A 57671-nucleotide genomic window follows, 5' to 3' on the forward strand; every position below is an offset into this window, starting at 1 on the left:
GTGGCCGCGTCGAAACGCCGCGCTGCCAACAGCTGAGCCGGAATGGCACGCGGCAACTCATCGCGGATCGCCTGGGTGCTCTCGGTGAACCGCTGAATGGTCTTGCCGTGGGCGGCGACGTCGAAATCGCCCAGCGCCGTGGCATCCAGCCGCTCGGTGATCGAGGTGCCGGCCAGCCCGCGGTCGAACGCCAGCGCGGCGTCCTCGCCGGCCACCTGCCCGGTCAGGATCGCGGTGCGGGCCTCATCCATCCCGATCGTGCGCAGCGGCTCTACATGGTCGACCAGATCCACCCACCGCTGCAGGAAGACCGGGGTTTCCAGCCGCCGCGTCGCGCGGGTGGCCCACCAGCGGACTATAAACGAGTCGTCACCGCCCCAGGCTTGCTGCCGGTCGAGGGTGACGCCGCTGGTGTCGATGAGGGCTTGCCAGGCGGTGGCGAGTCGACGCAGCGGCTCGACCAGCGCACCGGCGGGAGTGTGCGCGTAGTAGTCGCGCAGGTCGGCGACATGCGGCTGGTGCGGTGTCTCCGACAGGGCGGCGACGAGCCGGGTGAGCCAGTCCAGGCTGGCGGCGACGGGGGCGCTCGCCTCGGTCAGTAGCGGGTTCCAGGTCGCGTCGATCACCGTGACCGGTAGCCGGGTTAGCCGGGCGCGCAGGTCGGTGACCGCGGCGTGGGTTTCGGCGATCGCGGCGGTGAGCGTCGACAGTGTTTTGAGGTCAACGGTTTTCGGCTCGACCCGCAGGGCATCGGCCAACTGCGCCAGCACCGCGCGACGGCGTTTCTTGCGCCCGAAGAAGCCCGATTCGTCGGCGTCGAGTGCTTGCTGATGGATCGCCGGGAGGTCCAGATCCATCGCTTCGGGCCCGACGGTCTCCAGCCATGTCGGCCGGTTGGCGGCCAACTCCGCGAGCGTGCGGCGCAGTGCCGCCAGTTCTGCCGTCCAGGTATCGGTGTGCAGGGCGTCGAGGGCGGCCAATGGGTAGCGCGGCGCGGTGCCCAGTGTCGCCCAGGCCTGCAACGCTTCCGGGTTTTCGGCGCGACCGAGCTTGGCCAATTCGAGGCCTTGGCGTTGCGCGTCGTCCAAGGCGGCGTCGAATTCGACTGCCGCCGCGTGCATTCGGGTGACGTCGGCGGGTGCGGCGTTGAGGAAGCCCCACGGGTGGTCGACGCTCGGCCGGGCCAGGTCGGCTTTCTCCGGCAGCGCGCGCAACACATCCCGGATCAGGTCGATGGCCTCGGTGGGTCCGTTGGCCACCAGCGTTCGGGGCACCGGTAGCGGCGCCACCGTCTGGTCGGCGGCGAGTTCGGTGGACACCGCGGTGTAGGCCGACAGCCCGGCGGTGTTGGCCTCGTGGAGCCGATCGGCGTAGCGGCGCAGGGTGTGCCGGCTGGCTTCGGCGGCCTGCCTGCTGGTGCGCAGCCGGTCGGTGTCGGCGGTGACCCGCAGGTCAAGGGCGGCTTTGATCTGGGCGCGCACCGCCGTCGGGCGAGCGGATTTGTCATGCAGGTTCAGCGACAGTGCCCCCAGGCCGACGGCGTCGAGCCGTTTTTTGACCACGTCGAGGGCGGCCTTCTTCTCCGCGACGAACAGCACCCGCCGACCGGAGGCCATCGCGTGCGCCAGCAGGTTGGTGATCGTCTGCGATTTCCCGGTGCCCGGCGGACCCTCCAGCACGAAGGTGCGACCGGCGGCCGCCTCGGCCACCGCCTGCAATTGCGAGGAGTCGGCGGGTACCGGCATCTGCGCGCGTAGTTCGTCGAGATCGACGGCTGCCGGTTCGCTGACCGGGTCGACGAACGGTTGCAGCGGCGTGTCGATGAGGTGGCGCACCAGGCTGTTGCCGGCCAGGATCTGCCACGACTCGTCGAGGTCTTTCCACAGCGGGAACTTGGCGAACTGCAGCACCGACAGATGCACCGTCTCCTCGACCCGGAAAGGCAAACCGGCGGTCGCGATAGCGCGGCGGACCGCGTCGAACGTGCCGGCCAAATCAATCCCGGAGGCGTCCGCGACGGGGTTGGCCAGCTCCGGGATCTCCAGCCCGAAGCTCATCCGCAGCTTTTCCACCAAGCAGTAGTTCGGCGTCGATGCGCCGGCCTCGTCTAGGGTCAGCACGTAGCGTTCGCCGCGGTTGCTGGTCGACAGGCTCACCGGCACCAGCACGACCGGTGAGCGCAGGTCCCGGTCGCCGAAGCGCCAGTTGAGCATCCCGAACGCCAAGTAGAGGTTGTTCGAACCGGTCTCTTCGACAATGGTTTTGGCTTTGTAGGCCAGGTAGCGCAGCTTGCTCTTGTACGACGCGGCGGTGATGTCGATGTAGACGTTGCGTTTGTCGGCCAGCAGTACTTGCCGTTCCTCATCGGGCAGATCCCGGCCGTAGCGCACCCCGCGCGCGGCGTCGATGCTGGGGACCTCGTCGGAGGCCAGGAGCGTGATCCGCGCCGAGGCGTTGACGTCGTCTTCGAACCGGGCCACCGCCGATCCGGGCACCTCGAGACGGAAGCCGGCGCGGTCGGTGTAGTTGATCAACCGGTTGCGCAGGCTCAGGTCCAGCAGTGCGTTCTTCCACTGGCTGACCCGGGTCGGTGCGACCGGTCCGGCGGCCGTGGGGGCGGCCCCCGTCGGCGCGACGTACGGCGCGATCGTCGGGGCGGCGGCGGGCTGGTATTCGATGACCTCGACGGTGCCGGCGGCATCGGTGCTGCGACTGGGCAGCGGGAAGATGCGTGACTGGCGGGCACGGCGAATGTCGGTCACGCCGAGGATCTCCGCGAGGTCCCCGGACAGATGTTTGGTCTGCGGTGTGGTGACCGCGTCAGCAAAGGGCGCGGCCTGGGTACCGCCGGTGAGCATCGTGGTCTCGATCAGCCGGATGTGGTCGAGGTCGACGAGGTTGACCACGTCGATGACCTCGGTGGTCGACACCGCGCCGAGCGCGGAATCCAGTCGCCAGTAGCCGAGGAAGGCGTGGCCTTTGAGCACCCACAGCGTTGTGTTGATCCCGGCCTGCTCGAGGACGGCGGCCATGGTGACGGTGGTGTCCAGGCAGGTGCCCAGCCGTCCCTCCAGCACCTCGGCCGGGGTGCGGATCTTCTGGCCGTCCATCCCCCAGCTCGCGGGTGGTTCGGCGTAGCGGATGTCGGCGCCGGCCATCGCTTCGTAGACCGACCGGGCGATGGCGTCGACGCGCTCCGGGTTGTCGCTTTGGTAGCCGTCGATCGCGGAGTTGCCGGTCAGGGCCTGCAGCCGGTCGGAGACCCTCGGCATCAGGGCGGCCACCGCGGCGGCGTTGGGTTGGACGTGGGTGGCCAGCATCTCCAGCGCCAGCTGCGTCGGGGAGGCCTTCCACTGGTTGGCGGCCAGGATGGTGACGTCGTGGGATTCCTTGGCCAGCGTCATCCCCGCGGCGTCGCGCAGCGTCGCGCGGATGGCGCCGGGACGGGTTTCGTCGACAGCCAGCATGGCCGCCGGGTCGAGCAGCAGGTTCACGTCTCGGAGGGAGGTGGGCGCATGCGCCGCGAGATCCAAGTGGATTTCGCTGGATTCGCCGTGTGCCCCGTCGGCGCTCATCACGTCCAGCTGCAGGACCGCGCCGCGCAACTCGCCGCCGGCGTTGTCCACGGTGATGTGGTCGATGACCGGTACCCGGCAGTGGGCCATCGGGTAGCTCAGGTCGGCCACGGCGTGGATGGCGATGCGCGGCGCCTCGGCGGCGGTCTCGGGCTCTTCGGACAGTTCGACGTGCTGCGGGGCGGGCCGTTCAGTGCGTGACGGCTCGGTTGGTGACGGCTCGGCGGGCCGACCGGGGGCGACCGCGGATTTCAACTGGGCGATCCGCGCCGCGTGGTCGTCGGCGCCGATGGCGCGCAGCAGCAGGTCGGCGGAGTCGAGAGCCCGGTAGGCCTGCTCGGCGGTGAAGAGCTCGTTGTGCGCCCAGCGGTTGCGTACGTCGCGCAGTTCGCTGGCGTAGTTCTGCGCGGTGCGGGGCAGGTGACCGCTGAACGGGTAGCCAAGCGCACCCAGCCGCTCGGTCATCGCCCGCAGCTGAAGCGACAGGTCGCCGCTGCGGTAGGTCCCGACCCGGCGACCGGCGGCTTCGTCCTTGCGGCGCAGCACCTCGGGCCAGGCGACGCCGGGCGAGAGCACCCCGGCGAAGACACGATCGACGAACGGACTCAGCCCCTCGATCAGGATGCCCAACGCTTCGCCAACGGTGGGGTGAAAATCGGGCTCGGTCAACGTCCTCCCTATCAACTGAGCTCAACCTGTGTGAATGATAAGCAGCGTAGGACCAGGCCCCGACACGATGGCCCAAAGTAGGCAGGCAATGATCCGCATCGGGACTGCTCAGCAGTCACCCCTGCAACAGCGCTCCCACCGTCCCCGGCCGCCACTGTCTGCCGGTCGCGGTGCGCTGGCCGGCGGAGTTGAGCACCCGCGCCGTCGCGGCCTGGGTGACCCCGCAGCCGTCCACCAGCCAGCGCGCGTAGCGGCGCAGCAGCGGCTTGCGGTAGTCCCACGGCGCTTCGGCCGGCGGCAGGACCGGTGTTCCCGACCGCTCGGCGGGCCGGACTGTCCGCGGCTCGCCGGTGGGTCGCAACCCCCGCTTGACCGAGCGGGCGCTCGCGGCGGCCACCAGTGTCCGCTCGATGTCGCGGCTCAACTTCTTCATGCCGGCCGCGGCCAACGCGGCGTTGTCCAGGGCGTCGACCGCCCGGACCTCGCGGCGCAGCGCGAAGTCGAGCTCGTGGATTCCGCCGTCGGTGGGAAACGGCCACAGGTTGCGGGTGGCCCGCAGGTTCAGGCCATGCCGTTGCAACACGATGCTCAGCCGGCGCCAGTGTTGCTCGCGACCGAGGTCCGGGCCCAGGAACGGCACCCAGACGTCCAACCGGTCGGTGATCGCCCGACTCAGCGCGGCCACCACCGCCTCGACCTCGGCGAGGTCATCGGTGCGGTCGGGCTCGCCCTGCTCGAACCCGTAGGCGTCGACCAGCACGCAGTTCTGCGACTGCGCGGCCGCGACCAGGTCGTCGCGGTGGGCCAGCGTGTCGGTATCGCCGAGCAGCAGGACACCGATCTGCGCTGCGTTGGGGTCTGCGGAATGCGTCATGGCTGCCTCCCGATGGGTATGGCCTCCACCCGGAGGCGCTCTTACCGGCGCCGGTCGGCGCCGATCGCTTCGTCATCCGAGCCACCCACGAGCGTGGGGTTGGCGCGCCGCCCAGTCGGAGCTTGTCGACGGCGTCTCATGAAGCTGGTTTGAGGATAGCGGTGGAGTCGGACATCTCTCGGCCGCCGCATCCACCGCTTTCAGCGGCCCTCTCGCAGCGCCGCGTTGATCTCGGCCACGCGCTCATCGACGCGGTACCGGTCGCCGCGCAGCCAGGTCCAGCTCGCCGCGGTGGGCCGCAGTTCGACCAGTCGGCCGCCGTAGCGGGCCCGCAGGATTTCCACCAACTCCTCGAACCGGCCGATGCCCTCCCAGAACGTCCGCTCCCGGAAGAGCTCGCGGTCCGCGTGGCGCACGACCGTCCAGTACTCACCGTCAACTTTCACCTGATCCCAGTCCAGGACCAGCTGGTCCCCGTCGAGGTCGGGCAGCTGATTCCCGTCGCGCAACAGCGACGCGTACCTGCGTTGCTGGTCGGCGACCTGCTCCTCGGCTCGGGCCAGATTTTCGATGGCACGCGAGTTGCCGGCCGCCGCGGCCTCGCGGGTCTGGTCGATCGTCGGGAACAAGACGATCAAGATCATGTAGCGACATTTCGGGCAGCGCAGGTCCAACAAGTCGACGTGCATATCCAGATAGGGCATCTGCGGTCCGCTCCAGCCGCAGCCGGGGCAGGTGATCGGGGTGTCGCGTTGGTTGTCGAACTCCCAGTACCGCATGTATTTGGCGCTCATGGTGTCCCCTTTCGTGGGTGCGGATCGGTGTCCTCGGGTGTCGCGTCCAGGTCGGTGAGCCAGCGGGCCGGAATGGTGATGCCGTGGTGGTCGCGGACCGCCCGGTCCAGTAGCTGTCGGGTGGTCTCGCCGGGGCGCCGACGCAGCGGCGGCTGGCACGCCGCGATCCGCCCTGGCGTCGCAACATTGAATCCGCCGATCGAAACCATGTAGAGCACATGCCATTTCGGCAGCCACTCCGCATAGCCGCCGAAACGTTGCGCTTCGGCCATCGCCTGCGGGTCGTGGTGCCACAGTGTCAGGGCCAGATCCCGTCCGGCGATGTCGATCCGCCCGTCGTCGTGCACGGCGGTAACCCTGACTTTGATGATCGGCTGGTCGGGTTCATGGGACTTGTTGCCGTGAATCCAGTGCATGTGATGGCCGGGCCCGTAGGACCCGCAACGAGACGACATAGGAGTACTCCAGAATGTCCGGGCCTCCGGCCAAGAGGCGCTCTTGTCGCACACTGGTTGGCGGCGACCGCTTCGTCATCCGAGCCACCCACGAGCGTGGGGTTGGCGCGCCGTCCAGTCGGAGCTTGTCGACGGCGTCTCATGAAGCTGGTTTAAGGATATCGGTGGGGTCGGACCTCGCTCGGTGGTCGCGTCTCGGGGTGGCGACAGATCCCCGCCCGCTTATCGATCTGGCGCCGGTCGCGCGCCCGACGGAACCGCTCGGCGCGGTTTCGTGCAACACGGCACGCCAGCTGCCGAGCAGGCCCGGCTCTGTACCAGCCCCTTCTTCCGACCCTGGGGCCGCCCGAGGAAAGTTCTTCTTGACCGTCTTCCGCTCAGATCACCGAGACCAAGCTTTCGTTCAGGTTCTCTCCCCCGCCCCGTTCGCGGCCGCACGAATCACTCGACCGCGAAAACCGCCGCGCCATAGGCGAACTTATGCACTCCGCGCGACACAAAAGATGTTCCCTGTCGTGCTTTGCCGCTATCCTCATCTGCTTATGCGAGCCATCGACTGTGAATGTACTGTGCAACGACTGGGTGTTGCACAGCCATTGTGGCGTTGGATGTGGGGGTGAACGGCATGTCGCGCCTTCGTCGAGTCGTCAACCAGTCCGACACAGTCCTCACCGGGCCGTATGGGATCGAAGGCGCCCGAGTCCGCAGCGGCGCAAAAATCGACCGGATCACCCTGGTCAATCGCGCGAAGCCGCGGTCGGCCGAGTTGGTGACAACAATCCGTCAAGTTGACGGCACCGTGGATAACACCGCGCGAGCCGACATCATGGCCTGGATCCGTGAGCAATACGACGCCCGCCAGGGCGGCATGTTGATCGGCCTGTTCGCGACCTGCTACCTGGGTCCGCCGTACGTCGACCACAAACTCGGCCTCACCCATCAAATTCTCGAGCACTACTCCCCCGCCGAGGATCCGGGCCACCCGTACAACCAGACCCGCGGGCTGGTGCGTAGCGGGGCCTACGCCTACATCGAGATCTACTCCGACGGGTCGATCGTGCCGGTACGGACGGACGGCACCTCCGTCGAGTTCACCCCGAACCCTTGATCACAAAAACCACAAGGAGCAACCCCCGATGAGCCAACCCGTAAACCTCGCCCCGGTGCTACGCGCCGTCGGTGACGTCGCCGGCCAACTGGCCACGCTGCAAGGCGACGTTGGTCGGATCGATGCCAACGTCGGCAGCATCTCCACGGACCTGCAGACCACCCGTTCCGAACTGAATCAACTGCGGGATGACTTTCAGCAGTTCATACAGCAAGCCGAACGGACAGCCAACGTGCAGCGGTCCGAAACCAAGATCGGCAATGTGGAGGCCGCGCTGGAACGCGAGTTCGGCCACTACAAGGTGGTGCGGCGCACCTCGATCGGCATCTTGCAGGCGTTCGACATCGGCAACGTCAGCGACCGGACCGTGCAACAGGTTTCCGAGGAACTGATGATTCAAACACCTCGCTACTGGCTGGCGCCGGCCCTCGTGGCGCTGGCCGCCTGGTCCCGTGACAACCGCAATCTCGCCGAACGTTCTGTCGAGGCCGCGTTCACCCGCGATCCGCAGAAGACCAGCCTGTTTTTTGCCCTCATCCTGCGTCGGCAGCGACGAATGGAAGCGTCAACCCGTTGGCTGCGCCATTACCTGAGTTCTCTCGACCCGCGGGCACTCACGCGAGAATTCGTCGTCATCTTGGAAGCCGCGTCCCAAGATGCGTTCGGCCCCCAGGGCCGCGCTCTGATGGGTGCTCAACTCAGCGACTGGAACGAGAAGGTCCGAAACGAACCCGGCGTCGCTGGCGCCCAGGTGGAAACCTGGGTCAAAGAGTTGTCGATTCACCGTGCCACCGTCGACGACGCGCTCTACCCGCACCTGGCCAAGGTCTGCCCGCAGTGGTCGAAGTTCAAAGACCTCCTGGAACAGGCTTCGGCCCTGGAATTCGTCGCACACAAATACTCGACCGTGCGCGACACCGAAACTCCACTGGCATTGTCCATCCAAGAACGTCTCGATGACATCCTGGAACTCCTGGTAACCGAGTTCGACACCGAGGAATTGCCGTTCCAGCGCGACGTCGTCTACCACCGCGCGGTCATCGACAATGGCGGTGACCTCGACCGGGCTCGTGAGGCCGCCGACGCGTTGAACGAAGCCTTGGACGAAACCCTCGACGTGGTGTCGCTGCAGACCCAGACAGCGATTCGCCCGCAGCTCTTCGGGGCGTCAGTGGCAGCACAGAAGGTCGCGATCGACGGCGGTCGCGGCTATTTCCGGCAGGCAATCGGCAAGTACACCGCGGCCTACCGCGCGCGCTACACCGACACCGTCGACATCGAATTGGACGAGAACCACTCGGAATACGCGAAGACGTTGGGGTTCCCCGGTTGGCAGACCGACACCGCGGTCACCCAGGACGAGGCCGAGGCATCGCTCGCCGCAGCGTGGCGGCAGGCCGTGCAGGCCTACCTTGAACGGATCAGGTTCAAGGAAACCAACTACCTCATCGCCGGCGGTATCGCTGTCGTCGGTTTGCTGATGGCGATCATGGCGTTTCCTGTCGGCCTGCTTCTGTTCCTGGCCGCGGTGGGTGGCTCGGCCATCTGGCTGTGGCAGAAGAAGAAGACGGCCGAGGAAAAGTACCGGGAAGCCCAGGAGATGGCCCAACAGGCGCTCAACTTCTCCGTCGACATCTATCGCGCAGCTGCCGCCGAATTCGTCGATGCCAAGATCGCGTTCCGCGCCGCGGACGAGCAGGAGGCGGCACTGCTCACCGTCGTGGACGGTTGGCCGACCTACAACACTCGACAGGAGACCGCGTCGTGACCGTGTCCACCTCCAGTAATGGTTCCGACGGCATTATCCGCCGGACCCGCCGCCGGCCGTTCATCCCGCCCACTCCCGACGCGGAGAACACGGTGGTCTCCCGCGAGTTGCTCTCGCGCGGCAAAGGCAAGAAGTCCCAGCTACCACGGAACCGTAAGATCGCCGGCGATCTCCCGACGTGGGAGCCGCTGCCTCCTGGCGAGATCGTCGTCCGGCGCGGCGAGGCCCAGAGTGGCCGATGACAGTTGAAGGAGCCAGCGCCTACGAGGCTTGGGTGCTGGCGCTGCGGAAGTGGGCCAAGGACCCTCGCCACGACCTGACGAACTTGCCTTCGTTGCAGGCGGACTCACTGCCGCCGGCGGCATACGAGCGTCTGATCGGCCATCTGATGTCAGCCCAACAGGACGTGATGTCGACTTGGCAGCAGCGGCTTCAACGTGACTTCGCCGCCGCGCGGGACGAACACGGTTACGCGCGCACCCTGGTGGAACTGCGCCGCCTACTCGCCCGACGCATCAAACTCGCCCAACACCCCGGGTTGCCGGAACAACTCCGCGAACCGCTCTACGACGGAGTGGCCAGTGACATTCGGCGTCTGCAGACCGAGCTCGAAGAGGCCATCACCACACCGGCCCGCAACGCCATCTCAGCCGGGCGCGAACGTCTTCTGCGGGTGGTGCGTGACAACAGCCTCACCGCGATACTGGGACCCGGATTTCCATTGGAATCGCTGTTCGCGGCGGCCACAGCCCGGTCCGCACCGCCGGCCGCCGCTGCACCGCCACCCACGGCAGCCCCACCGACGACCGCTCGACGCAACAACCGCCGGAGGGTGTTGCTCACCGACGGCGCCCCCCAACCCTCCTCCGACCACTGAGAGTCCATCATGCCCAACCTGGTCGATTCGGCCGACATCATCACCCGTTATCTGAAAGCCCGGGTCCCGGTCATCATCGTGCGCACTGTGGAGACCGCTCGGGCCCTGGACCTGCTGCGCGATGTCGCCGCCCGCTTCCAGCAGATGAGCTTCTACCGCTGGTCGATGGCGCAGGGACTGTTGGAGCTTTCCGGCCAGACCCAGGCCATCGAGGACCGATCGTTCGTCGGCGCATTGGATTACGCGGCCGCCGCGTTCAACTCACGCAGTAACGCCAACTTCGTCTTCTTCGGTGTCGAAGACATCAACGACGATACGTCGACGGCACGCTACGTGGCGGAGGTGGCACGGATCGCCAACGAACGCCAGGGCTCGATCATCATCGTCACCGGCGGCCAGGTGTGGACGGGGTTGACCCGTCTCGGAATGACGGTCACCGTCGACTTGCCTGATCTGGGCGAGATGACGGAGCTGGTCACGGCGTTGGTCGACGACCACCGAGGAGTCATGCCCATCGAGTGGGATGGCGACCATATTCGTCAAGCCGCGGAAATCCTGCTGGGAATCAGCGAGGGGCAAGCGGTCAACGCGATCACCACGTTGCTGGCGAAGGGGTCTTTGACCGTCGACGACACCACCGAGCTCTCGGAGTTCAAAGACCAGATGTTCGGCGAGGCCAGTGGGATCGAGCGGGTGAAGTTGAAGGAGCAGGATGGCCGGATCGGCGGGCTGAGCGCTCTGCGGTCATGGCTTTCCGAGCAGGGCGATCTGATCCGTTCGGATCTGAGCGGAACCGCCCTGCACCCACCCAAGGGCGTTCTGTTGGTCGGCGTGCCGGGCTGCGGGAAATCACTGAGCGCCAAGGCGGTCGCCAGCGAGTGGCGCTTGCCGCTGTATCGGCTCGACATGGCGTCGATCCTGGGCATGTACGTCGGTCAGTCGGAGGGCCGGCTCAAAGAAGCGCTTGATATGGCCGACCGGGTGGCGCCGTGCGTGCTGTGGGTCGATGAAATCGAGAAAGCGCTCGCCGGCTCCGGCGGTGGCGACAGCGGCGTCACCCGTCGGCTGATCGGGCAATTCCTGTACTGGCTGCAGGAATCCACGTCCAAAGTATTTATGGTGGCCACCTCCAACGACGTGTCGTCCCTGCCGCCGGAACTGCTGCGCAAGGGTCGTTTCGATGAGCTGTTCTTCGTCGATCTGCCCGACCCCGAAGACCGAGCGGAGATCATCCGGCTCTACTTCGACCGTTACCTGAACTATGTGCCCGACCCCGAGTTACTCCAGCAGTTGGTCACCGTTTCAGAGGGCTTCGCCGGCTCTGATCTGGAGTGGGCGGTGCACCAGATCGCCTCGGCGTCATTTCGACGTCGTGAGCCGCAGCCGTCTGAAGAATTCGTCATCGCCACGTTCGCCTCGGTCATTCCGTTCAGCCGGACCAATCCCGAAGAAGTTGCCGCGATCCGGGCCTGGGGCAAGGAACGTGCCATGCCCGCGGGACGCAGCGGCATCGCCGACGCCAAGACGGCTGGCGGCGGACCGCGCCGCGTCGTCGTGACCGGTTAGCACGGAAGACCGAGGTTAGGTGATGACCGATTCGCAGCGGCCAACATCGTCGTCTGGCGGCGATGCCGTACCGCCGGTTCAGTCCGACTCGAGCTACCCCGATATCGGTTTGGGCGGACCGCACCGGGCCGCGTCGACGGGTGGAACCTGGCAACCCCGACGTCCAGCGCGCGACCGAACCGGCAACGGCGGCCTCCAGCCCCGAATGATTGCGGCCATCGCAACCGTCGCGTTGCTGCTGATCGGAGTGCTTGCCGCAACAGCCATATACACGAAACGGGATTCAGCAGACAGCGGGTCTGCCCGATCCGACCAGGGCCGGAACACACCGCAACAAGCGTGCTCAACGCCGACGGAACTGCATGCCACGAGAATCGGCCTTTCTTCCGAGGGGCTCGCCGTGACCGTCGAGTTGACCACGAGCTGCGAGGCCGGCGATTTGCTGTATGACCCCGCGTTCGAACTGGTCGTGACCGACTCCGGTCGTGACGTGGCCGCCGGGACCTTCGATCTGTTTTCCGACGCGGTCGCCATACCCGCCGACACCGGCGCGGTTCGAACGTTCGTCTTCCCGGCCGGGACATATTGGCGTCCACCGGATCTGTTGTCGAATCACATCACTCTGTTCGCCCGCGGCAGCGGCACATCGGTCTCCCCCGCCGCCGCGTCGTCGAACGCGACGACCTTGACCGCTACGGGGGTGGTGTCACCGCAATACGGCACCGCCGAAGACGCTGCGGAATCCGGGTTGATCGATCTCGCCGATACCGACCGCTCAATCGTCAGCAGCAGCCTGGAGAACCAATGGGTTCCGCAGATCAGCTCCAAGGAGCTGGGGTTGGTCGCCGAGGGCATCACGTGGAACTACACCGATATCCTCGCGGAGCACCTGACGCTACGGCAGCGCTACGACGAGGTGCGACTGGTGCGGTCCGGCGATTGGCGGACCTTCAGCGGTCCGTCCTGGTGGGTGACGGTGGTCGGGCTGCCGCATTCGTCGCCCGACGGGGCGATCGACTGGTGCGAGTGGAGCGGTCTTGACGCCGACCACTGTTACGCGAAGGTCATCAGCAACACCCACGGTATCGAGGGGACGACGCAGTTCCGCTAGGCCACTGCTTGGGCGCGGCGCTGGCTCATGGCCCTCGTCGCCTCCGGCCGTCCGGCTACCCAGCAGCACCAGTACGCAGCCGTCCGAGCCCAAGACCCGGACCCCCAAGCCGTTCACCCTGCGCTGACGGCGACGCCCACCCGGGCTTTGCGCCGAAACCGCGCCCTCACCGCAGACTCAACGCGAAAGAACCACGCTCGCTCGGACCGCCCAGCCGCCTCACCCCGATATGCTCGACAGGGCCGGTACGCGTCGCGAAATTCGTGGGCTCTGAGCGATCGTGAGCGTGCCGCACCACTGCCGGGCCCGGAGCGCCGTGGACCGGCCGCCGACCCGACGGCGAGCACGCCGTACGGCTTGTTAGCGGATTTCCGCGAGGAGTGAGGCAATGGCAGTCCCGGGTGTGACCACCCTCGTCGGCGGCATCACCGGCGGCGCGGCCCAGCTGCTGCGCGCCGGTGTCACCGGTGCGGCCGAAAGCACCGCGTGGCTGCGCGACAGCACCACCGACACGGTCCAGACCATCCTCGGCCCGGTCATCGAGGCAGTGAACCAGACCGCCGGTCAGCTGCGGGGCGCACAAACCGGCTCGGCGCTGCCGGTGCGCTGGCGCAGCGGGCACCGGGTGCACCTGGACCTGGAACCCCTGCTGCCGTTCTCCCGCTGGCATGAGCACGCCGACGCCGTGCAGACACCGGTGCGCGCCATCCCGGGAGTGACCAGCGCCCACGTCGAGGGCGCGCTGGGCCGGCTGGTGGTCGACATCGCCCCCGACGCCGACCGCGACCGGGTGCTCGCGGCGGTGAGCGACAGTGTCACCGCGGTGGCCAAGCAAGTCGGTCGACGCGGCTCACCGTCGGCGCCGCGCACCGCGCCGTTCGCCGACCCGGGCAACCCGCTGGCGGTGCTGGTGCCGTTGACCGCCGCGGCCATGGATGTGGTGGCCATCGGCGCGGCGGTGACCGGCTGGTTCGGCCGGCTGCCGATGGCGCCGCTGGCCGCCCGGGGCGCGGCGGCCGCCATCAGCAACCAGCCGCGGATCGTGTCGATGCTGGAGTCGCGGCTGGGCCGGGTCGGCACCGACCTGGCGCTGGCGGCGACCACCGCGGCCGCCTACGGACTCACCCAGGCGGTGGGCACCCCGCTGGTCGACCTGGCCCAGCGCGGCCTGCAGGTCTCCGAGGCGGCGGCGCATCGGCGCCGCTGGCAGGCCCGGGAGCCGCAGCTGGCGTCACCGCGCCGGCCGCAGGCCGCGGTGGTGCCGATCATCTCCTCGGCCGGGGCGGGATCGCACACCGCCCGACACCAGTCGGCGGCCACCGCCGCCGGCGAGGCCTCCCACGTGGTGGTCGACGGCGCCATCGACTCGGCGATCGACACCGCCAAAGGCTCGATGTCCGGGCCGGTGGAGTCCTACACCGACCAGGCCGCCAACGCCTCGCTGGTCGCCGCCGCCGGTGCCCTGCTGGCCGGCGGCGGCGCCGACGAGGCGGCCGGCGCGGTGCTGGCCGGGGTGCCGAAAGGCGCCTATCTGGGCCGGCAGGCCTTCGGCGCGGTGCTCGGCCGCGGCCTGGCCGACACCGGCCAGCTGGTGCTGGACCCGGGGGCGCTGCGCCGGATGGACCGGGTGAAGGTGATCGTCATCGACGGGGCGGCGCTGCGCGGCGACGCCCGCGCGGTGCTGCACGCCCGCGGCGACCTGCCGGGCTGGGACGAGGACCGGGTCTATGAGGTGGCCGACGCGCTGCTGCACGGCGAGCAGGCCCCCGACCCCGACCCCGACGAGCTGCCGGCCACCGGCGCCCGGCTGCGCTGGGTGCGCGCCGAGCCGTCGGCGGCGCCGGTGCAGGGCCTGGAGCGCGCCGACCTGATCGTCGACGGTGAGACCGTCGGCCGGGTCAAGGTGGGCTGGGAGGTCGACCCGTTCGCGGTGCCGCTGCTGCAGACCGCCCACCGGACCGGGGCGCGGGTGGTGCTGCGGCATGTGGCCGGCACCCAGGATCTGACCGGCAGCGTCGCCGCCAGCCATCCGCCCGGCACGCCGCTGCTGAAGCTGGTCCGTGAGCTGCGCGCCGACCGCGGACCGGTGCTGCTGATCACCGCGTTGCACCGCGACTTCGCCTCCACCGACACCCTGGCCGCGCTGGCCATCGCCGACGTCGCGGTGGCGCTCGATGACCCGCAGGCGGCCACCCCGTGGAGTGCCGACATCATCACCGGCACCGACCTGGCGGCCGCCGTGCGGATCCTGTCGGCGCTGCCCGCGGCCCGCTACGTCAGCGAAGCGGCCGTGCGACTCGCCCAGGGCGGCAGCACGCTCGCCGGGCTGCTGCTGGTGGCCGGCGACTCCCGCAGCAGCCCCGGCCCGTTGACGCTGCGCCGCTGGCTCGACCCGGTCAACGCCGCCGGGGCGGCCGCGATCCTGCTCGGCTCGCTGTCCGCGCGCAAGGTGCTGCGCCAGCCCGACCCGACCCCCCAGCCGCTGACCGCCTGGCATGCCCTGGACCCCGAGATCGTCTACTCGCGGCTGACCGGCTCGGCGCGGCCGTTGGACGTCGAGGTCGGCGCGCCCGGCTGGCGCCGCGCCCTCGAGGACCTCGCCGACCATCCGGCGCTGGCGCCGCTGCGCGGCCCGGCCACCCGCGCCGGACAGCTGCTGGCGGCCACCCGCGAGGAACTCGCCGATCCGTTGACCCCGGTGCTGGCCGTCGGTGCGGCGGCGTCGGCGATCGTCGGCAGCAACGTCGACGCGCTGCTGGTCGCCGGGGTGATGGCGGTCAACGCGCTCGTCGGCGGGGCGCAGCGGCTGCGCGCGGAGGCGGCGGTCGCCGAACTCTTCGCTGAGCAGGACACCCCGGCCCGTCGGGTGGTGCTGCCGCCGGTGGCCACCACCCGGCGCCGGCTCGACGCGGCCCGCACCGGGCAGCGCACGGTCGCGGTGTCGGCGAAGGCACTGCGGGTCGGCGACGTCATCGACCTGGCGGCTCCCGACGTGGTGCCCGCCGATGCCCGGCTGTTGACCGCCGAGGACCTCGAGGTCGACGAGTCCTCGCTCACCGGCGAGTCGGTGCCGGTGGACAAGCAGGTCGACGCGGTCGCGGTCGGCGACCGGGAGCGGGCCAGCATGCTGTTCGAAGGCTCCACGATCGTCGCCGGACACGCCCGGGCGATCGTGGTGGCCACCGGCGCGGGAACCGCTGCGCGCCGGGCGATCTCGGCGCTCGCCGGGGTGGAGACCGCGGCCGGGGTGCAGGCCCGGCTCCGCGAACTGACCACCAAGGTGCTGCCGCTGACGCTGGCCGGCGGCGCCGCGGTGACCGGCCTGGCGCTGCTGCACCGCGGAACACTGCGCCAGGCGGTCGCCGACGGGGTGGCGATCGCGGTGGCCGCGGTCCCCGAAGGCCTGCCGCTGGTGGCGACGATGGCCCAACTGGCCGCCGCCCAGCGGCTCTCCCGGCACGGCGTGCTGGTGCGTACCCCGCGGGCGGTGGAGGCGCTGGGCCGCATCGAGACGGTGTGTTTCGACAAGACCGGCACGCTCACCGAGAACCGGCTGAAGGTGGTGCGCTCGGTGCAGCCGACCGCCACCCCGGCCGACCTCGGCGAGCTGGACACCCGCGCGCTGCGGGCCGCGGCGCGGGCTTGCACCCAGCCGCGCGACGGCCAGGGTCACGCCCACGCCACCGACGAGGCGGTGCTCACCGCGGCGGCCGATCTCCCCGGCGCCGGCGACGAGCCGGCCTGGACGGTGCTCGCCGAGGTGCCGTTCGAATCCAACCGCGGCTACGCCGCCACGATCGGCCGCGCCGCCGACGAGCCGCCGCTGCTGATGCTCAAGGGCGCACCGGAAGTCGTGTTGCCGCGGTGCCGGTTCGCCGACCCCGACGCCGACCCCGACGCTGCCTACGCCCACGCCGAGGCGCTGGTGACCGAGCTGGCCGAGCAGGGCCTGCGGGTGCTGGCGGTGGCGCAGCGCGGCTGGGACGGGCCGACCGAGGAGGCCGACACCGACGCCGACGCGGTCGACGCGGTCGCTCGGGACCTGGAGCTGGTCGGCTTCGTCGGGCTGGCCGACACGCTGCGGCCCTCGGCCCGCCCCCTGATCGAGGCGCTGGTCGAAACCGACCACAAGGTGGTGCTGATCACCGGCGACCACCCGATCACCGCCCGGGCCATCGCCCGCCAGCTGGGAATGCCCGCCGACGCCCGGGAGGTCACCGGGGCCGAGCTGGCCGTGCTCGACGAGGAGGGCTTCACCAAGCTGGCCGCCGACGCGCAGGTCTTCGCCCGGGTCACCCCGGAGCAGAAGGTGCAGATCGTCGCCGCCCTGCAGCGCAGCGGTCAGGTGACGGCGATGGTCGGTGACGGCGCCAACGACGCCGCCGCGATCCGGATGGCCGACGTGGGTGTCGGGGTCAGCGGCCGCGGCTCCTCGGCGGCCCGCGGCGCCGCCGACATCGTGTTGACCGAGGACGATCTCGGGGTGCTGCTCGACGCGCTGGTGGAGGGCCGCGGCATGTGGACCGGGGTGCGCGACGCGGTCTCCATCCTGGTCGGCGGCAACGTCGGTGAGGTGTTGTTCACCGTGATCGGGACCGCGCTGGGCTCCGGGCGGTCCCCGGTGGGCACCCGGCAACTGCTGCTGGTCAACCTGCTCACCGACATGTTCCCCGCGCTGGCGGTCGCGGTCACCCCGCAGTACCCGCAGCCCGACGAGCCCGCCAACGGCGAGACCGCGGTCGACCCCGAGGACGAGGCGGAAGAGTGGGCCCACCAGCGGGCGGTGCTGTCCGCGCCGGCGCCGTCGCTGGACACCTCGCTGATGCGCCACATCGTGATCCGCGGCGCGGTCACCGCCGTCGGCGCGACCGGCGCCTGGGCGATCGGGCGCTGGACTCCCGGAACCGAACGGCGCACCGCGACAATGGGTTTGACCGCGCTGGTGGGCACCCAGCTGCTGCAGACGCTGCTGACCCGCCGGCACAGCCCGCTGGTGGTGGCCACCGCGCTGGGCAGCGCGGTGGTGCTGGTCGGGATCGTGCAGACCCCCGGGGTCAGCCAGTTCTTCGGCTGCACCCCGCTGGGACCGGTCGCCTGGACTGGAGTCGGCGCGGCCACCGGGGCGGCCACCGCCCTGTCGGTGCTGGCCCCCGCGGTGGTGGCGCGAACGGTCGGGATGAGCGAGTCCGACGACGAACCCGCCGACGCGGGCCACGCCGGGGCCGAGCCCGGTGCAGCCGAGCACGTCGGGGTCGACTGACCGCGGGCCGGGAAACCGCACCCTGCATCATGGCTGGCGTGTCCTACCGCTACCCCGAGCTGGCCGACATCATCGCCACCCTGCACGTCGAGCAGCTCACCGAGCACCACTTCCGCGCCACCCAGCTGGACAACCCGGCCCACCACATCGTCGGCGGGCACATCGCCGGCCAGGCGCTGATGGCCGCGGCGCGCACCGCGCCGGGCCGCACCCCGCACAGCGCGCACACCTACTACGTGCGTGCCGGCGACGCCCGCCGGCCGGTCGATCTGCAGGTGGCGGTGATCCGCGACGGCGGCACGCTGGCCACCCGGCAGGTCACCGCGCACCAGGACGACCAGATCCTGCTGGAGACCCTCGCCTCGTTCACCGCCCCGGTCGAGGCGCCCGACTACCACCAGCCGCGGCCCGACGTCCCCGACCCGGACACCCTCCCCCCGGTGCAGGACCAGCTCGCCGACTACGCCGACGAGCTCGACGGGCTGTGGGTGCGCGAGCGCCCGTTCGCGCTGCGCTACATCGACGCCCCGCCGCGGCTGGCCCAGGATCTGCCCGCCGCGCCGCCGCGCACCCGGCTGTGGTGGAAGCCGACCGGCCCGGTGCCCGACGACCCGGTGCTGCACAGTTGTCTGCTGACCTATCTGACCGGCACCACGATGGTCGAGGCGGCCCTCACCCAGCGCCGCGCCACCCAGGTCAGCGTCTTCAACGCGCTCATCGACCACGCGCTGTGGTTCCAGCGGCCGGTGGACCTGTCCGACTGGGTGCTTTCCGACCAGGTCTCCCCCAGCGGGGTCGGCGGGCGCGGGTTAGCGAGTGCCACCATGTACAACCGGTCCGGCCAGCTGGTCTGTACCGCCACCCAGGAGCTCTACTTCGGCCGCGGCAGAACCTGACCCCGGTGTGATCGGTCACATCTGGCCGGTCGCACCGCGAGAACCGGCGCGGCCTCCGATAGACTTCCTCGCAGTGTCGGCATCAATGCCGGCGACGTCGCGGAACGTTGCATCACCCTGGTGATCCGTGCCCCCGCACAAGCTCTTCTCGCGGCGATCGATTTTGCCCACCGGCAATCTCGCCATTCTGTGCCGACAGCATCACCGCTGCGCACACCCGATGCCTGAAAGGCACCTCGTATCACCATGACTTCTGTACCTTCGTTCGCCGATCTGGGCGTGCCCGCCCCGATCGACACCGCCCTGACCACCGCGGGCATCCAAGCCCCCTTCCCCATCCAGGTCAACACCCTGCCCGACACGCTGGCCGGCCGGGATGTGTTGGGCCGCGGTAAAACCGGCAGCGGCAAGACGCTGGCGTTCTCGATTCCGTTGGCCGCCCGGCTGACTCGCACGGGCCGGCGTCCGGCCCGCCCGACCGGGCTGGTGCTCGCCCCCACCCGCGAGCTGGCCACCCAGATCACCGCCACCCTGAAACCGCTGGCCGCCGCCAACGATCTGACCGTGACCACCATCTTTGGCGGGGTGTCGCAGAACCGGCAGGTCGACGCCCTCAACCGCGGCGTCGACGTCGTCGTGGCCTGCCCGGGCCGGCTCGAAGACCTCATGCGCCAGAAGCTGATCAGCCTGGATGCGGTACGCATCACCGTGCTCGACGAAGCCGACCACATGGCCGACCTGGGCTTCCTGCCCGGCGTCACCCGCATCCTGTCGGCTACCCCGAAAGACGGCCAGCGGCTGCTGTTCTCGGCCACGCTGGACAACGGGGTGGACACGCTGGTCCGTCGGTTCCTGCGCAACCCGGTCTCCCACGCCGTCGACGAGGTCACCTCGCCGGTGGCGGCGATGACCCACCACGTGTTCCACGTCGCCGACGCGAGCGCCAAAAAACAGCTGGTGCATACCCTGGCGTCGGGCACCGACCGGCGGATCCTGTTCATGCGCACCAAGCATCAGGCCCGCAAGCTGGCCCGCCAGCTCACCGAGGCCGGTATTCCGTCAGTCGACTTGCACGGCAACCTTTCCCAGAACGCCCGCGACCGCAACCTGGCGGCGTTCTCCAACGGCGACGCCCGGGTGCTGGTGGCTACCGACATCGCCGCGCGCGGTGTGCATGTCGACGACGTGAACCTGGTGGTGCACGTGGACCCGCCGGTGGAGCACAAGTCCTACCTGCACCGCTCCGGGCGCACCGCCCGCGCCGGCAGCGCCGGGGATGTGGTGACCATCGTGCTGCCCGAACAGCGCAAGGACGCCTCGGTGCTGCTGCGCAAGGCCGGCATCACCGCCCGCCCCCAGCAGGTCGCCGCGGACTCCGCACCGGTGACCGCGCTGGTCGGTGAGGTCGCGCCGTACCAGGCGCCGGCCCCGAAACAGCCGCCGGCCGCTAAAGCTGCGGCCAAGCCGCGGCGCCGCCGCCGTCCCGGTGGGGCTGGGCAGGGCGGCGGGCAGCGTGGCGGTCACTCCGCCCCGGCCACCGGGCGCACCGCAGCGGCCAATGGGCAGACCGCCCCGCGCACCGGGCACAGCGCCCCGGCCCCGCGGCAGCGGCGCCGCGCCGCGCGCCCGGCCGGCGCCCGCTCGTCGTAAGGACGTGTCAGAGCGCTGTCGTAGCTTCACGGCTATGACGGCTCACCGACCTCAACACCCGCCGCTGCTGGTCCCCGCGCTGGCCACGTTCGCCATCTCGGCGATCCTCGGCTATGTCGCGATGACGCTCGGTGCGACCGGGCTGGCCCTGACCGCGACCGTGGTCGCCGGCCTGGCGCTCACCACGCTGCTGGTCGGCGCCACCGCACAGGACCGCCGCGACCGAACGCCCCGCCGCGGCAGGGTCCCCTATTAACGTTCCGCACTAGCGCGGCGGGCGCAGCGGCAGCTCGCGGTCTAGCAGCCGGGCGAACGCGTCGGCGGAGGCGGCCCGCCCCGGCGGCCACACCTGTTGCCATTCACGGACCGGGATGTCGGCCAGCGGGTCGAACTGCGCGGCCAGCCGGCGGTATTCGCGTCGGCGCCAGTCCCGCAGCCGACCGTCGCCGCGGGCGAACTCGACCAGCCGCGCGGTGTCCTCGGCCTGCACCGCCGGTGGAGCGCCGCCGCGGACGCCGACGCCGTTCATCAGGGAGTGCCGGCCCAGCCGGAACGGCTGCACCCCCCAGGCGCGCCCCAGCGCCACGTTGATGTCGACGCAATCCGGGCAGCCATGCCACGCCCAACGCGACCGCCCGCCGGCGGTGCCGCGAAAGCAGATCAGGCATAGATCCTGCACCCGGGAAACGTCGCTGTCCTCCCACACCTCCGGGTCGTCCTCACACCGGCAGGACTGCCAGAGCACCGGGCGCTCCGGCCGCCGCGGGATGAACCGCAGCACCGGCCCGCGGATACTGCCGCACGGGATGTGCACGCACAGCTCGGTGAGCCGATCGCGCAACGCCGCGTCGGCCGCGCTCAACCCGCTCATGGCGCCAACCGCCCGAGCGCCGACCGGAACTCGTGTCGCGGGTAGCTTTCCGGCAGCACGGCGACCACCTCGCGCAGCGCCTGGTCGGCGCTGATGCCGGCGCGGCGGGCGCCGTAGAGCGCGGCGATCGTCGGGGTGCGGCTGTGCGCCTGGACGCAGTGCACGAACACACTGCGCCCTTCCTCGCGCAGCTGCTCGATCACCCGCACGGTGTCCAGCAGCACGAAATCCAGGTGGGCGTTCTCCCCGTCGCGGTCGATCAACCGCACATCGAGCTGTTCCACCCCCGCGGGCAGGTCCTCGTCGGCCACCCGGCACAGCGACACCACCGCGTCGATCTGCTCGGGAAGGCCTCCGATCGCGCTGATCCCACCGATGAAGACCCGGTCGTCGTGCGGGTGCGCGATCACGGCCGGTGAACCCCGGAAGCCGCCGTAGGTGTAGTCGAAACCGTCCGGCGCACCGCGGGTGACGATCCGGTCGGCCAGCGCGACCAGCCCGCGGGTGCGCAGACCCGGCCAGCCGTGCAGGATCCGTCGCCACTCCCCCGGCACCGCGGCGGCACCGTGGGCGGCTCCGAGCAGCCCGCCGGCGATCGCCGCGACGGTGTCGGTATCCCCGCCGCCGCGTACCGCGGCCTCCAAACCGCGGCGCAGTTGGTCGGCCCGAAACACCCCGGCGCCCGGCTCGTCGACCCCCGCCGGGGTGTGCACGATCGCCGACCAGGCCGCCTGCAGCGCCGCGACCACCCAGCCGTTGCCGGCGGTGAAGGCGGCGGGCCCGGCGGCTTCGGCCTCCTCGATCCGCGCCGACCACAGGCCGCGCCGCTCGGCGTCGAGCAGCCCCAACCCGATACGCACGTCGAGCTCACCGGTGTGCACGGCGTGGCGGATGGCCGCGCACCACAGCACGCAGGCGTCGGCAGCGTCGGGATCGTGATGGGTCAGGTCGCTGACCGCGCGGGCCGCCTGCGCCAGGCCGGCCTCGTCGTCGAGGTAGGCCAACGCGACCGGGGCCGCGCGCATCAGCGACCCGTTGCCCGCGGTGCGCCCGGTGCGGGCGTGCAGGGCGGCCGACGCGGCCCGGGCGGCCTGCGCGGTGGTTGCCGTCGCGAGTACGGTACGAGTCTGCACCCCAACGTCTTTGGCGGTCGCCGACCACTGCGCCCAGCGCCGCACGATGACATCGAGTGCCGCGTCGTCGCGCAAATCCGCCCCGGTGGCGGCGGTCTCGGCGATGGCGATCGCCATCGCGGTGTCGTCGGTCCATTCGCCGGGTGCGAACGGGCCGAGCCCACCGCCGATCATGGCGACCGGTTCATCGGCGCGGCGCGGGCCCTGGAATTCATAGCCGGCGCCCAGGGCGTCACCGGCGGCGGTGCCCAGCAGCGCCCCGCAGGCGCGGTCACGGAAAATAGCGTTCATGGCGTCCTCCTTCGAGGCCGACGGGCCTCCGAAAAAGGAGGCGCTCTTACCGGTGCCGGTTGGCGCCGGTCGCTTCGTCATCCGAGCCACCCACGAGCGTGGGGTTGGCGGGCCGCCCAGTCGGAGCTTGGCGACGGCCACTCATGAAGCACCCCCAGAATAGCGGACCACTCCGACAAGCCGAATGACCTGGGCAAACACCAAAGTCTGGAAGGCTGGCGGTGATAGCTTGGGACACCGAGAGGAGGCGCCCGTGGCGGATCGGGGCATCGTGGTCGGCTTCGACGGCTCGGCCTCGGCGATACGCGCGCTGCGCTGGGCCACCGGCGAGGCGGTGCTGCGCGGGGAGAAGCTGACGATCATCCACGTCATCGACACCCCGCCGTGGAATGTGCTGGCCCTGGGCGGACCGGTCGCCGCCCTGCCGGATGACCCGGGCTCACGGCAACGCGACGGCGCCCAGCAGATCCTCGACGAGGCGCTCGCCGTCGTCGAGGAGGAGGCCGGACCGGCCCACCCGCACGTCGACACCCACGTCTTCTTCGCCGCGCCGGTGCCCACCTTGGCCCAGCTGTCCAAGGAGGCCCGGTTGGTGGTGGTCGGCTGCCGCGGCCGCGGCATGCTGCGCCGACTGCTGCTCGGCTCGGTCAGCTCCGGGCTCATCCACCACGCGCGCTGCCCGGTGGCGGTGGTTCCCGGAGACGTCCCGGCGGTGCTGCCGCCGTCGCCGCTGCCGGTGGTGCTCGGCGTGGACGGGTCGATGGTCTCCGAACTGGCCACCGAGATCGCTTTCGACGAGGCGTCGCGGCGCGGGGTGGAGCTGGTCGCGTTCCACGCCTGGAGTGATGTGGAGGTGCTCGACTACGTCGAGTTCGACTGGCCGGCAATGCGTCCCGATGCCGAGCGGGTGCTCGCCGAACGGTTGGCCGGCTGGCAGGAACACTACCCCGACGTGAGGGTGCGTCGGGTCGTCGAACCGCATCAGCCGACGTCGAACCTGGTGAGCCTGTCGGAGGAGGCGCAGCTGGTGGTGGTGGGCAGTCACGGTCGCGGCGGGTTCGCCGGCATGCTGCTGGGTTCGGTGAGCACCGCGTTGGCGCAGGCGTCGCACGCCCCGGTCATCGTGGCGCGCCGGTAACCGGTCAGGTGCCGCAGAACGTTTGGTACGGGCCGAATTCCGCCGGTGCCGGCTCGGCGTAGACCTCCAGGCCCGCCCGCGGCTCATACGGGAAGCGCACCGCCTCCAGCAGCTTCTCCACCGGCCCGAGATCGCCTGCGGTGGCGGCGGTCAGCGCCTGTTCCACCAGGTGGTTGCGCGGGATGTAGATCGGGTTGACCCGATCCATCGCCGCCGGATCCGGGCGCAGCGCAGCCCAGCGGGTGAACCACGGGCCGAACGAGTCCGGGTCGGTGAACGCGGCCCGGTCGGCACCGGCGGATCCGCGGGCCACCGCGGCCAGGCTGCGGAAGAACGACGTGTAGTCGCGGTGGTTACGCTGCAGCAAGGCGAGCAGATCTTCGATGAGGCTCGCCGCTTCGGAGGCCGGAAGGTCCTCGGGCAGGCCGAGTTTGGCGCGCATCCCGGCGGACCAGGTCTTCTCGTACAGGTCGGGGAACCCCTCGAGGATGCCGACCGCCCAGTCGACGGCCTGCTCGGTGTCCTCAGCCAGCAGCGGCAGCAGCGTCTCGGCGAAGCGGGACAGGTTCCACTGCGCGATGCCCGGCTGGTTGCCGTAGGCGTAGCGGCCGGCCATGTCGATGGAGCTGAACACGGTGGCCGGGTCGTAGGCCTCCATGAACGCGCACGGCCCGTAGTCGATGGTCTGCCCGGAGATCGTCATGTTGTCGGTGTTCATCACCCCGTGGATGAACCCGACCAGCATCCAGCGCGCCACCAGCGCGGCCTGCGCGGCGACCACCGCGGAGAACAGCTCCCGGTACGGGTTGTCCGCGCCGGCGGCGTCCGGGTAATGCCGGGCGATGGCGTGGTCGGCCAGCCGACGCACCACCTCGGCCTCGGGGCGGTGGTGGTCGTAAGCGGCGGCGTACTGGAAGCTGCCCACCCGCAGGTGGCTGGCGGCCACACGGGCCAGCACCGCGCCGGGCAGCGTGGACTCTCGGTGCACGATGCCGCCGGTGGCGGTGACCGCCAACGCGCGGGTGGTCGGCACGCCGAGTGCATGCAGGGCCTCGCTGATCACGTATTCGCGCAGCATCGGCCCGACCGCGGCCAGTCCGTCCCCGCCCCGGGCGAACGGCGTCGGCCCGGAGCCCTTCAGGTGCAGATCCCGACCGTCGGGGAACTCGCCGAGCAGTAGTGCGCGCCCGTCGCCGAGGCGCGGCACGTAGCCGCCGAACTGGTGGCCGGAGTAGATCTGTGCGACCGGGGTGGCGCCGTCGGGCACGGTGGTGCCGACCAGCAGGCCGGTGCCCGCCGGAGTGGTCAGCCAGGCGGGGTCCAGGCCCAGTTCGGTGGCCAGCGGCGCGTTGAGCACCAGCGCCTTCGGGTTCGGTGCGGGGGTGGCCTGCCAGGGCACGGCCAGCTCGGGCAGTTCGCGAGCGAACCGGTTGTCCAGCGCCACGGTGGTCGCCGCGCCGAGTTCTCCGGCGCCCAGTTCTCCAGTGCTCACTTCTCCAGTGCTCACTTCTTCAGTGCTCACTCCTCCAGCCTACGGGCGGCGCCACGGCAGGGTGCCGGCGCGGACGTAAGCTCGGCGGGTATGCGGCTGCTGGTGATCGCCGACACCCACGTGCCCAAGCGGGCCAAGGATCTGCCCGCGCCGGTCTGGGCCGAGGTGGACCGCGCCGATGTGGTGCTGCACGCCGGCGACTGGGTCGACGTCGCCCTCCTCGACGCGCTGGAGGCCCGGGCGGCGCGCCTGATCGGCTGCTGGGGCAACAACGACGGACCCGAACTGCGCCGGCGGCTGCCCGAGCGCGCCGAGGTGAGCCTGAACGGGCTGCGGTTCACCGTCGTACATGAGACCGGCGCCGCCGCCGGCCGCGACGCCCGGATGGCCCGCACCTACCCCGACACCGACGTCCTGGTCTTCGGGCACAGCCACATCCCCTGGGATAGCACCGCGAGCACCGGGCTGCGGCTGCTGAACCCGGGTTCGCCGACCGACCGTCGCCGCCAGCCGCACTGCACCTATCTGACCGCCCGGATCGACGCCGGCGCGCTGGCCGACGTGACCCTGCACCGGCTGGATCGGGCGCGGCGGGGTTGACAGCACCGGCCTGACAACACAGGTTGTCTTTATGGTCACCCTGGTCGTGCAGCAGCCGGTCGCCGCGCCCCCGGCCGTCGTCTGGACGCTGCTCACCGACCCCGAGCGAATGAACACCTGGTCCAGCGCCCGCATCGAGCTCATCGACGCCGGCGATCGGGGCCGCCCCGACGGCGTCGGCACGCTGCGCCGGGTGCTGCTGCCGCGCGGCGCGGCCCGGCTCACCGAGGTCATCCACGCCGCCGAGCCGCCGCACCGGCTCGGCTACACCGTCGTCGGCGGGGTCGCCGCGCTACGCGAACACACCGGCACGATCACCATCACCCCGGCCGGCGACACCGGCTGCGCGATCCGCTGGGAGGTGGTGCTGCGCTTCGCCGTGCCCGGGCTGGCGGCGGTGAGCAAGCGGCTGATCGGCCCCGAACTGCGCCGCTCGCTGCACCGGCTGGCCGAACTCGCGCCGACCGCGACCGCCGCCCCCCTGCCGCCGCCACGGCATCTCGCCCAACGCGACCTGCCCGCCCTGCACGAGCAGGTCGCCGCGGTCCTGGCCGAGCAGCGCGCGATCGCCGACAGGCTGGCCGCCGCCGGTGACCCCAAGCAGTGGTTCGCTCGGGTCTACCAGTACGTCACCGAAGAACAGCTGGCGCACCTGCGGGCCGGGCGCGCCGACAACCCGGAGTGGGTGCTGCGGCTGATCCCGCGCTTCCACCAGCTGTACCGGAAGAACCTGCTCGCCTTCGAACGCGGCGAGCCCACCGAGAAGCCGTGGGCCAAGGCGTGGGGGCTGGCCGAACGCGCCGGGGCCACCGGGTCGGCGCAGCAGATGATGCAGGCGCTGCTGCTCGGCGTGGCCGCCCACATCGAAGCCGATCTGCCGCGGGCGTTGCACGACACCTACGTCGAGGACTTCGCCGAGTCCTGTGATTACGTCTATTTCCGAGCCGACTACCTGCGGATGGCGGCCGTCTTCCGCATCGCCTCCGACCGGCTGATGGCCGAGCTGCCCCGCCGCTACGCCCCCACCTGGCTGCGCGCCGCCCGCGCGGTGTTGCCCCCGGAGCTGCGCGACCAGCTGATGCGCCGCTACTACGACATCCCGCGACGCCGGCTGGCGGCGTTCAAGCAGGGCCGCCCCAACACCGAAGCCGAGCCGGACCCGCCGGCACCCACCGACCACGGCCACCGGCTCTAGGCTCGGCGGATGGCCGACCGTGAGATCACCGACCCGGTGGACCTGTGTCTGCCCGACGGCACGCTGAACCCCGCCGCGGTCGGCTGGTCGCGCCGCCCGCTGCACCGCGGCAACCTGACCGGCTGGGGCCGCACCAAACGCTGGGAGCACTGGTGTGTGACCAGCCCGACGCATCTGGTCGCGCTGACGGTCGCGGACCTGGATTTCCTGTCGCTCAACGCGCTGTACGTCTTCGACTACACCGGCCCCGAGTTCACCCGCGCCACCCTCGGGCCGCCGTCGCGCACGCCGCGGCTGCCGGGGCACATCGCCGGGACCCCGGCCGGTGGTGACGTGACGTTCGGCCCCGATCGGCCGGGACGGTTCGGGTTGCGCACCGCGATCAGCGCCGCCGACGGCGGCACCCGCCTCACGGCGCGCTGCACCACGCTGCGCGGCGCCCCGGTCGAGGTGGATCTGCTGGTCGGGCTGCCCGACGGCCACGAGAGCCTCAGCGTGGTGGTGCCGTGGAGCGCGCAGCGCTTCCAGTACACCTCCAAGCACAACACCCGCCCGGCACGCGGAAGCGTGCGCATCGGCCAGCGGGTTTACGAATTCGGCGACGACGCCTGGGGCACACTGGATCACGGCCGCGGACGATGGCCACGCTCGGCGTCGTGGAACTGGGGCACCGCGTCGGGCCGCACCGGCGGGCACGTCGTCGGCCTGCAGTTGGGCGGAAAATGGACCGACGGGACCGGCACCACCGAGAACGCGCTGTGCGTGGACGGCCGGCTCACCCGGATCGGCGCCGACCTGCACTGGGAATACGACCGGTCAGACTTCCTGCGGCCGTGGACGATCCGCACGATCGGCATCGATCAGGTCGAGCTGACCTTCACCCCGTTTCACAATCACCGCGCCCGCGCGGACATCGGGTTGCTGGGCACCCGCACCGACCAGTGTTTCGGGCACTACGCCGGGCGGATGCGCACCGCCGACGGCCGCGACCTTGTGATCGACGGGTTACTGGGCTGGGCGGAGGACGTCCGGATGCGCTGGTAGCTCACCAGTCCAGCAGCGGACTCGTCGGCCGGTCGGCAAGTCTTTGCACCACCCACTGGTTCATCGACACGTTCTGCTCGGCGGCCTCGACGGCCAGGCGGGCGTGCAGTGCCGGTGAGGTGCGAACGACGAACGTACCGCTGTAGGTGCGCTCGGTGAGCGGCCGCGGAATGGGATATCCGCTGGCTTCGCGGTCCGCGAGGTACTGCTCGACCGCCTCCTCAAGGTCGAGCAGCGCGGCCCGCATCGTCGGTGCCCGCCCGGTCAACTCCGGCAGTTCGATGCAGCGTCCGACGTATTCACCGAGCTCCGGTGCCCATTCCGCGCGGTAGGTGTAGTGGCTCACCCCAGGTAGTAGCGCATGCGATATCGCATTCGACAAGTCACTCGTTGCCCGGACAGGTACGGATGGGGCAGTTGAGGCGACATCACAAGCCGATCACAGGCCGCGTGGCGTCCCGGCCCACCCCGGGGTGCGTTGTTAGTTTCCGACGACACCGGTGACGGAAGGGACGCACGTGCGGACGCTTTGGACGCGAGGGGTTACGGCGAAAACGCGCACCCGCTTGCGGCGCCTGTCGGCCGGGCTGGCCGGCGCCGCACTGACCGCCGGGGTGCTGGCGGTTCCCCCGGCAGCGGCGTTCTCGCCGGAGGGCCTGCCGGTGGAGTATCTGCAAGTCCCGTCGGCGGCGATGGGCCGCGACATCAAGGTCGAGTTCCAAGGCGGGGGCCCCAAGGCGCTGTACCTGCTCGACGGGATGCGCGCCCAGGACGACTTCAACGGCTGGGACATCAACACCGCGGCGTTCGAGTGGTACCACGATTCGGGCATCTCGGTGGTCATGCCGGTCGGCGGGCAATCGAGCTTCTACAGCGACTGGTATCAGCCGGCCAAGGGCTCGGCCGGCACGACGACCTACAAGTGGGAGACGTTTCTGACCCAGGAGTTGCCGGCCTGGTTGTCGACGAACAAGCAGGTCTCCCCGACCGGGAACGCGGTGGTGGGCCTGTCGATGTCGGGCGGGTCAGCGCTGACCTTGGCCATCTGGCACCCGCAGCAGTTCGTGTTCGCCGGGTCGCTGTCGGGGTTCCTCAACCCGTCGAAGGGGTTGTGGCCCACGCTGATCGGCTTCGCGATGAAGGATGCCGGCGGCTACAACTCGGTGGACATGTGGGGCACGGCCAACGATCCGGCCTGGCGGCGCAACGACCCGACGGTCAACGTCAACCGGCTGGTGGCCAACAACACCGCGGTGTGGGTGTACTGCGGCAGCGGCACCCCCTCGGACCTCGACGGCGGCGGGGGCGCGAACCTCTACAGCGCGCAGGTGCTGGAGAACATCACGGTCAGCAGCAACAAGGACTTCCAGAAGCTCTACCAGGCGGCCGGTGGTCGCAACGCGGTGTTCAACTTCCCGGCCAACGGCACCCACAGCTGGGGCTATTGGGGCCAGCAGTTGCAGGAGATGAAACCCGATCTCATCCGGGTGCTCGGGGTGGGCGCCGACGAGCCCGCCGCGCCGGCGACCCCCGCGCCGGACGCGCCCAACGACGCCCTGCCCAACCCGCAGCCGCAGCAGGTGCCGGGCCAGCCGGCCCCCGGGCAACAGGTGCCCGGGCAGCAGGCCCCTGGTCAGCAAGTTCCGGGGCAGCAAGTCCCCGGCCAACAGGTTCCGGGGCAGCCAGTCCCGAACCAGCAGGTGCCCGGCCAGCTGCCCACCCAGCAGTACCCCGCCCGCCCGGGCCCGGCGCAGCAATACCCGGTCCAGCAGTACCCACAGCAGTACCCGGGTCAGCAGTACCCACAGCAGTACCCGGTGCAGCAGTACCCGCCGCAGTACCAGCAAGTCCCGCAGCGCTACCCGACGATCTAGCGCCGCGGCAACCCGAAGGCGTCCGGGCTGGCGGCCGCCCACACGTCGGCCCACGACTCGGGCGGTTCGGCGAGCAGCACACCGGGCTCCAGCCATTCGTACAGCTCGGCGTAGGACCGCACGATCGTCGGCGCAACCCGCTTGCGCAGCATGTGCGGCGAGAGCTCCTCGGGCCGGTGCGCGCCCAGCGAGCCCATCATCTGCATCGCGTGATGCACCGTCGCCTCCTGGTAGCGCTGCACCCGCACGCTCTTGTCCGCGACATCGAGCGCCCGGAAGCGTTTCGGGTCCTGGGTGGCCACCCCGACCGGGCAGGTGTTGGTGTGGCAGCGCTGCGCCTGGATGCAGCCCACGGCCATCATCATCGCGCGCGCGGCGTTGGTGTAGTCCGCGCCCTGGATGAGCCGCTTGACGACGTCGGTGGCGCCGGCCACCTTGCCGCTGGCGCCCAGCTTGATCCGGTCCCGTAACCCGGTGCCCACCAATGCGTTGTGCACGGTCATCAGCCCATCGGTCAGCGGCATCCCGACATGATCCTCATACTCCAGCGGCGCCGCGGCGGTGCCGCCCTCCGCGCCGTCGACGATGATGAAGTCCGGGGCGGTGCCCTCCGCGAGCATCGCCTTGCAGATCGCCAGCACGTCCAACCGCGTGCCGACGCAGAGCTTGAACCCGATCGGTTTCCCGTCGGCCAACTCCCGCATCCGGGCGATGAACCGGATCAGCTCTCGCGGCGTGGAGAACACCGAATGATACGGCGGACTCACGCATTTCACCCCGGCCGGCACCCCGCGGTAGCGGGCGATCTCGTCGCTGACCTTCGCCGCGGGCAACACCCCGCCCAGCCCGGGTTTGGCGCCCTGGCTGAGCTTGAGCGACAGGCATTTGACGTTCGGGTGCGCGGCCTTGTCGGCGAACTGCTGCGGGTCGAACCGCCCGTCGGGGGTGCGCGCCCCGAAGTAGCCCGAGCCGATCTCCCACACCAGGTCCCCGCCGTTCTCCAGGTGATACGGGGTCAGCCCGCCCTCCCCGGTGTCGTGGGCGAACCCGCCGAGCGCCGCGCCCTTGTTCAGCGCACGGATCGCGTTGGGCGACAACGCCCCGAAGCTCATCGCCGAAACGTTGAGCAGCGCCATCGAATACGGCCGCCGGCAATCCGGGCCGCCGACGATCACCCGCGCCGGCTCGGCCGGGATCGGCACCGGCGCCACCGTGTGCGCCAGGTGCTCATACCCGACCTCGTCGATGTCGCGTTCGGTGCCGAACGCCTGCTCGGCGTGGATGCCCTTGGCCCGCTCGTAGATGATCGTGCGGCGTTCCCGGTCGAAGGGGCGCCCGTCGTAGTCGCGTTCGATGAAGTACTGCTGCAACTCCGGGCGCAACGCCTCCATCAGATAGCGCATGTGCCCGAGCACCGGATAGTTGCGCAGCACCGAATGCCGCCGCTGGGTCAGGTCGTAGGCCCCCACCGCGAACAGCAGCGCGGCCGGCCCGGCCAGAAACCACCACGGCCACGCGGCGAACACCGCCGCCACACCCGCCGCGACCGCCACGACACCGAGGGCCGCGAACGTCAGAAATCGGTACATAAGTCAGTGTGCAGACTACGCCGACGGGACTCAGAACAGTGGTCCGCCGCCGAAGAACTGCCGGTGCGAGTCGGGCTGGTTGCCCTCGACGTCGGTGATCCCGTAGTCCAGCGCGGCCTCCGCGGTGATCAACGTCTGGCCGCTGCGGGCAGCCAGGTCGGGGTCATCGAGCAGGGCGACGACGACCCGGCCGATGAACTCCGGGGTTTCGGCGTTGGCCAGCGAAAAGCCGTGGAATTCCTCCACCCCCCAAGCGATCATCGCCTCGTTCTTCACCAGCCCCGGCCACAGCGACAGCACGCTCACCCCGGTGTCGCGCAGGTCGACGGCCATGTCGGCGGTCATCTTGTCCAACCCGGCCTTGGACATGCCGTAGAGCACCGAGTGCAGATAGCCGCGGGTCCCGAACGAGGAGATGTTGACGATCGCCCCGGCACCGCGGGGCACCACCAGCCCCGCGGCGTGCACCGCCGCGACGTAGTGGGCGCGCAGCCCCGCCCCGATCAGCGAATCCCAGTCGCTCAGCGGCCGGCGCCAGAACGGCTCGTTGAACCCGGCGAAGCCCTTCGGGGCGGCCCACACGTTGTTGACCAGCAGGTCGAGCCGCCCGTCCTGCTCGTCGGCGATGCGGGCGAACAGCGCCGCGATCTGCTCGTCGTCACGGTGGTCGCACTGCACCGCGATGCCGTGCCCGCCACGCTCGGTGACCGCCGCCGCGGTGGCGTCCAGCGGCCCGTCGACACCGACCGGGCCGCGCGCGGTGCCGTACACCGTCCAGCCCGCCGAGCCCAGCGCCACCGCGATGCCCTTGCCCACGCTGCGGCTGGCCCCGGTGACCAGCGCGACCCGCTCACGTCCGGTGCGGCGATCCCCGGCGGTGGGCGGGGAAGCGGACACAGCGTGCTCCTTTCCGGGGTGGAACGCGGGGCGAGAAGGCACGGGCCGAGCGTCGGCCGGCCGGCAACCTCACGCCCCCTGACCGTACCCAGGCGGCCTCAACGCGACTTTTAGAGCATTGCTCTGTTACTCTTCGGTAACCACTCGACCGAAGGAGCACACCATGGTCACCCTCGCCAGCGACGGCCCCGTCTGGACCCTCGACCTCGGCGCCGACGAGAACCGCTTCTCGCTCGACTGGCTCACCGCTGTCGAGACCGCCCTCGATGACCTCGAGGCGACGACCGAGCCGGCGGTCCTCGTCACCACCGGCGTCGGCAAGTACTACTCGTTCGGTCTGGATCTGGACTGGGTCGGGCAGCACTTCGATCAGCTCGACGCCTACGTCGACCGCGTCCATGCGCTGTTCGCGCGGGTGCTGACGCTGCCGGTGCCGACCGTCGCCGCGGTCAACGGCCACGCCTTCGGCGCCGGTGCGATGCTCGCCCTGGCCCACGACTGGCGGGTGATGCGCGAGGATCGCGGCTACTTCTGTCTCCCCGAGGTCGACATCCCCATCCCGTTCACCCCCGGCATGACCGCGCTGATCGCCGGCAAGCTGACGCCGCGCGCGGCGGTCGACGCGATGACGACCGGGCGGCGCTACCCGGGCGTCGACGCCGCCGCCACCGGGCTGGTCGACGACGTCGCCCCGCTGGACGAACTCGCCGACCGCGCCGCAAGCATGGTCCGGCAGCTGGCCGGCAAGGACCGCAACACCCTCGGCACCATCAAGGCCCGACTCTTCGCCGACACGGTCACCGCCCTGCGCCGCTCGGGCACCGGAAGCTGATGGGGCGCCCCCGCCGCTACGACCGCGAGACCCTCGTCGGCCACGCCCGCGCGCTCTGGGTCGAGCACGGCATCACCGGAGTGACCATCCGCGCGTTGAGCGCCGCGTCCGGCGCCTCCAACGGCGCGGTCTACCACGCCTTCGGGTCCCGTGACGGCCTGCTCGCGCGGGTGTGGGCCCGCGAGGCCGACGGGTTCCTGTCCTTCCAGCGGCACGCCGTCACCGACGCCATGGCCGACGGCACCGCCGTCGACGGCCTGGTCGCCGCGGCGCTCGCGCCGGCCGGCTACGCCGAAACGAACGCCGACGGCGCGCGACTGTTGCTCTCGGTCACCGCCGACGACCTGATGACCGCCGAACTCACCGACGACGGGCACGCCCAACTGCGCCAGCGGCAGAAGGAACTCGGGCAACTGCTCGTGGAACTGGCCGCCGCGTTGTGGCAGCGCCGCGACGCCGCGGCCGTCACGACCGTGCGCTACTGCGTCGTGGACCTCCCGGGCACCCTGCTGCTGCGATCGCAGCAACTCACCGACCCGCTCGCCCGACACGCCCTCGAACGCGCGGTGCGGGGCATCGCCGCCGAACCGCCCCCGTCGGTCTGAGCCCGCCCCCGCGCCGCGACGCCGCGCACGCCGGCCAGCGGGTGCGACCGGCCGCAGCCCACGCAGGATGCTGGCCGGCCCGGTGTTGATCTAAGGTTTGGCCAGTGCAACGACGACCGCCCCGCCGGCCCGGCAGCCCGCCCCAGGTGCGCCGCTGATGTCGCGCATGGACGAAGCCCGGGTCCGCCGGATCCTGGACATCGCACTGCGGTTCGGTCAGCTGATGCTGGGCTCGCAGGCCGGTACCGCCGATGTGGCCGCCACCGTCATCGGGGTGGCCTCGGCCTACGGCCTGTCCAACACCCAGGTCGACATCACCGCGAACTCGATCACCGTGTCGGTGCCGCGCAAGGTGCCCGGCGCGCCGGTGACCGCGATGTATCTGGTGCAGACCCGCTCGCTGGACTACAGCCGCCTGCAGGCGGCCACCAACCTCGCCCAGCAGGTCGTGGACACCACTCCCGAGCCGGAGTGGGTGCAGGGCCAGCTCGACGCCCTGGAGAACGCCGGGCACCCCTACCCGCGGTGGGTGGCCACGGTCAGCTGGGCGTGCATGGCCAGCGCCTTCTCCGTGCTCATCGGTGCGGTGCCGCTGGTGGCGCTGATCTCCGGGATCACCACCGCGCTCATCGACCGGGTGGGCCGCGTCCTCAACCGCCACCACGTGCCACTGTTGTTTCAGCAGGTCACCGCCGCGTTGATCGCCACCAGCGTGGCGATCGGGTTGCACGCGGTCGGCTGGCTGCCCGAACACACCCCGGTCTCCCCGGTGGTCGCCGCCAACATCGTGGTGTTGCTGTCCGGGCTCGCGACCGTGGGTTCCTTCCAGGACGCCATCACCGGCTACCAGCTCACCGCCGCCTCCCGCATGATGGACATCCTGCTGTCGTCGGCGGGCATCCTGGTCGGGGTCACCGTGGCGGTGCGGATCGGCTCGGCGCTGGGCGTGCACGTCTACGTCAGCCCGGCGATGCCGCTGGCCGCGCTGCCGGTGCCGCTGTACGCCCTGGCCGGGGCGGTGGGCGCGGGGGCGGCGGCGCTGGCCGGCTACGCGCATCCGCGGGCGGCGGTGGCCGCCGGGGCGGCCGGCGCCATCGCGTCGCTGATCTTCTTCGGCCTGCAGCTCATCGACGCCGGGATCATCGTGAGCTCGTTCGTCGCCGCGTTGGCGACCGGTCTGGTCGGCAGCATCCTGGCGCCGCGGCTGCGGGTCACCCCACTGGTGATCATCGTCTCCGGTGTCGTCCCGCTGGTGCCGGGGCTGACCCTGTTCCGCGGGTTCGTCCAGCTGGTCAACGGGCAGTCCGCGGCGTCGGGCAGCCTGGGCATGGCGGCCGGCCTGGCGCTGGCGCTGGGCGCCGGGGCGGTCCTGGGTCCGCTGCTGGCGCCCTCGGTGCGCCGCGAGCTCAGCCGCGCCCGGCACCTGCCCGAGGACCTACACCTGCATCAGGGCGACAACGGCCGCTGGTTCCCGCAGCTCGCCGGGATCCGGCTGCCCCGGGTCCGTCGCGGCGGGAAAAACCACCGGCACGACTAGCCGAAGCGCGGCTCGGCGAGGGTGAACCGCGCCGACTCGATGACCGCCCCGACCCGCCGGCCCGGCCGCAGCCAGCGCGGCAGGCTGCCCGTCGAGGTCACCTCGACGCTCACCAGGGCGGGCCGCGCCCGCGCGGAACAGACCAGCACGCTGTCGCCGACCCGGCCGTCGGCGAACTGCTGGCGGGCGGTGCCCGTCAGCCGCAGCGGCACCGCCGGGCCCAGCGGGCGGGCACTGGCCCGCACCCGCCAGACCCCGTCGGCGCCGGTGCCGGTCATCACGGCGCCCGGATCCCCGTCGAAGCGGGCCAGGGTCTTGGGCATCGCCCAGTTGGTACGACCCCCCACCAGGCTGGCCGGGGAGTCCACCGCCATGAACGCCACATGCCCCCACGGCCGCAGCCCGCTGCGCGAGCCGACGATGCCCAGCACCTCGTCGTACGGGCCGACCGGGGTGTCGGTGTAGCGCACGAACCCGCCGACGGTGAGCAGCCCGGTGCTGCCACCCAGTGCCGGGGGCAGCGCCGCGGCCGCGGCCCGCCCGCCGCGGCCCAGCCACACCAGCCCCGAGCAGTGACACTCCCAGGGTGCCGGGGCGTCGTTCGCCGGCAGGGTGGCGACCAGCGCGTCGCTGAGCAGGGTTTCGGGGATGGCCGGCAGCCCGGTCAGCTCGGTGCGGCTCATGGCTGCCCTCCTTCGGCGCGGGCCCGGTAGGCGGCCCGGGCGGTGCGGTCCAGCTCGGTGGTGACCTTGTTGCCGCCGGAGAGCCGGAACACCGCGTCGACCAGCGGGGTCGGCAGCGGCGCCGAGCCGCGCGACACCCAGCCGACCGGTTTGGGCACGAACACGGTGCGTGATCTGCCGCGGCGCAGCTCGGTGGCCACCGCGGCGGCCACGTCCTCGGGGTCGCACACCAAAAACCGGTCCAGCAGCGGCGGGGCGGTCATCCCGGCGATCAGCTCGGTGCGCACGAAGCCGGGGCAGATCGCCGAGATCGCCACCCCGCTGCCGCGCCACTCCTGGCGCAGCGCGGCGCTGAACCCGACCACGGCGTGCTTGGCGGCGCAGTAGGTGGCGGCGTTCGGGGAGGCCAGCGTGCCCATCACCGAGGCGATGTTGACGACGTGCCCGCGGCCGCGTTCGGCGAACCGCGCCCCGGCCAGCCGGGTGGCGGTGAGCACCCCCATCAGGTCGATCTCGATGGTGCGGGCGGTCAGCGTCGGCTCCTCGGCCAGGAACGGCCCGATCGGCATGATCCCGGCGTTGTTGACCAGCACGTCCAGCCCGCCCAGGGCGGTGGTGGCCGCGTCGAGGAACCCCGCGATGCTGGCCGGGTCGGCCACGTCGAGCCGGTGGGCGCTCGCCCGCCCGTCCCCGAGCTCAGTGGCGGTCTGGCGGACCGCCTCCTCCTGCACGTCGCCGAGCGCCACGCGCGCGCCCGCCCCGATCAGGGCCTCGGCGATCGCGCGGCCGATGCCCTGGGCGCCGCCGGTGATGGCGACCCGGAGTCCGGAGATGGTCGACATGGTGGTTAACCATGTCACATGACCGGCCCGCGAACCCGTGGTGTCGGACCCGGCGAAAGCGGTAATACTGGGGCCGGTGAACGAGCGCGGCGATGCGGTGCGCGACACCCTCAACTGGGTCGCGCAACTGGTCCCCACCCCGGTGCGTGATCTGGCCCGGTACGGCGGGGACAACGTGCTGGCGGCCGTACTCGCCGTGCTCGGCGGCGCCCACCGCGACGGCGAGCCCGCCACCGACGACACCGATCTCTCCCCCACCGACCGGGTCACCGGCGGCATCCTCGCCGGCGCCGGGCGCTACACCCGTACCGAGGTCGCCGAGCGCGCCGGAATCTCACTCGCCGACGCCCAGCGGTTGTGGCGGGCGTTGGGGTTCGCCGAAGTCGGTGCCGACGAACGCGTCTTCACCAGCGCCGACATCGACGCGCTGAGTGACGTCGTCGCGCTGATCGACGGCGGCGTGCTGGACATGGCCGGTGCCCTCGCCCTGGCCCGCCCGTTCGGTCACCTGTTCTCCCGGCTGGCGGTGGTGCAGACCGGGCTGCTCGCCGACGTGCTGGGCGCCCGCATCACCGACGACCAGACCGCGGACGACCCGCTGCTGGCCGAGCACGTCGCGCGGCAGGCGATGGCGGTCTCCGCCGACCTGCTGCCGGCCCTGGAGCGGACCACGGTGTACGTGTGGCGCCGGCATCTGGCGGTGGAGGCCGGCCGCGCGCTGCTGCCCGCCGACGTCTCCGATCTGCACGACGACCGGACCGCGGCGATCGGGTTCATCGACATCACCGGCTTCACCCGGCTGACCCGCGGGCTGAGCAGCGCGGAGCTGGCGGCGCTGCTCGAACCGTTCGAGGCGATCGTGTTGGAGTGCGCGCTGGCCCACGGCGGCAAGGTGATCAAGAACCTCGGCGACGAGGTGATGTTTGTCGCCGGGGAGGCCGCGGCCGCCGCCGAGATCGCGTTGGGCGCGCTGGAGCGGATCGGCGCCGACGACCGGTTACCGCCGGTGCACGCCGGGCTGGCGTGGGGGCCGGTGCTGCGCCGCGGCGGCGACGTCTACGGCGAGGTGGTCAACCTGGCCTCCCGGATCACCGGGCTGGCCCGCCGCGGCACCATCCGCATCGACGAGGCGATGGCCGAGCAGTTGGAGTCCGACCCGCGGTTCCGGGTGTCGCGGCGCCCGCCGCGGCGGGTCCGCGGCTACCTGCAGCTGCACACTTACCGGCTGCGCCGCGCCGCGGACTAGCCGCAGGCGCGCACTCAGCGCACCCCGGCAATCAACCGCCGGATCCCCGGCGCCGCCACCGCCAGCGCCATACCCAGCACGACAGCGGTCCCGCCGATCACACCGAAGTAGGGCGCCTCGTTGCCCGGGTCGTAGTGGCCGGCCAGGATGCCGGCGGCGGTGGTGCCCAGCGACACCGACAGGAAGAACAGCGCGATCAGCTGGGTGTGGAACGCCTTGGGCGCCAGCTTGGTCGTCACCGACAGCCCGATCGGGGACAGGAACAGCTCGGCCACCGTGAACAGCAGCAGGATCCCGACGATGGCGGCCAGCGGGGTGCCGCCCGGCCCGCCGCCGGTCAGCGGCAAAAACGCCAGGAACGCCACGCCCATGGTCGTCAGCCCGATCGCGAACTTCACCGGCGAGCCGGGCTGGCGGTCACCGAGCTTGGTCCACAGCGCCGCGAACACGCCGGAGAACACCACGATGAACACCGGGTTGATCGCCTGCACCCAGCTCGGCGGCAGCTGCCAGCCGAACAGCATCCGGTTCAGCCGCTGGTCGGAGTAGATGGCCAGCACGGTGAACTGCTGCTGAAACAGCGACCAGAACGCCATGCTGGCCAGGAACAGCGGGATGAAGCCCAGCACCCGGCGCCGTTCGAGCGCACTGACCTGCCGGCTGGACAGGATCACCGCGAAATAGCCGACCGCGGCCAGCCCGGCCGCCGCGGCCATCACCGCGGCGAGGTTGGCCGCGGTCAACACGCCGGTGCCGGCGGCGGCCAGGACGAGCGCCGTCGCCACCGACGCGGCGGCCAGCACCCGGCGCCGCTGGGCCGGGCCGAGCGGGCGGGGCACCTCGCGGGCCGTGTCGGGCAGGTTGCCGCGGGCGCGGGCGTACTGGATCAGCCCGGCCGCCATCGCGGCCGCGGCCGCACCGAAGCCGTAGTGGAAGCCCAGCGTGCTCTGCAGCAGCCCGGTCAGCAGCGGGCCGAGCAGCGCGCCGATGTTGACGCCGAGGTAGAACAGCAGGAACCCGGCGTCGCGACGTGGGTCGTCGGCGTCGTAGAGGGCGCCGACGATGGCGGTGGCGGTGGCCTTGACCCCGCCGCTGCCGACCGCGATCGCGACCAGACCGACGGTCAGCCCGGCCGCGCCCGGGAGCACGGCCAGGCCGAGGTGGCCGGCGGCGACCAGGGCGGCGCTGAGGAACAGCACCCGCTCGCTGCCGGCCACCCGGTCGGCGAGCCAGGCGCCGAGGATGGTCGCCAGGTAGACCCCGCCGCCGTAGGCGCCGACGATTCCGGTGGCCACGGTCCGGTCGATGCCCAGCCCGCCGTGGTCGGCGGCGTAGTACATGTAGTACAGGACGATGCCCTGCATCCCGTAGAACGAGAACCGTTCCCACAGTTCGAGTCCGAACAGGTCGGCCAGCACCCGGGGGTGGCCGAAGAAGGTGCGCTGGCCCCGGCCGGTGTCGTGCATCGGCAGGTCTAGCGGAACCGGTCGATGCCCGGGATCTTGTCCAGGATGCGGTCGCGCAGCCGCGGCGGCGGTGGCGGCGGCGGCGGCGGGGGCACGAAGACCGGCTCGGGGACCGGCTCGGCGGCCGGTGGCGGCTCGGCCGGCGGCGGTGCGGCCGGGGGCGCTTCGACCGGCGCTTCGACCGGGGGTGCCTCGACCGGCGGCGCCTCGGGCACGGAGGCCTGCTCGGGTGGCGCCAGCGGTGACTCGGGGACGACCAGGGGCGCTTCGGGCGCGCCGTTGCCCGGCGCGGCCAGCGGCGCCGGCTCCGCGGTGGGACTCGGGGCCGGGGGCGGCGCGGGCGGGCGCACGGTCTGCTGCCCGGCCTGGCTGGGCGGCGGCTCCTCGGTGCGCGACGATGACCGGCCCACCGCGCCCACCGCGACCGCGACGACCAGCAGCACGGCCGCGGCGCCCGCCAGGGCCGGGACGCGCCGGGACCGGCGCGCCGGGTCGGGCGCCACCGTCGGCTCGGTGGCTGCGCGGGCGGCGGCCAGTGCCGCGCCGCGGGGCAGGGCGAACTCGCCTTCGGCGGCGCTGAGCACCGGCTGCGTGGTCACCTGACGCAGCCGGGCGGCCAGGGCCTCCGCGTCGTCGGCGCCCAGCACGAACACCACGTCCGGGCGGGGCCGGATCCGGCGCACCTCCTCGGCGACCTGCTCGGCCCGCGTTTCGGGGTCGGGGCCGTCGACGGGTTCGATCGTGATCCGCTGCGCGTTGATGCTCGCGACCGCGGCGGCGTCGGCCTCCACATTGCACACGGCGAGGAAGTCGTAGCCCGCGACGTCGGCGATCGCCGCGGCCAGCAGCCCGATCGCCTCGCTGTGCGACAGCGCGGTCACCGCCGCCCGCCGGGCCAGCACCTGCTGTGCCTCGCCGGCTAGACCGGCCGCGTCCTCGGACCAGGTCAGGCCGATGGCGCGCCACTGCGCGCGCTCGGCCAGCGCGTCCAGCGCGGCCAGCGCGTCCGGGGCATCGGTTCCGTCGACGTCGACGACGCCGTGGTCGAGCGTCGCGCCCGCCCCGGTCCCGTCGACCGCCACCCACCGCGCCTGACCGCCGGTGAGCGCCACCCCGAGCACGAGGTCCATGTGTGACCTCCGATCCATCTTCGAACCCGTCCGAGGCTACCGGCCGCGGCGGGCACCGTCGTCACCGCGGAGCACCGGCCAGGTACTGCTCGACCGGAATCGGGGCGTTCGCGGTGTAGCCGATCGGCAGCAGCACATCCCCCGCCGTGGTGTGGTAGTAGACGTCCCAGCGGTAGTAGGCGGGGAACGCGGCCGGGTCGGCGGCGAGCACGGTGGCGTAGTCGGTGACCGCCCGCACGTAGTGGTCGGAGTGGTTGTAGGCGAAGACGGCGCGGCCGGGATCCTGGGCGAAGCCGCTGGCGGCCAGGTAGCGGCCGGCCGCCATGATCGCGTCGCGCGGCGAGTAGATGTCGCCGCCGTTGCCGTACTGGGCGAACGTCGACGGCAGGAACTGCATCGGCCCGTGCGCGTTGGCGCTGCTGGGCCCGACGATGCGACCGAAGCCGGTTTCGACCAGGTTGATCGCGGCCAGGTAGTTCCAGCCGACGCCGGTCGCCGCCTGGGCCTGCCGGTAGTAGTTCAGCAGTTCGCCGGCCGGGGCGGGCGCGACGATGCGCCATGGCGGCAGGGTGGCCTTCGGTTCGGTGGCGGCCAGCGCCACCAGGTTGCGGCGGGCGTCGATGTTGCGGTCGTAGACGCCGCGCAGCTGGGCCGGAACCCGTTGTTGGGCAACGCCGTCCCACTCCGGGTGCCGACCCAGGGTGCGGTAGGCCAGCTGCTGGCGGCGGGCCGCGTCCTGCAACTGGGCGGGCGGCGTCGCCGGGTTGCGCAACAGTTGGTCGGCGGCCAGCAGGCTGTCGATCACCGCGACCGCGTCGGCCGCCGGCGGGTCCGCGCCGGCCGGCACCGGAGAGCACCACGCCAGCAGGGCGACCGCGGCCCACACCGTCGTCCGGACCCACTTGGCGCGCATGGCTCTCCTCCGCCGGTGTGCTCGTCGACCTCCGCCGCGGCGACCGATCGAAGAAGCCGAGGCTACCGCGCCGGACCGATATCGTGAGGGACGGTGAGCACAACCGCGCAACCGACACCGCGCCCCGCGCGCGGCGCGCCGCGCGTCCCGCCGGACTGGACCCCGCTGCGCTGGGGCGGGCCGGCGCCGTTCATCTCCTGGGTCACCTACCGGCGCCCGGACGGCTCGGAATACACCTGGCGGGCCCGCCCGCACCGCAAAGGCGCCGGCCCGCTGCTGCTCTCCGCCGACCGCGCCGGGCTGCGCACCGCGGCCGGCCGCACCCCCACCACCACCAACCCCTGGCGGCGGTTCTGGGCCCCGCACCGGCTGGCCTGGTGGCTGGCGATCGTGTTCACGGTCGGCTCGGCGCTGTTCGTCGCCGGGGCGGCCGGCTCCCTGGCCCCGGGGCTCTTCGGCGGGCAGCACCGCATGTCGATCTTCGCCGAGGCCTGCTACTTCGCCGGGGCGGTGCTGTTCACCGTGGCGCTCTACGGGCTGCTGCTCGAGGCGCTCAACACCGACGAGCGGATCGGCCCCGAGCGCGCCAACCCGGCGCCGCGGCGGTTCCGCTGGTGGATCACCCCCGGCGACCTCACCCGCCTGGAGGTGCTGATCCCGGTGGTGTTCCTGGCCGGCTCGCTGATCTTCAACTACGAGACCACCGACTCGTTGGCCAGCCTCTTCGACCTGCTGCCGCGGATCGCGCTGTGGCAGACCACCATGCTCGGGTCGGTGCTGTTCCTGCTCGGCTCGGTGCTGCATTTCATCGAGGCCGGCAACCGCTACCTGAGCCTCGAGCCCGGCGACATCTCCTGGTGGATCGGGGTGCTGTTCATCCTGGGTTCGGTCGGCTTCGTCGTCGGGTCGCTGCCCGGCCTGGGCACCCCGGGGCTGCCCGACGCGCACGCCCACGCCGGCGCGTTGATCGTCAAGATCAGTTTCCTGTTCGGCGGAATCGCCTACCTGGTGGGCAGCTACCTGATGCTGCCGGAGATGTTCACCCAACTGCGGTCCACACCGTCGACCCAACCCCGGTAGCGGTGCACTAGGTTGAGGGCCAGCGCTTTCCGGCCGGCCCTCCCTGAAGGACACCACATGCTCAGCACCATGCAGGACGCCCCGCTGTCACTGGCGCAGCTGTTGCGCTACGGCATCACCGTGCACGGCGACGCCGAGGTCATCACCTGGACCGAGACCGGGCCGCGGCGCCAGACCTACACCGAGACCGGGCGGCGCTGCGCCCGCCTCGCGCACGCCCTGACCAAGCTCGGCATCACCGGTGACCAACGCGTCGGCACCTTCATGTGGAACAACTCCGAGCACTTCGAGGCCTACCTGGCGATCCCGGCCATGGGCGCGGTGTTGCACACCCTCAACATCCGGCTCTTCCCCGAGCAGCTGATCCACATCGTCAACCACGCCGAGGACCGGGTGATCCTCGTCGACGCGTCACTGCTGCCGCTGCTGGCCCCGCAGCTGCCGCAGTGCACCACCGTCGAGCATCTGGTGGTGACCGGGTCGACGGTGCCCGACGCCGAGCTGCCCGAGTCGATCACCGTCCACGCCTGGGAAGACCTCATCGCCGGGGAGAGCGACGAGTTCGACTGGCCGGAGCTCGACGAACGCAGCGCCGCCGCACTGTGTTACACCTCCGGCACCACCGGCGACCCCAAGGGCGTCGCCTACTCCCACCGGTCGATCTGGCTGCACTCGATGCAGGTGTGCATGACCGACGGGATGGGGCTGCGCCAGGGCAACATCGCGCTCAACATCGTCCCGCAGTTCCATGCCATGTCGTGGGGAATGCCCTACGCGGCGTTCATGATCGGAGCGTCACTGCTGATGCCCGGTCCGTTCCTGCAGCCGGCGCCGCTGGCGGAGATGATCGCCGCGGTGCGGCCCGACTTCGCCGCCGCGGTGCCGACGATCTGGCAGGGCCTGCTGACCTACCTGGCCGACCACGACGTCGACATCTCCTCGATGAAAAAGGCGGTGGTCGGCGGGTCGGCGGCACCGCCGTCGCTGCTGCGCGACTTCCAGGACCGCTACGGCATCACGGTCATCCACGCCTGGGGGATGACCGAGACCTCGCCGCTGGGCTCGGTGGCCAACCCGCCGGCCGAGGCCACCGGCGAGGACCTGTGGCGCTACCGCCAGACCCAGGGCCGCTTCTCCGCCGCGGTGCGCGCCCGGCTGGTCGACGACGACGGCACGGTGATGCCGCACGACGGTTCGGCGGTCGGCGAGGTGCAGGTGCGCGGGCCGTGGATCGCCGGCAGCTACTACCGGGTCGACGCCCCGGACAAGTTCGACGACGGGTGGCTGCGCACCGGCGACGTCGGCTCCATCACCCCCGACGGCTTCCTGACGCTGACCGACCGCACCAAGGACATCATCAAATCCGGCGGGGAATGGATCTCCTCGGTCGAGCTGGAGAACCTGGTGATGGGCCACCCCGACGTGCTCGAAGCCGCCGTGATCGGCATCCCCGACGACAGGTGGGACGAACGCCCGCTGGTGGCGGTCGTGCGCCGCGAGGGCGCCGACACCACGTTCGCGCAGCTGCGCGAGCACCTGGACGGCAAGCTCGCCAAATGGCAGCTGCCGGAAAACTGGGCGTGGGTCACCGAGATCCCCAAGACCAGCGTCGGCAAGTTCGACAAGAAGCGGCTGCGGGCCGCGTACGGCGCCGGCGACCTCGACGTCGAGCGCCTTTGATCCGGCTCAGGGCCGGGTCTCGCCGTCGATCAGGCGGCGCACCGCCGCGGCCTGCCAACGCTTGCCGCTCTCGGTGCGCTGACCGCAGGCGTTGAGCACCCGGGCGGTGGCCGCGCGGGTGACCCCGCAGTCGTGCACCAGCCACCGCGCATAACCGGCCAGCATCGGTTCGCGATCACACCACCGCCCGTACGGCGAGGGCGGCAGCGGCGGGCTGGGCACCTCGAGCAGCCGGCCGGTCTCGGCCTCGACGGTGCGGATCCGCTCCGGCACCCGGGCACCGGCGCCGACCAGCGCCTCCTCGATCTCCGCGCTCAGCTTCTCCATCCCGGCGGCCGCCAGCACGGCGTTGGCCAGGTTCTCCACCGCGCGTACCTCGGCGCGCAGCGCGCAGTCGATCTCGTTCAGCGAGCCGTCCGCCTCACACACCGACAGGTCCCGGCCGGCGCGCAACTGCCGCCCATGGCGCTCCAACACCAGGATCATCCGCCGGAGGTGCTGGTCGCGGCCGAAGTCGGCCATCAACCACGGCACCCAGACGTCGGCGCGGTCTTCGACAGCGTGCGCCAACGCCACCACCACCTCATCGATGTGGGTCAAGTCCTCGTGGCGGAACGGGACGTACGGCTCGAACCCGTAGGCCTCGACGACCTGACAGCCGCGATCCCAGGCGAGCTGAGCCAGTTCGTCGCGCCGCGCGTGCACGTCACGGTCACCGAGCAAAATCAGCCGAGTCCTGCCCACCAGGGATGTCATAACGTCGCGTTCCTCCCGCTGCCGAATACCGCTCTGACCAGACGATATCGGCTCGGTCTGACATGTTTTCCGGCTCGCGAACGCCTTGTGGTGCTGAGGATGCGGGCCACGTCGGCAGTCCTGGAGCATCCGAGGAAGCCGCCGAACCACCGGCACCTGAAGCCGAGTGTGCGGCGATGCGCAGCCGGGTATGCGTTCACCACGCCGAGCCGGCAGCCATCGCCACCGGGAGACCGGCGCCCCGGTCGCGCGTTTCCCGACGAGCGTCGGCCGCGCTCTCGAGTCACAGGAGGTAGACCATGCCCAACAGAAGACGGCTGAGCGGCCGCAAGATCGCCGTGCTCGCGGCTGACGGTTTCGAGCGGGTTGAGTTGGTCGTACCGCTGCGGGCATTGCAGCTGGCCGGCGCCGATGTCGACGTCGTCTCGTTTCGGCGCGGCCGCATCCGCGGTGTGAACCTGCACATGCCCGCCGCCCGAATCGGCGTCGACAAGACGATCAGCGCTGCCGACCCGGACCGCTACGACGGCCTGTTGCTACCGGGTGGATTCATCAACCCCGACCTCCTTCGCCAGTCCGGCCAGGCGAGGCGGTTCGTCGCGGCCTTCGCCGACAGCGACAAGCCGATCGTCACGCTGTGCCATGGACCGTGGGTGCTCGCCTCCGCGGGACTGCTGGGGGGACGAACTCTCACCTGCTGGCCCGGCATCCGAGACGACGTGGTCAACGCCGGTGCGGTCTGGCTCGACCGGGAAGTCGTCCGGGACGGGAACCTCGTCACGAGCAGAGGTCCCCAAGATATGGCCGCCTTCGTGCCCGCGATGCTCGATGCCTTCGAGCGGCCCCCGTCGCAGACCCACGGGGCGGGCCCGCCTCAGGTGTCCGATCCGCAGCTCAGCGAACCCATCGGCTGGGCGGTGGCCATGCTGCGCTGGGCGCCGAAGCCATCGCTCCCCGCGGCGATCGTGGGATTGGCCGTGGGTGCCCGCCTGTATCAAGGATTGTCGCGTCGGCGGGCCCTGCCGTAGGGGACGGGTCAAGCGACCATTGCCGCCGCTGACGTCGCGGCTGCCCAGCGACAGCAGCGCCGTTCCACCACGTCTTCAACCGGTCTCCCGGTCCCCACCGGTCGTGGCTACCATGGCGCCGGGCCGCCGCCGCCCGAAGACCCAGTGAACACAAACCGACGCGCATCGACACCTGGACTGGAGCCGTGACCGACACCTCGACCGCCCCGCCGCAGCCGACCCGAACCTTCGACACCGCCGGACTGATCACCCTGCCGATCCGGCTGGTGATCGGGTGGACCTACTTCTCGGCGTTCTGGCGGCGGGTGGCCCTCGAGGACAAGCTCGACCCGAACCTGCCGGGCTACATCGGGGAGAAGTTCAACCACTTCCTGCCCAACGCGCTGGGCATCGGCCCGATCATCGAACACCTGCTCACCCACCCCGGGCTGCTGCAGGTCGCGATGACGGTGTTCACCATCGCCGAAGGCGTGGTGGGCCTGGCGGTCATGCTGGGGCTGTTCACCCGGGTGATGAGCCTGGGCGTGCTCTCCTTCGCGTTCGGAATCCTGCTCAGCGCCGGCTGGCTGGGCACCACCTGCCTCGACGAGTGGCAGATCGGCATCCTCGGCGTGGCGTGCGGGTTCGCGCTGTTCCTCAGCGGCGGCGGCCGCTACTCGCTCGACCACCTGCTCGCCAACCGCGGCGCCGGCGTTACCCGGTGGCGGTGGTTCCCGCTGGTGGCCTCCGGGCCGATCCCGCTCAAAGCCCCGGCGGTGGCGGCGGGCGCGGCGGTCATCACCGCGCTGGCGCTGTTCACCAACCAGTACTTCCACGGCGGCGTGTACGGCACCCTGCACAACAAATCGGTGGCCCCGCTGATCGAGATCATCGACGCCGAATTCGACGGCGACACCGTCACCTTCGAGGTGTACCGCACCGAAGGTGCCGACGTGTACGGGGCGTTTCTCATCGGCATCGACGTCACCGACGACAGCACCGGAAAGCCGCTGCTGCACCTCGACGGTGCGCAGCTCAGCCGGCTGTCCGCCGACGCCATCGACAACCGGTACGTCGCCTCCGTCGAACCCGGCGCGCACAGCCTGATCGTGCCGCTGGGGGCGCGCGCGAAGATAACGCTGCCCGCCGACGGTTTCGACCCGGCGCATTCCTACACGCTGACGCTGACCGACATCAGCGGCGCCGCCTGGCACTCCCGCATCGGCGACTGAGCGCGATTCCCGCACCCCGTGCCGCGGTCCGGCCCGGGGTCCGATGTTCGCGTTGCCGCAAACCCGGACCGAATGTCCGACCCGCGGGAGATACTCACTGTCATCAGCGGAGTCGTGTCAAAGGAGACGTCGGTGACCGCGACCCCTTCACCGTCGGAGCGGACGTTCGGGAAATACCGGCTGCGTCGCTTGCTCGGCAAGGGCGGGATGGGCGAGGTCTACGAGGCCTACGACACCGAGAAGCGCCGCACGGTGGCGGTGAAAATCCTGTCGCAGCAGTTCTCCGACGACGAGAACTTCCGCACCCGCTTCCAGCGCGAGTCGCACGCCGCGGCGATCCTGCAGGAACCGCACGTCATTCCGATCCACGACTGGGGCGAGATCGACGGCAACCTCTACATCGACATGCGCCTGGTCCGCGGCCAGACGCTGAGCCAGCTGCTGGCCGGCGGGCCGCTGGAACCGCAGCGCGCGGTCGACATCGTCGCCCAGATCGCCGCCGCTTTGGATGCCGCGCACGCCGCCGGTTTGGTCCACCGGGATGTCAAGCCGCAGAACATCATCGTGACCTCGGCCGATTTCGCCTACCTGCTGGATTTCGGGATCGCCGAGTCCCGCGACGACACCCACCTGACCCTGGCCGGGCAACGCATCGGCAGCTGCCAGTACATGGCGCCGGAACGGTTCAGCGACCAGCCCACCACCGCGGCCACCGACGTGTACTCGCTGGCCTGTGTGCTCCACGAAACCCTGTCGGGCAAACCGCCGTTCCCCGGCCGCACGCTGGAGCAGTCGATCGCCGCGCACCTGACCGCGCCGCCGCCGCGCCCGACCGACACCAACCCGCACCTGCCGTCCCGCTTCGACGATGTCATCGCCCGCGGGATGGCCAAAGAACCCGACGACCGATACGGCAGCGCCGGCGCACTGGGTCGCGCCGCCCACCGCGCCCTGGCGGGCACCGCCCCCGACCAAGCCGCCACCATGCTGGCCGCCGACTATCCCGCGGTGCGCCCGGCCCCGCCGCCGGAGACCGAGCCTGTGCCAGCCCCGCCCGGTGGTCGGGTGGCCGCGTGGATGTTGCCGACGGTCATCGCGGTCGCCGCCGCGCTGCTGTTGGGCACCGTCGGCGTCTTCATCGGCTACCTGCTCAACCAGCCCGCCGACTCGGCGCGGGCACCGGCGACCACCCTCGCCCATCCCACCCCGCAGATCTTCACCGTCACCGAGACCACCGCCTACCCCAGCCCCGCGCCCACCACCACGACCACCACAACGACGACGACCACGACCACCGTCTCGCCCACCGTGGCGGTCGCCGCGGACACCGACGGCATCGCCGAGCAGCGGCTGCGGGAACTGGCCCGCGACGATCACCCCTACGTCGCGATCGGCCTGGCCGACAGTTGGGTGCCCCAGCTCAGCTCCAAACGTCCTGGCGTGGTCGATCAGGGCGTGGTGTGGGACAACGCGATGACGCTGCGCGAACACCTGCAGCTGCGCCGCCACTTCCCCGGGGTGCGGCTGCTGTGGTCCGGGGACTGGTCGACGTTCTCCGCCCCGGACTATTGGGTCACCGTGGTGGGCATCACCTACCCGAACTCGGCCGGGGCGCTGGCCTGGTGCCGCTACCAGGGCTTCGACCGCGACCACTGCGTCGCGAAGGTCATCAGCACCACCCGCGCGGTGGACGGCAGCACCGCCTACAACTGACACGGCGCGGTCCCCGGAAGGTCACGGCTCGGTCGCCAATGCGCAGGCCCGGACGGGCGACCCGATAAGTTAGCGGCAGGCCGACCCTCCGCGGCCGTACGCCGAGCTGGAAAGACACCATGCGAGTTGACGGGCGCGAGATCAGCGTTACCGGAAACCTGCTGCAGCCGCTCAACCGGCGCACCAACGACATCCTGCGGCTGGCCATCGCCGCGGTCGTGCTGGCCGCGGTGATCGCCAGCTCGCTGATCACCCGCCGGGAATGGATCGTGCTGGAGCGCTCGGTGGCGCGGCTGGTGCGGGTGCTCTCCCCCACCCAGGCCAATCTGGTCTACCTGATCTACGGCCTGGCGATCATGGCGCTGCCGTTCGTGGTGCTCATCGGGCTGATCGTCACCCGGCAGTGGAAACTGCTCGGCGCCTACACCGTCGCCGCCGCCGGCGCCTTCGTCCCGCTGTCGATCGGGGGCAACGGCTTCGCCGCGCCGCGCTGGCACTTCGACCTCTCCGACCGGCTGGACACCCAGCTGGCCCAGTTCCTCGACGACCCGCGCTGGATCGCGATGCTGGCCGCCGTGGTCGCGGTCGCCGGGCCGTGGCTGCCGCCGCGCTGGCGGCGCTCCTGGTGGGCGCTGCTGCTGGCGTTCATCCCGATCCACCTGGTGATCAGCGCGGTGGTGCCGGCCCGCTCGGTGCTCGGGCTGGCGACCGGCTGGTTCGTCGGCGCGCTGGTGATCCTGGTGGTCGGCACCCCCGCACTCGAGGTGCCCCTCGACGGCGCGGTGCGCGCCCTGGCCCGCCGCGGCTACCGCGTCGACGCGCTCAGCGTGGTCCGCCCGGCCGGTCCCGGCCCGCTGGTGCTGGCCGCCACCTCCACCGCCGACACCCCGGCCACGGTGCGGCTCTACGGCCCCAACCAGCGCAGCGGCGGCGCCGTACGGCAGATCTGGCGCAAGCTGCGGCTGCGCGACACCGAGACCGCCCCGCTGCACGCGTCGATGCGCCGCGTCGTCGAGCACCGCGGACTGATGATCATCGCCGCCAACCAGCTGGACCTGGCCAACACCGACACCATCGCGGTCACCGCCCTGGACCGAGGCTGGACGCTGCACGCCGACACCCCGCCGCGCGGGGTCCCGCTGCCCGACTGCGTGGAGTCCACCCCGGTCAGCCGGGTGTGGGCGGCGCTGCGCAGCCTGCACGAGGAGCAGATCTCCCACGGCGACCTGCGCGGCCACGAGATCACCGTCGACGACGACACGGTGCTCTTCGGCGGGTTCGGCAGCGCCGAGTACGGGGCCACCGACGCCCAGCTCGACTCCGACATCGCCCAGCTGCTGGTGACCACCTCGGCGCTGTACGACCCGCCCGCGGCGGTGGCGGCGGCGATCGGCGCGTTCGGGCGTGACGCCGTGCTCACCGCGTCGCGCCGGCTGTCCAAGAGCGGGGTGCCCAAACGGCTGCGCGACGGCCTGCCCGACGCCGGCAAGATCATCAGCGCCGCCCGCGACGAGGTGAAACGCCAGACCCACACCGACGAGATCCGCGACGCCACCCTCACCCGGTTCAGCCGCACCCAGCTCATCCAGCTGGTGCTGCTGGTCGCGCTGGTCTACGTCGCCTACCCGTTCATCTCCACGCTGCCGACCTTCTTCAGCCAACTGCGCACCGCGAACTGGTGGTGGGCGCTGGTCGGGCTGTCGGTGTCGTCGCTGACCTATGTGGGGGCGGCCGCCGCGCTGTGGGCGTGCGCCAACGGCGCGGTCAGCTTCCGCAACCTGTCGATCATGCAGATCGCCAACACCTTCGCGGCCACCAGCACCCCGGCCGGCATCGGCGGGCTGGCACTGAGCACCCGGTTCCTGCAGAAGGGAGGGCTGACCACCACCCGGGCGACCGCCGCGGTCGCGTTGCAACAGTCGGTGCAGGTGATCGTGCACGTGGTGCTGCTGATCTTCTTCAGCGCCGCCGCCGGGGTCTCGGCGGACCTGTCGCACTTCGTGCCCAGCGCCACGATGCTCTACCTGATCGCCGGGGTGGCCCTCGGGGTGGTGGGCACCTTCCTGCTGGTGCCCAAGCTGCGCCGCTGGATGGCGGTTGCCATCGGCCCGCGGCTCAAGGAGGTCTCCGGCGACCTGCTGGAGTTGGCCCGCGAACCCAAACGGCTCGCGCTGATCGTGCTCGGCGCGGCCGGCACCACCCTGGGCGCGGCGCTGGCGCTGTGGGCCAGCGTCGAGGCGTTCGGCGGTGGCACCACGTTCGTGACCGTGACGATCGTGACCATGGTCGGGGGCACGCTGGCCTCGGCGGCGCCCACCCCCGGCGGGGTGGGCGCGGTGGAGGCCGCCCTCATCGGTGGGCTGGCCGCCTTCGGGGTGCCCGCCGCGGTCGCGGTGCCCTCGGTGCTGCTCTACCGCGTGTTGACCTGCTGGCTGCCGGTGTTCATCGGCTGGCCGGTGATGCGTTGGCTGACCCGCAACGAAATGATCTGACGCGGGTCACGGCAGCACGCCGGCGCCCTGCGCGGCGTAGGTCCGGGTGATCTCCGGGGCGGGATACCCGGCGTCGGCCACCGCTGTGCGCACCGCCGCGGCGACGGTCTTGGCCCGCGGTTCGGGCACCAGCGCGATCACACAACCGCCGAAGCCGCCGCCGGTCATCCGCGCTCCCAGCGCCCCGGCCTCCACCGCGGTGCGCGCGATCAGATCGATGTGGTCGGTGGTGATCGCGAAGTCCGCCCGCATGGAGGTGTGCGACTCGGTGAACAGCCGCCCCGCCGCCGGGTAGTCCTCGGCCGCCAGCGCCGCAACGAACTCCAGCACCCGCTGGTTCTCGGTGAGCACGTGGCGGGCGCGGCGGGCATCCACGGGGTCTTCCACGGCCGCCAGCGTTTCGGGATCGGCCACCTCCCGCAGCGAGGCGACGCCCAGCGCCGCGGCGGCCCGCTCACAGGAGGCCCGGCGCTGCGCATACTCGCCGCCGACGTGTTCGTGGCGGGAGTGTGAGTCGATCAGCAGCAGCGCCACCCCGTGCCCGTACGGGTCGAAGTCGACCGGACGGACCGTGATGTCGCGGAAGTCGATGAGCAGCGCGGTGGCCGGCTCGCCGCACAGCGACGCCAACTGGTCGAGCAGACCCGTTGGCGCGCCGACGTAGTCGTTCTCGGCGCGCTGGGCCAGCCGCGCCTGCTCGATCCGGTCGAGCGTGATGCCGGCGGCGGTGGTCAGCGCGCCGAGCACCGCGCACTCCAGCGCCGCCGACGAGGACAGCCCCGACCCGATCGGCACCTCGCTGTCGATCACCAGCCGCCCGCCGGGCACCCGATGTCCGGCCCGGCACAACGCCCAGATCACCCCGGCGACGTAACCCGCCCAGCCGTCGATGCCGCCGGGGGCGGTGTCCAGCGGGATCGGCACCGGCCCGTCGGCGATACCGCTTGCGGCGGTGATGGTTTCCGAGCCGTCGGGGGTGAAGGTTGCGATGGTCCGTTGGGGCAGGGCGATCGGCAGCGCGAAACCCGCGTTGTAGTCGGTGTGTTCGCCGATGAGGTTGATCCGCCCCGGCGCGGCGTAACGGATGCTCATCGCGCCGCCTCGCGCAGCCGGGCCGCCACCGACTCGGGCGTGACGTCGGCGATGAACGCGTCCATCGCCGACTCCGAAGCGGCCAGGTACTTCAGTTTGGTGGCGCTGCGCCGGATCGACATCAACTCGGCGTGAAAATAGCCGTCGCGTTGCGCGGCGTCGTCGCGGTACTGGTGCAGCGCCGCCATGTAGGGCAGCGGCGCGTCGTACAACCGGTCGAAGCGTTGCAGCAGGTCGCGGTAGAGCGCGGCGAACCCGTCGAGTTCGGCGTCGGTGAGCCCGGTCAGGTTGGGCACCTGCCGGTTCGGGTACAGGTGGACCTCCACCGGCCAGCGCGCCGCGAACGGCACGAACGCGGTGGCGTGCTCGTTGGCCGCCACCACCCGGACGGCTTCGGCGGTCTCCCGGGCCAGCAGGTCGGCGAACAGGTTGCTGCCGTGGCGGTTTCGGTGCTCTTCGGCTTGGGCGAGCATGACGGTGGTGCGCGGGGTCAGATACGGGTAGCCGTAGATCTGGCCGTGCGGGTGGGCCAGGGTCACCCCGATCTCCTCGCCGCGGTTCTCGAAGCAGAACACCTGCTCGACACCCGGGCGGGCCAGCAGGTCGGCGGTGCGGTGCCGCCACGCCTGCACCACCAGCCGGGCCTGGTCGGCGCTGAGCCCGGCGAACGAGCCGGTGTGCTCCGGGGAGAAACAGATCACCTCGCAGCGCCCGGCGCCGGGCGCGGCGACGAATCCGTCCGCGGGGGTGGCCGGCACCGCACCGGTGCCGGCCAGGCTGGGAAAGCGGTTCTCGAAGACCACGACGTCGTAGTCGGCGGCGGGCACCTCGCTGGTCTGCCCCCTCGGGCCGGGGCAGAGCGGGCAGAGTTCGGCGGGCGGCTTGTAGGTGCGGTCCTGGCGCTGCGCGGCGATGATCACCCACTGCCCGGTGGTGCGGTCGAAGCGCAGCTCGCTGGGGTGCTCGTCGCGGACCGGCAGCGGCCGCCGGTCGGCCACCGGCGCGGGCACCCGCCCGGGCAGCGAGAAAAACAGCAGGTCGCGGCCGTCGGCGAGGCTCCAGCGGGTCGGGGTGGTCACGGTTGGCAACCTTAATGCCGCGGACGCAAGGCACGATGGAAGCGCGCAACCATCGGGAGGTGGCACCGGGTGCCGGAACGAAGCGAGGGCCACGGTCGAAGCGTGCTCGCGGACAGGCCCCGCGACCGCGTCGTCGGTCCGGCGCTGGGCAGGCGGGTACGTACCTGGGTGATCGGCTCCGACCCGGGGCTGGTGCGCCTGCACTCGGCGATCCGCACCACGATGGCCCTCGGCCTGTCCCTGCTGGTGCTCTTCGCGGTGGCCTCGGCGGCCGGGCAACCGCTCACGGTGGCGGTGCTCGGCGCGGTGGTCGCGATGGTGTCGGCGCGGGCGGTCAACGAACCCGACGCACGATCCCGGCGCATCACGCTGGCATTGTTGCCGCTGCCGGCCACCGCGGCGCTGGTCGCGGCCACGCTGCTGGATCCGTTCAAGGCGATCGCCGACGCGGTGTTCGTCGCGATCACCTTCAGCGCCGTCTACGCCCGCCGCTTCGGCTCGCGCGGAACGGCGCTGGGCATGGTCACGGTGATGAGCTATTTCTTCACGCTGTTCCTGGAGGCCAAGGTCAGCGAGCTGCCGTGGCTGATCGTGGCGGTGGTGGTGGGCAGCCTGTGCAGCCTGCTGCTGACCAGCTATGTGCTGCCCGAACGGCCCGAACGGGTGCTGCGCCGCACCCTGTCGTCGCTGCGGGCCCGGATGGCGCTGGTGGTCGACGCCGCCGCCGAGACCGTGCAGGCGGGCCGACTCGACGAACGCCACCGGCGCCGGCTGCGGATCCGGGTGGGGCGGCTGACCGACACGACGCTGTCCGCGCAGACCCAGCTGGAGGAGAAGGTCGACCCGGCCACCGTGTGGCCCGGGGTCACCAGCGCGGAGTTGTCGCTGCGCCTCTTCGACGCCGAGTTGACCGTGGAGCGCATCGCGATCACCGCGGCCCGCGCCGCCGACGCCGGCCTGCCGGCCGCCACCCGCGCCGAACTGGTCGGGCTGCTGCGCCGGCTCGCCGCCGAACTGCACGCCCCGCACTCGGTGGGTCTCGCCGCGGTCGCCGATCGGGCCCGCGCCGTCGGCGGCGGACCCGATGCGCACCGGCTGGGCATGGCCGTCGTCGACACCACCGCGGTGATCGGCCGGATGCGGGCGTTGGCCGAGCACGGCGCCGCCGCCGGCGACGTCGCCGCCCCGACACCGCCGGTGGCCAAACCCGCCGAGGACCCGGTCAGCGGGCTGCGGCCCACCACCCGCCAGGCCATCCAGGTCGCCATCGCCACCACGTTGGCGATCATCGCCGGTGAGGCCCTCTCCCCCGATCGCTGGTACTGGGCGGTGATCGCCGCGTTCGTGACCTTCGCCGGCACCACCTCGTTCGGCGAAACCCTGACCAAGGGCTGGCAGCGGCTGCTGGGCACGCTGCTCGGCGTGCCCTCCGGCGTGCTGGTCGCCACCGCGGTCTCCGGCAACACCGCGGCGGCGGTGGCGATGATCTTCCTCTGCCTGTTCTTCGCGTTCTACCTGATGACGGTCTCCTACAGCCTGATGATCTTCTGGATCACCACGATGCTCGCGCTGCTCTACGGGCTGCTGGGCCAGTTCAGCGTCGACGTGCTGGTGCTGCGCATCGAGGAGACCGCGATCGGCACCGCGATCGGGGTGGGCGTGGCGGTGCTGGTGCTGCCAGCCCGCACCGGCACCGCGATCCGGGCGGCGGCGTGCGAGTTCCTGGCCGAACTGTCCACCTCGGTGACCACCTCGGCCGACGCGCTCGGCGGCGGACCGACCACCGCACCCAGCGAGCAGGCCCGGGTGCTGCACCGCAGCCTGCAGAACTTCCGCACCACCGCCAAGCCGGTGACGGTGGGTATCGCCGGGATCGCCGGGCGCACCAGCATCCGGCGGGGGCTGCGGCTGCTGAAGGCCTGCGATCACTACGCGCGCACCCTGGCCCGGGCCAGCGAGGGCCCCGATCCCGGCTCGGCGCCGCTGGCCCGGGCCATCGCCGCGGCCGCCGAGGCCACCCGGGCCAACATCGACGCCCTCGCCGAGGTGCTCGATCAGCAGGGCGACCCGGCGGTGCGGTCCTCCGCGGATCTGATCGACGCCGCCGAGGACGCCGCCGGGCAGCTCCGCGACGACCGGCGGCTGCAGGCCGGTCTGCACGCGCTGCACCAGATCGATCGCGCGGTGGTCGACGCCGCCGCCGACCTGGGCGTTCAGAACATCAGGCTCTGGTAGCCGGGGCCGTCGAACGGATCGGGATGACGTCGGCGTCGGGCCGGGTGTCGTGGCGCAGGTGGGCGACCGCGGCCTTGGCGGCCCGGCGCAACGCGCCGTACTCGCCCAGGTAGCCCGCCACGCCGCCGACCCCGGGCAGCACCCCGAGCCGGCGGAAGATGCCCCGCGGCTGCGGCCGCTGGTGCAGTTCGTCGCCGATGCGGCGCAGCACACCGGCCAGCCGCCACAGCGACCGGGCGAACGCGAACGGGTTGGCGCCGAGCCGATGCGGCTCCTCGGCGCCGTGCTGCTGCGCCTCGGCGATGACGTCGGCGGAGAGGTCGCGGTTGCACAGCACCGCGGCCAGCAGCCGGATCAGCTCACCGCGGTCGGTGACCCCGTATTCGCGGGCGACCGCGCACAGCACGATGGCCTGGTTGGCGAAACCGAGCATGTCCTGCACCGGCAGCGCGGCGGACAGCAGTCCGAACGCCCGCGGCGAGGCGACCAGGACGGTGTTGACGGCGCCGACCCGGCGCACCCACCAGTTCACCCGGTGCCGCACGTCCATGGTGGCCCAGGCCCGGGTGCCCGGGGCGTGGGCGACGTTGAGGGCGACGGCCAGCCCGTCGAGCACCCGGTCGAGCGGCTCGTCGCCGCCGCCGGGTTGGTAGGTGCGTGCCTTCAGACCGAACAGGTCGGCGTCGGCGAGCACCACGACCATCGGGTCGATCAGCCGGACGGCACGGCTCAACGCGGCGGCGACCTCCGCGTCGGAGAGCACCGCGCGACGAAACCCGACAAAACCCATGCCGCGATCTTCCGCTATCGGCGGGCCCGCCGCCACCCGCGCCCAACCAGGACTGTTTCGATTGTTTCAATGGCGGGCAGCGGCGGGTACGCTGGAGACATGCCCACCGCCACCAGCCCCCTCGCCGACCGGATCGCCGCGCGGGCGCGTCGCGACAGTGATTTCGCCGAGGTCCTCGACACCCTCCTGACCGCCCCCACCGAGCCGCAGGGCAACCTGGAGCGCGTTGCCGCCCAGGCGCTCAACGATCAGCGGCGCGCCGCCCTGGCCCAGGAGTTCGTCGCCGGCGCGCTGCCGACCCCGCAGGTGCAGCAGCTGCTGGGACTCGGCACACCGCAGGCGGTACACCGGATGCGCTCCCGGGGTCGGCTGCTCGGGGCCGCGGTGGGCAACCGGACCTGGTTCCCGGCGTGGCAGTTCGACGGCGACCGGCTGCACCCCGACCTGCCGCAGATCCTGGAGCTGCTCACCCGGTTCACCACCGACCCGCTGGCCGCCGACCGGGTGATGCGGCTGACCCGCGACGAACTCGGC

At 71.4% G+C, this 57671-nt stretch carries 45 protein-coding genes, 1 pseudogene and 3 riboswitches (2 of these 49 running past the window's edge); of the genes and pseudogenes, 27 read left to right on the plus strand and 19 right to left on the minus strand.

The annotated features are described in order from the left end of the window. The 4 genes from proA to A5643_RS08160 all read right to left on the minus strand — a co-directional run. Positions 1-4244 carry the 5' portion of an anti-phage protein ProA gene (proA, locus tag A5643_RS08145; RefSeq protein WP_066853744.1) on the minus strand. Its footprint begins 2155 nt before the window's first position, so the window shows 4244 of its 6399 coding nt (coding positions 1-4244); the start codon lies at positions 4242-4244; its stop codon lies off the left edge, out of view. A 115-nt stretch (positions 4245-4359) separates the two neighbouring features. Next, a complete protein-coding gene (locus tag A5643_RS08150) occupies positions 4360-5118 on the minus strand; it encodes a hypothetical protein (protein WP_066853746.1) in 759 nt (252 codons plus the stop codon). 32 nt (positions 5119-5150) lie between these two features. Continuing rightward, a riboswitch (SAM riboswitch) is annotated at positions 5151-5262 on the minus strand. Between the two features lie 56 nt (positions 5263-5318). Next, positions 5319-5912 (minus strand): hypothetical protein, encoded by a 594-nt coding sequence (locus tag A5643_RS08155; RefSeq protein ID WP_066853748.1) that lies wholly within the window; start codon positions 5910-5912, stop codon positions 5319-5321. Beyond that, positions 5909-6367 (minus strand): hypothetical protein, encoded by a 459-nt coding sequence (locus A5643_RS08160; protein WP_156628659.1) that lies wholly within the window; start codon positions 6365-6367, stop codon positions 5909-5911. The genes A5643_RS08155 and A5643_RS08160 overlap by 4 nt, the downstream gene beginning before the upstream one ends. A 34-nt stretch (positions 6368-6401) precedes the next feature. After that, positions 6402-6514, minus strand: a riboswitch (SAM riboswitch). A 469-nt stretch (positions 6515-6983) separates the two neighbouring features. Between A5643_RS08160 and A5643_RS18120 the strand changes: the two genes are divergently transcribed. From A5643_RS18120 to A5643_RS08205, 10 genes are all read left to right on the plus strand, one after another. Then, on the plus strand, positions 6984-7475 hold the full coding sequence (locus A5643_RS18120; RefSeq protein ID WP_197497681.1) for a hypothetical protein: 492 nt from the start codon (positions 6984-6986) through the stop codon (positions 7473-7475). 28 nt (positions 7476-7503) lie between these two features. Next, the gene (locus A5643_RS08170) at positions 7504-9243 is read left to right on the plus strand and encodes a hypothetical protein (protein ID WP_066853752.1); all 1740 of its coding nucleotides are present in this window, start codon (positions 7504-7506) and stop codon (positions 9241-9243) included. Further along, positions 9240-9485: a hypothetical protein gene (locus A5643_RS18125; protein ID WP_156628664.1), complete on the plus strand. Its 246-nt coding sequence runs from the start codon at positions 9240-9242 to the stop codon at positions 9483-9485. Before A5643_RS08170 ends, A5643_RS18125 begins: the two co-directional genes overlap by 4 nt. Positions 9486-9517: 32 nt before the next feature. Next, positions 9518-10120: a hypothetical protein gene (locus tag A5643_RS08175; protein WP_066853754.1), complete on the plus strand. Its 603-nt coding sequence runs from the start codon at positions 9518-9520 to the stop codon at positions 10118-10120. Positions 10121-10129: 9 nt separating this feature from the next. Continuing rightward, positions 10130-11686, plus strand: coding sequence for an AAA family ATPase (locus tag A5643_RS08180; RefSeq protein WP_066853756.1), 1557 nt, complete (start codon positions 10130-10132; stop codon positions 11684-11686). Positions 11687-11708: 22 nt separating this feature from the next. Beyond that, positions 11709-12797 carry a hypothetical protein gene (locus tag A5643_RS08185; RefSeq protein ID WP_156628668.1) on the plus strand — a complete coding sequence of 363 codons (1089 nt, stop codon included), beginning with the start codon at positions 11709-11711 and terminating at the stop codon, positions 12795-12797. Positions 12798-13185: 388 nt separating this feature from the next. After that, positions 13186-18057 carry a cation-translocating P-type ATPase gene (locus A5643_RS08190; protein ID WP_066853759.1) on the plus strand — a complete coding sequence of 1624 codons (4872 nt, stop codon included), beginning with the start codon at positions 13186-13188 and terminating at the stop codon, positions 18055-18057. A 29-nt stretch (positions 18058-18086) separates the two neighbouring features. Then, entirely contained in the window at positions 18087-18953 is an 867-nt protein-coding gene (locus tag A5643_RS08195) for an acyl-CoA thioesterase (RefSeq protein WP_066853760.1), read from the plus strand. Positions 18954-19199: 246 nt separating this feature from the next. Continuing rightward, positions 19200-20603, plus strand: a complete 1404-nt coding sequence (locus tag A5643_RS08200; protein WP_066853762.1) for a DEAD/DEAH box helicase — start codon at positions 19200-19202, stop codon at positions 20601-20603. Between the two features lie 34 nt (positions 20604-20637). Then, positions 20638-20859, plus strand: coding sequence for a hypothetical protein (locus A5643_RS08205; RefSeq protein ID WP_066853764.1), 222 nt, complete (start codon positions 20638-20640; stop codon positions 20857-20859). A gap of 9 nt (positions 20860-20868) precedes the next feature. Here A5643_RS08205 and A5643_RS08210 read toward each other — a convergent pair whose 3' ends face one another. Together A5643_RS08210 and A5643_RS08215 are read right to left on the minus strand one after the other, a co-directional pair. Then, complete coding sequence (locus A5643_RS08210; protein ID WP_066853765.1) at positions 20869-21474, minus strand: hypothetical protein; 606 nt, start codon at positions 21472-21474, stop codon at positions 20869-20871. Next, entirely contained in the window at positions 21471-22898 is a 1428-nt protein-coding gene (locus A5643_RS08215) for an ADP-ribosylglycohydrolase family protein (protein WP_066853767.1), read from the minus strand. The genes A5643_RS08210 and A5643_RS08215 overlap by 4 nt, the downstream gene beginning before the upstream one ends. 37 nt (positions 22899-22935) lie before the next feature. After that, positions 22936-23047: riboswitch (SAM riboswitch) on the minus strand. Between the two features lie 104 nt (positions 23048-23151). On the opposite strand from A5643_RS08215, the gene A5643_RS08220 reads away from it, so the two are divergent. Further along, positions 23152-24036, plus strand: a complete 885-nt coding sequence (locus A5643_RS08220) for a universal stress protein (protein WP_066853769.1) — start codon at positions 23152-23154, stop codon at positions 24034-24036. A 4-nt stretch (positions 24037-24040) separates the two neighbouring features. Here A5643_RS08220 and A5643_RS08225 read toward each other — a convergent pair whose 3' ends face one another. Beyond that, positions 24041-25513 (minus strand): protein adenylyltransferase SelO, encoded by a 1473-nt coding sequence (locus A5643_RS08225; RefSeq protein WP_066853867.1) that lies wholly within the window; start codon positions 25511-25513, stop codon positions 24041-24043. 105 nt (positions 25514-25618) lie between these two features. Between A5643_RS08225 and A5643_RS08230 the strand changes: the two genes are divergently transcribed. The 3 genes from A5643_RS08230 to A5643_RS08240 are packed head-to-tail and all read left to right on the plus strand — an operon-like array spanning position 25619 to position 28367. Then, on the plus strand, positions 25619-26128 hold the full coding sequence (locus A5643_RS08230) for a metallophosphoesterase family protein (protein WP_066853771.1): 510 nt from the start codon (positions 25619-25621) through the stop codon (positions 26126-26128). 31 nt (positions 26129-26159) lie between these two features. Further along, on the plus strand, positions 26160-27323 hold the full coding sequence (locus A5643_RS08235; RefSeq protein ID WP_066853773.1) for an SRPBCC family protein: 1164 nt from the start codon (positions 26160-26162) through the stop codon (positions 27321-27323). Positions 27324-27332: 9 nt separating this feature from the next. After that, positions 27333-28367: a DUF2804 domain-containing protein gene (locus A5643_RS08240; RefSeq protein ID WP_066853775.1), complete on the plus strand. Its 1035-nt coding sequence runs from the start codon at positions 27333-27335 to the stop codon at positions 28365-28367. Position 28368: 1 nt separating this feature from the next. Here A5643_RS08240 and A5643_RS08245 read toward each other — a convergent pair whose 3' ends face one another. Continuing rightward, positions 28369-28713 (minus strand): type II toxin-antitoxin system HicB family antitoxin, encoded by a 345-nt coding sequence (locus A5643_RS08245; RefSeq protein ID WP_066853777.1) that lies wholly within the window; start codon positions 28711-28713, stop codon positions 28369-28371. A 220-nt stretch (positions 28714-28933) separates the two neighbouring features. Between A5643_RS08245 and A5643_RS08250 the strand changes: the two are divergent. After that, positions 28934-29890: pseudogene (locus A5643_RS08250) on the plus strand (esterase family protein); the annotation flags it as partial. A 347-nt stretch (positions 29891-30237) separates the two neighbouring features. Here A5643_RS08250 and A5643_RS08255 read toward each other — a convergent pair. Both A5643_RS08255 and A5643_RS08260 read right to left on the minus strand, forming a co-directional pair. Beyond that, positions 30238-31830: an FMN-binding glutamate synthase family protein gene (locus tag A5643_RS08255; RefSeq protein WP_066853779.1), complete on the minus strand. Its 1593-nt coding sequence runs from the start codon at positions 31828-31830 to the stop codon at positions 30238-30240. Between the two features lie 30 nt (positions 31831-31860). After that, the gene (locus A5643_RS08260) at positions 31861-32727 is read right to left on the minus strand and encodes an SDR family NAD(P)-dependent oxidoreductase (protein ID WP_066853781.1); all 867 of its coding nucleotides are present in this window, start codon (positions 32725-32727) and stop codon (positions 31861-31863) included. A 163-nt stretch (positions 32728-32890) separates the two neighbouring features. Between A5643_RS08260 and A5643_RS08265 the strand changes: the two genes are divergently transcribed. The 3 genes from A5643_RS08265 to A5643_RS08275 all read left to right on the plus strand — a co-directional run bounded on the left by A5643_RS08265 (position 32891) and on the right by A5643_RS08275 (position 35701). Beyond that, the gene (locus A5643_RS08265; RefSeq protein WP_066853783.1) at positions 32891-33559 is read left to right on the plus strand and encodes an enoyl-CoA hydratase/isomerase family protein; all 669 of its coding nucleotides are present in this window, start codon (positions 32891-32893) and stop codon (positions 33557-33559) included. Then, complete coding sequence (locus tag A5643_RS08270; RefSeq protein ID WP_066853786.1) at positions 33559-34164, plus strand: TetR/AcrR family transcriptional regulator; 606 nt, start codon at positions 33559-33561, stop codon at positions 34162-34164. Before A5643_RS08265 ends, A5643_RS08270 begins: the two co-directional genes overlap by 1 nt. Positions 34165-34321: 157 nt before the next feature. After that, positions 34322-35701, plus strand: a complete 1380-nt coding sequence (locus A5643_RS08275; RefSeq protein WP_231995494.1) for a threonine/serine exporter family protein — start codon at positions 34322-34324, stop codon at positions 35699-35701. Here the strand turns inward: A5643_RS08275 and A5643_RS08280 are convergent. Beyond that, on the minus strand, positions 35698-36384 hold the full coding sequence (locus A5643_RS08280; protein WP_066853788.1) for an acetoacetate decarboxylase family protein: 687 nt from the start codon (positions 36382-36384) through the stop codon (positions 35698-35700). The genes A5643_RS08275 and A5643_RS08280 overlap by 4 nt on opposite strands. Further along, positions 36381-37226: an SDR family NAD(P)-dependent oxidoreductase gene (locus A5643_RS08285; RefSeq protein WP_066853790.1), complete on the minus strand. Its 846-nt coding sequence runs from the start codon at positions 37224-37226 to the stop codon at positions 36381-36383. The genes A5643_RS08280 and A5643_RS08285 overlap by 4 nt, the downstream gene beginning before the upstream one ends. Positions 37227-37302: 76 nt before the next feature. Here A5643_RS08285 and A5643_RS08290 point away from each other — a divergent pair, with 76 nt between their 5' ends. Continuing rightward, positions 37303-38472 carry an adenylate/guanylate cyclase domain-containing protein gene (locus A5643_RS08290; protein ID WP_197497682.1) on the plus strand — a complete coding sequence of 390 codons (1170 nt, stop codon included), beginning with the start codon at positions 37303-37305 and terminating at the stop codon, positions 38470-38472. A 14-nt stretch (positions 38473-38486) separates the two neighbouring features. Here A5643_RS08290 and A5643_RS08295 read toward each other — a convergent pair whose 3' ends face one another. The 3 genes from A5643_RS08295 to A5643_RS08305 form a co-directional block, all read right to left on the minus strand. Then, positions 38487-39938 (minus strand): peptide MFS transporter, encoded by a 1452-nt coding sequence (locus tag A5643_RS08295; RefSeq protein WP_066853792.1) that lies wholly within the window; start codon positions 39936-39938, stop codon positions 38487-38489. Positions 39939-39946: 8 nt separating this feature from the next. Further along, complete coding sequence (locus A5643_RS08300) at positions 39947-41068, minus strand: DUF7159 family protein (protein WP_066853794.1); 1122 nt, start codon at positions 41066-41068, stop codon at positions 39947-39949. A 61-nt stretch (positions 41069-41129) separates the two neighbouring features. Beyond that, positions 41130-41981 carry a lytic transglycosylase domain-containing protein gene (locus tag A5643_RS08305; protein WP_066853796.1) on the minus strand — a complete coding sequence of 284 codons (852 nt, stop codon included), beginning with the start codon at positions 41979-41981 and terminating at the stop codon, positions 41130-41132. A gap of 93 nt (positions 41982-42074) precedes the next feature. Between A5643_RS08305 and A5643_RS08310 the strand changes: the two genes are divergently transcribed. Together A5643_RS08310 and A5643_RS08315 are read left to right on the plus strand one after the other, a co-directional pair. Continuing rightward, positions 42075-43061 (plus strand): hypothetical protein, encoded by a 987-nt coding sequence (locus A5643_RS08310; RefSeq protein WP_066853798.1) that lies wholly within the window; start codon positions 42075-42077, stop codon positions 43059-43061. Between the two features lie 57 nt (positions 43062-43118). Continuing rightward, positions 43119-44741 carry a long-chain fatty acid--CoA ligase gene (locus A5643_RS08315; protein ID WP_066853803.1) on the plus strand — a complete coding sequence of 541 codons (1623 nt, stop codon included), beginning with the start codon at positions 43119-43121 and terminating at the stop codon, positions 44739-44741. Between the two features lie 6 nt (positions 44742-44747). Here A5643_RS08315 and A5643_RS08320 read toward each other — a convergent pair whose 3' ends face one another. Beyond that, positions 44748-45497, minus strand: a complete 750-nt coding sequence (locus tag A5643_RS08320) for a hypothetical protein (RefSeq protein ID WP_066853805.1) — start codon at positions 45495-45497, stop codon at positions 44748-44750. A 338-nt stretch (positions 45498-45835) separates the two neighbouring features. Here A5643_RS08320 and A5643_RS08325 point away from each other — a divergent pair, with 338 nt between their 5' ends. The 4 genes from A5643_RS08325 (at position 45836) to A5643_RS08340 (ending at position 51941) form a co-directional block, all read left to right on the plus strand. Then, a complete protein-coding gene (locus tag A5643_RS08325) occupies positions 45836-46525 on the plus strand; it encodes a type 1 glutamine amidotransferase domain-containing protein (RefSeq protein ID WP_231995495.1) in 690 nt (229 codons plus the stop codon). Between the two features lie 185 nt (positions 46526-46710). After that, the gene (locus tag A5643_RS08330) at positions 46711-47736 is read left to right on the plus strand and encodes a TQO small subunit DoxD (protein WP_066853809.1); all 1026 of its coding nucleotides are present in this window, start codon (positions 46711-46713) and stop codon (positions 47734-47736) included. Positions 47737-47868: 132 nt separating this feature from the next. Continuing rightward, a complete protein-coding gene (locus A5643_RS08335; protein ID WP_066853872.1) occupies positions 47869-49449 on the plus strand; it encodes a serine/threonine-protein kinase in 1581 nt (526 codons plus the stop codon). Between the two features lie 119 nt (positions 49450-49568). Then, positions 49569-51941 carry a lysylphosphatidylglycerol synthetase family protein gene (locus tag A5643_RS08340; protein WP_066853811.1) on the plus strand — a complete coding sequence of 791 codons (2373 nt, stop codon included), beginning with the start codon at positions 49569-49571 and terminating at the stop codon, positions 51939-51941. Positions 51942-51947: 6 nt separating this feature from the next. Here A5643_RS08340 and A5643_RS08345 read toward each other — a convergent pair whose 3' ends face one another. Both A5643_RS08345 and galT read right to left on the minus strand, forming a co-directional pair. Beyond that, positions 51948-53033: a galactokinase gene (locus A5643_RS08345; protein WP_066853813.1), complete on the minus strand. Its 1086-nt coding sequence runs from the start codon at positions 53031-53033 to the stop codon at positions 51948-51950. Then, positions 53030-54112, minus strand: a complete 1083-nt coding sequence (gene galT / locus A5643_RS08350; protein WP_066853815.1) for a galactose-1-phosphate uridylyltransferase — start codon at positions 54110-54112, stop codon at positions 53030-53032. Before galT ends, A5643_RS08345 begins: the two co-directional genes overlap by 4 nt. A gap of 168 nt (positions 54113-54280) precedes the next feature. On the opposite strand from galT, the gene A5643_RS08355 reads away from it, so the two are divergent. Beyond that, positions 54281-56347, plus strand: a complete 2067-nt coding sequence (locus A5643_RS08355) for an FUSC family protein (protein WP_066853817.1) — start codon at positions 54281-54283, stop codon at positions 56345-56347. Here the strand turns inward: A5643_RS08355 and A5643_RS08360 are convergent. Beyond that, a complete protein-coding gene (locus tag A5643_RS08360) occupies positions 56334-57137 on the minus strand; it encodes a hypothetical protein (RefSeq protein ID WP_066853819.1) in 804 nt (267 codons plus the stop codon). The two genes, A5643_RS08355 and A5643_RS08360, sit on opposite strands and share 14 nt — an antisense overlap. A 99-nt stretch (positions 57138-57236) precedes the next feature. Between A5643_RS08360 and A5643_RS08365 the strand changes: the two genes are divergently transcribed. Beyond that, positions 57237-57671: the 5' portion of a hypothetical protein gene (locus A5643_RS08365; protein WP_066853821.1), read on the plus strand. 93 nt of this gene lie beyond the right edge of the window; 435 of the gene's 528 nt are visible here — the first part of the coding sequence; its start codon is at positions 57237-57239; its stop codon lies off the right edge, out of view.

Source organism: Mycobacterium sp. 1274756.6, from assembly GCF_001668625.1.
Classification (GTDB): domain Bacteria; phylum Actinomycetota; class Actinomycetes; order Mycobacteriales; family Mycobacteriaceae; genus Mycobacterium.

What these genes read in the sequence shown, in the direction of transcription:
- A5643_RS08195 (WP_066853760.1), top strand. Translation starts at nt 18,087, where the DNA reads ATGGCTGGCGTGTCCTACCGCTACCCCGAGCTGGCCGACATCATCGCC.
- A5643_RS08295 (WP_066853792.1), bottom strand. Translation starts at nt 39,938, where the DNA reads ATGCACGACACCGGCCGGGGCCAGCGCACCTTCTTCGGCCACCCCCGG.
- A5643_RS08230 (WP_066853771.1), top strand. Translation starts at nt 25,619, where the DNA reads ATGCGGCTGCTGGTGATCGCCGACACCCACGTGCCCAAGCGGGCCAAG.
- A5643_RS08190 (WP_066853759.1), top strand. Translation starts at nt 13,186, where the DNA reads ATGGCAGTCCCGGGTGTGACCACCCTCGTCGGCGGCATCACCGGCGGC.
- A5643_RS08210 (WP_066853765.1), bottom strand. Translation starts at nt 21,474, where the DNA reads ATGAGCGGGTTGAGCGCGGCCGACGCGGCGTTGCGCGATCGGCTCACC.
- A5643_RS08240 (WP_066853775.1), top strand. Translation starts at nt 27,333, where the DNA reads ATGGCCGACCGTGAGATCACCGACCCGGTGGACCTGTGTCTGCCCGAC.
- A5643_RS08305 (WP_066853796.1), bottom strand. Translation starts at nt 41,981, where the DNA reads ATGCGCGCCAAGTGGGTCCGGACGACGGTGTGGGCCGCGGTCGCCCTG.
- A5643_RS08340 (WP_066853811.1), top strand. Translation starts at nt 49,569, where the DNA reads ATGCGAGTTGACGGGCGCGAGATCAGCGTTACCGGAAACCTGCTGCAG.
- A5643_RS08320 (WP_066853805.1), bottom strand. Translation starts at nt 45,497, where the DNA reads ATGACATCCCTGGTGGGCAGGACTCGGCTGATTTTGCTCGGTGACCGT.
- A5643_RS08215 (WP_066853767.1), bottom strand. Translation starts at nt 22,898, where the DNA reads ATGAACGCTATTTTCCGTGACCGCGCCTGCGGGGCGCTGCTGGGCACC.
- A5643_RS08275 (WP_231995494.1), top strand. Translation starts at nt 34,322, where the DNA reads ATGTCGCGCATGGACGAAGCCCGGGTCCGCCGGATCCTGGACATCGCA.
- A5643_RS08255 (WP_066853779.1), bottom strand. Translation starts at nt 31,830, where the DNA reads ATGTACCGATTTCTGACGTTCGCGGCCCTCGGTGTCGTGGCGGTCGCG.
- A5643_RS08270 (WP_066853786.1), top strand. Translation starts at nt 33,559, where the DNA reads ATGGGGCGCCCCCGCCGCTACGACCGCGAGACCCTCGTCGGCCACGCC.
- A5643_RS08360 (WP_066853819.1), bottom strand. Translation starts at nt 57,137, where the DNA reads ATGGGTTTTGTCGGGTTTCGTCGCGCGGTGCTCTCCGACGCGGAGGTC.
- A5643_RS08280 (WP_066853788.1), bottom strand. Translation starts at nt 36,384, where the DNA reads ATGAGCCGCACCGAGCTGACCGGGCTGCCGGCCATCCCCGAAACCCTG.
- A5643_RS08285 (WP_066853790.1), bottom strand. Translation starts at nt 37,226, where the DNA reads ATGTCGACCATCTCCGGACTCCGGGTCGCCATCACCGGCGGCGCCCAG.
- A5643_RS08185 (WP_156628668.1), top strand. Translation starts at nt 11,709, where the DNA reads ATGACCGATTCGCAGCGGCCAACATCGTCGTCTGGCGGCGATGCCGTA.
- A5643_RS08205 (WP_066853764.1), top strand. Translation starts at nt 20,638, where the DNA reads ATGACGGCTCACCGACCTCAACACCCGCCGCTGCTGGTCCCCGCGCTG.
- A5643_RS08265 (WP_066853783.1), top strand. Translation starts at nt 32,891, where the DNA reads ATGGTCACCCTCGCCAGCGACGGCCCCGTCTGGACCCTCGACCTCGGC.
- A5643_RS08315 (WP_066853803.1), top strand. Translation starts at nt 43,119, where the DNA reads ATGCTCAGCACCATGCAGGACGCCCCGCTGTCACTGGCGCAGCTGTTG.
- A5643_RS08180 (WP_066853756.1), top strand. Translation starts at nt 10,130, where the DNA reads ATGCCCAACCTGGTCGATTCGGCCGACATCATCACCCGTTATCTGAAA.
- A5643_RS08155 (WP_066853748.1), bottom strand. Translation starts at nt 5,912, where the DNA reads ATGAGCGCCAAATACATGCGGTACTGGGAGTTCGACAACCAACGCGAC.
- A5643_RS08200 (WP_066853762.1), top strand. Translation starts at nt 19,200, where the DNA reads ATGACTTCTGTACCTTCGTTCGCCGATCTGGGCGTGCCCGCCCCGATC.
- A5643_RS08300 (WP_066853794.1), bottom strand. Translation starts at nt 41,068, where the DNA reads ATGGACCTCGTGCTCGGGGTGGCGCTCACCGGCGGTCAGGCGCGGTGG.
- A5643_RS08160 (WP_156628659.1), bottom strand. Translation starts at nt 6,367, where the DNA reads ATGTCGTCTCGTTGCGGGTCCTACGGGCCCGGCCATCACATGCACTGG.
- A5643_RS08150 (WP_066853746.1), bottom strand. Translation starts at nt 5,118, where the DNA reads ATGACGCATTCCGCAGACCCCAACGCAGCGCAGATCGGTGTCCTGCTG.
- A5643_RS08235 (WP_066853773.1), top strand. Translation starts at nt 26,160, where the DNA reads ATGGTCACCCTGGTCGTGCAGCAGCCGGTCGCCGCGCCCCCGGCCGTC.
- A5643_RS08345 (WP_066853813.1), bottom strand. Translation starts at nt 53,033, where the DNA reads ATGAGCATCCGTTACGCCGCGCCGGGGCGGATCAACCTCATCGGCGAA.
- A5643_RS08170 (WP_066853752.1), top strand. Translation starts at nt 7,504, where the DNA reads ATGAGCCAACCCGTAAACCTCGCCCCGGTGCTACGCGCCGTCGGTGAC.